The organism is Caballeronia sp. INML2 (assembly GCF_023631365.1).
Lineage (GTDB): Bacteria > Pseudomonadota > Gammaproteobacteria > Burkholderiales > Burkholderiaceae > Caballeronia > Caballeronia turbans.
The window spans coordinates 1-57,671 of record NZ_JALQDH010000022.1 but is presented as its reverse complement, the minus strand read 5'-3'; the positions used below and the strand labels follow the sequence as shown (position 1 = coordinate 57,671).

49 protein-coding genes and 1 other RNA gene (1 of these 50 running past the window's edge) are annotated in these 57,671 nt (G+C 63.7%); 39 read left to right on the top strand and 11 right to left on the bottom strand.

All coding sequences use genetic code 11. The features are described 5' to 3' along the window. From NCT32_RS07945 to trxA, 7 genes are all read right to left on the bottom strand, one after another. Positions 1-2,020, bottom strand: the 5' portion of a protein-coding gene (locus NCT32_RS07945) for an Ig-like domain-containing alpha-2-macroglobulin family protein (protein WP_061120370.1). The gene continues 4,016 nt to the left of window position 1, outside the view; only the first 2,020 of its 6,036 coding nucleotides appear in the window; the start codon lies at positions 2,018-2,020; the stop codon falls past the left edge of the window. A 122-nt stretch (positions 2,021-2,142) separates the two neighbouring features. Continuing rightward, positions 2,143-3,504 (bottom strand): MATE family efflux transporter, encoded by a 1,362-nt coding sequence (locus tag NCT32_RS07940; RefSeq protein ID WP_061120401.1) that lies wholly within the window; start codon positions 3,502-3,504, stop codon positions 2,143-2,145. A gap of 40 nt (positions 3,505-3,544) precedes the next feature. Next, positions 3,545-5,308 carry a glycosyltransferase family 39 protein gene (locus NCT32_RS07935; protein WP_061120369.1) on the bottom strand — a complete coding sequence of 588 codons (1,764 nt, stop codon included), beginning with the start codon at positions 5,306-5,308 and terminating at the stop codon, positions 3,545-3,547. Positions 5,309-5,566: 258 nt separating this feature from the next. Continuing rightward, positions 5,567-5,821, bottom strand: coding sequence for a type B 50S ribosomal protein L31 (locus NCT32_RS07930; RefSeq protein WP_050326712.1), 255 nt, complete (start codon positions 5,819-5,821; stop codon positions 5,567-5,569). Between the two features lie 140 nt (positions 5,822-5,961). Then, complete coding sequence (locus NCT32_RS07925; protein WP_061120368.1) at positions 5,962-6,789, bottom strand: zinc-dependent peptidase; 828 nt, start codon at positions 6,787-6,789, stop codon at positions 5,962-5,964. 114 nt (positions 6,790-6,903) lie between these two features. Beyond that, on the bottom strand, positions 6,904-8,169 hold the full coding sequence (gene rho, locus NCT32_RS07920; RefSeq protein ID WP_035501035.1) for a transcription termination factor Rho: 1,266 nt from the start codon (positions 8,167-8,169) through the stop codon (positions 6,904-6,906). Between the two features lie 272 nt (positions 8,170-8,441). Next, on the bottom strand, positions 8,442-8,768 hold the full coding sequence (gene trxA, locus NCT32_RS07915; protein WP_008349330.1) for a thioredoxin TrxA: 327 nt from the start codon (positions 8,766-8,768) through the stop codon (positions 8,442-8,444). A 334-nt stretch (positions 8,769-9,102) separates the two neighbouring features. Here trxA and ffs point away from each other — a divergent pair. The 10 genes from ffs to NCT32_RS07865 all read left to right on the top strand — a co-directional run bounded on the left by ffs (position 9,103) and on the right by NCT32_RS07865 (position 18,157). Beyond that, positions 9,103-9,201: signal recognition particle sRNA small type (ffs, locus tag NCT32_RS07910), an RNA gene on the top strand. Between the two features lie 162 nt (positions 9,202-9,363). Beyond that, the gene (locus tag NCT32_RS07905; protein ID WP_061120367.1) at positions 9,364-11,592 is read left to right on the top strand and encodes a DNA polymerase III subunit gamma/tau; all 2,229 of its coding nucleotides are present in this window, start codon (positions 9,364-9,366) and stop codon (positions 11,590-11,592) included. 103 nt (positions 11,593-11,695) lie between these two features. Beyond that, positions 11,696-12,022: a YbaB/EbfC family nucleoid-associated protein gene (locus NCT32_RS07900; RefSeq protein WP_008349334.1), complete on the top strand. Its 327-nt coding sequence runs from the start codon at positions 11,696-11,698 to the stop codon at positions 12,020-12,022. A 40-nt stretch (positions 12,023-12,062) separates the two neighbouring features. Then, a complete protein-coding gene (recR, locus tag NCT32_RS07895) occupies positions 12,063-12,659 on the top strand; it encodes a recombination mediator RecR (protein WP_061120366.1) in 597 nt (198 codons plus the stop codon). A 26-nt stretch (positions 12,660-12,685) separates the two neighbouring features. Beyond that, positions 12,686-12,910 carry a DUF1653 domain-containing protein gene (locus tag NCT32_RS07890; RefSeq protein ID WP_035501030.1) on the top strand — a complete coding sequence of 75 codons (225 nt, stop codon included), beginning with the start codon at positions 12,686-12,688 and terminating at the stop codon, positions 12,908-12,910. A gap of 29 nt (positions 12,911-12,939) precedes the next feature. Beyond that, positions 12,940-14,145, top strand: coding sequence for a CaiB/BaiF CoA-transferase family protein (locus tag NCT32_RS07885; RefSeq protein WP_061120365.1), 1,206 nt, complete (start codon positions 12,940-12,942; stop codon positions 14,143-14,145). 63 nt (positions 14,146-14,208) lie between these two features. Next, a complete protein-coding gene (locus NCT32_RS07880) occupies positions 14,209-15,246 on the top strand; it encodes an ABC transporter substrate-binding protein (protein WP_061120364.1) in 1,038 nt (345 codons plus the stop codon). Between the two features lie 3 nt (positions 15,247-15,249). Next, positions 15,250-16,077, top strand: a complete 828-nt coding sequence (locus tag NCT32_RS07875) for an ABC transporter ATP-binding protein (protein ID WP_061120363.1) — start codon at positions 15,250-15,252, stop codon at positions 16,075-16,077. 12 nt (positions 16,078-16,089) lie between these two features. Then, positions 16,090-16,914 (top strand): ABC transporter permease, encoded by an 825-nt coding sequence (locus tag NCT32_RS07870; protein WP_061120362.1) that lies wholly within the window; start codon positions 16,090-16,092, stop codon positions 16,912-16,914. A gap of 268 nt (positions 16,915-17,182) precedes the next feature. Then, positions 17,183-18,157 carry a glycosyltransferase family 9 protein gene (locus NCT32_RS07865; protein WP_061120361.1) on the top strand — a complete coding sequence of 325 codons (975 nt, stop codon included), beginning with the start codon at positions 17,183-17,185 and terminating at the stop codon, positions 18,155-18,157. Between the two features lie 5 nt (positions 18,158-18,162). On the opposite strand, the gene NCT32_RS07860 is transcribed toward NCT32_RS07865, so the two are convergent. Beyond that, positions 18,163-19,137, bottom strand: a complete 975-nt coding sequence (locus NCT32_RS07860) for an NADPH:quinone oxidoreductase family protein (protein ID WP_061120360.1) — start codon at positions 19,135-19,137, stop codon at positions 18,163-18,165. A gap of 121 nt (positions 19,138-19,258) precedes the next feature. Between NCT32_RS07860 and surE the strand changes: the two genes are divergently transcribed. From surE to rlmD, 6 genes are all read left to right on the top strand, one after another. Further along, positions 19,259-20,017, top strand: coding sequence for a 5'/3'-nucleotidase SurE (gene surE / locus NCT32_RS07855; RefSeq protein ID WP_061120359.1), 759 nt, complete (start codon positions 19,259-19,261; stop codon positions 20,015-20,017). Next, positions 20,014-21,093 (top strand): protein-L-isoaspartate(D-aspartate) O-methyltransferase, encoded by a 1,080-nt coding sequence (locus tag NCT32_RS07850; protein ID WP_061120400.1) that lies wholly within the window; start codon positions 20,014-20,016, stop codon positions 21,091-21,093. Before surE ends, NCT32_RS07850 begins: the two co-directional genes overlap by 4 nt. A gap of 4 nt (positions 21,094-21,097) precedes the next feature. Further along, positions 21,098-22,054, top strand: a complete 957-nt coding sequence (locus tag NCT32_RS07845) for a peptidoglycan DD-metalloendopeptidase family protein (RefSeq protein ID WP_061120358.1) — start codon at positions 21,098-21,100, stop codon at positions 22,052-22,054. A gap of 12 nt (positions 22,055-22,066) precedes the next feature. Continuing rightward, positions 22,067-23,164, top strand: a complete 1,098-nt coding sequence (gene rpoS, locus NCT32_RS07840) for an RNA polymerase sigma factor RpoS (protein WP_061120357.1) — start codon at positions 22,067-22,069, stop codon at positions 23,162-23,164. 42 nt (positions 23,165-23,206) lie between these two features. Next, positions 23,207-23,983 (top strand): 3'-5' exonuclease, encoded by a 777-nt coding sequence (locus NCT32_RS07835; protein ID WP_061120356.1) that lies wholly within the window; start codon positions 23,207-23,209, stop codon positions 23,981-23,983. Between the two features lie 68 nt (positions 23,984-24,051). Continuing rightward, positions 24,052-25,467 carry a 23S rRNA (uracil(1939)-C(5))-methyltransferase RlmD gene (gene rlmD / locus NCT32_RS07830; protein WP_061120355.1) on the top strand — a complete coding sequence of 472 codons (1,416 nt, stop codon included), beginning with the start codon at positions 24,052-24,054 and terminating at the stop codon, positions 25,465-25,467. 77 nt (positions 25,468-25,544) lie between these two features. On the opposite strand, the gene NCT32_RS07825 is transcribed toward rlmD, so the two are convergent. Next, positions 25,545-26,243, bottom strand: coding sequence for a Bax inhibitor-1/YccA family protein (locus NCT32_RS07825; RefSeq protein WP_061120354.1), 699 nt, complete (start codon positions 26,241-26,243; stop codon positions 25,545-25,547). A gap of 338 nt (positions 26,244-26,581) precedes the next feature. Between NCT32_RS07825 and ndk the strand changes: the two genes are divergently transcribed. The 17 genes from ndk to NCT32_RS07740 all read left to right on the top strand — a co-directional run bounded on the left by ndk (position 26,582) and on the right by NCT32_RS07740 (position 46,121). Beyond that, positions 26,582-27,007, top strand: coding sequence for a nucleoside-diphosphate kinase (gene ndk, locus NCT32_RS07820; RefSeq protein WP_061120353.1), 426 nt, complete (start codon positions 26,582-26,584; stop codon positions 27,005-27,007). Positions 27,008-27,157: 150 nt separating this feature from the next. Beyond that, positions 27,158-28,300: a 23S rRNA (adenine(2503)-C(2))-methyltransferase RlmN gene (gene rlmN, locus NCT32_RS07815; protein WP_061120399.1), complete on the top strand. Its 1,143-nt coding sequence runs from the start codon at positions 27,158-27,160 to the stop codon at positions 28,298-28,300. A gap of 183 nt (positions 28,301-28,483) precedes the next feature. Next, positions 28,484-29,587 (top strand): RodZ domain-containing protein, encoded by a 1,104-nt coding sequence (locus NCT32_RS07810; RefSeq protein WP_061120352.1) that lies wholly within the window; start codon positions 28,484-28,486, stop codon positions 29,585-29,587. Between the two features lie 134 nt (positions 29,588-29,721). Next, the gene (gene ispG, locus NCT32_RS07805) at positions 29,722-31,050 is read left to right on the top strand and encodes a flavodoxin-dependent (E)-4-hydroxy-3-methylbut-2-enyl-diphosphate synthase (protein ID WP_061120351.1); all 1,329 of its coding nucleotides are present in this window, start codon (positions 29,722-29,724) and stop codon (positions 31,048-31,050) included. Between the two features lie 6 nt (positions 31,051-31,056). Continuing rightward, positions 31,057-32,406, top strand: coding sequence for a histidine--tRNA ligase (hisS, locus tag NCT32_RS07800; protein WP_061120350.1), 1,350 nt, complete (start codon positions 31,057-31,059; stop codon positions 32,404-32,406). Between the two features lie 102 nt (positions 32,407-32,508). After that, complete coding sequence (locus NCT32_RS07795; protein ID WP_061120349.1) at positions 32,509-33,138, top strand: tetratricopeptide repeat protein; 630 nt, start codon at positions 32,509-32,511, stop codon at positions 33,136-33,138. 133 nt (positions 33,139-33,271) lie between these two features. Next, positions 33,272-34,417 (top strand): outer membrane protein assembly factor BamB, encoded by a 1,146-nt coding sequence (bamB, locus tag NCT32_RS07790; RefSeq protein WP_061120348.1) that lies wholly within the window; start codon positions 33,272-33,274, stop codon positions 34,415-34,417. Between the two features lie 395 nt (positions 34,418-34,812). After that, entirely contained in the window at positions 34,813-36,153 is a 1,341-nt protein-coding gene (gene der / locus NCT32_RS07785; RefSeq protein ID WP_061120347.1) for a ribosome biogenesis GTPase Der, read from the top strand. A 160-nt stretch (positions 36,154-36,313) separates the two neighbouring features. Next, positions 36,314-36,550: an RNA chaperone Hfq gene (gene hfq / locus NCT32_RS07780; protein ID WP_006999489.1), complete on the top strand. Its 237-nt coding sequence runs from the start codon at positions 36,314-36,316 to the stop codon at positions 36,548-36,550. Positions 36,551-36,637: 87 nt separating this feature from the next. Next, positions 36,638-37,906, top strand: coding sequence for a GTPase HflX (hflX, locus tag NCT32_RS07775; protein WP_061120346.1), 1,269 nt, complete (start codon positions 36,638-36,640; stop codon positions 37,904-37,906). A gap of 60 nt (positions 37,907-37,966) precedes the next feature. After that, positions 37,967-39,361: an FtsH protease activity modulator HflK gene (gene hflK / locus NCT32_RS07770; protein WP_061120398.1), complete on the top strand. Its 1,395-nt coding sequence runs from the start codon at positions 37,967-37,969 to the stop codon at positions 39,359-39,361. An 11-nt stretch (positions 39,362-39,372) separates the two neighbouring features. Continuing rightward, the gene (gene hflC, locus NCT32_RS07765; protein ID WP_250476705.1) at positions 39,373-40,275 is read left to right on the top strand and encodes a protease modulator HflC; all 903 of its coding nucleotides are present in this window, start codon (positions 39,373-39,375) and stop codon (positions 40,273-40,275) included. Between the two features lie 60 nt (positions 40,276-40,335). Next, positions 40,336-40,521 (top strand): DUF2065 domain-containing protein, encoded by a 186-nt coding sequence (locus tag NCT32_RS07760; protein ID WP_409219268.1) that lies wholly within the window; start codon positions 40,336-40,338, stop codon positions 40,519-40,521. 124 nt (positions 40,522-40,645) lie between these two features. Further along, positions 40,646-41,797, top strand: a complete 1,152-nt coding sequence (locus tag NCT32_RS07755) for an ATP phosphoribosyltransferase regulatory subunit (protein WP_061120343.1) — start codon at positions 40,646-40,648, stop codon at positions 41,795-41,797. Between the two features lie 156 nt (positions 41,798-41,953). Further along, positions 41,954-43,300, top strand: coding sequence for an adenylosuccinate synthase (locus NCT32_RS07750; protein WP_061120342.1), 1,347 nt, complete (start codon positions 41,954-41,956; stop codon positions 43,298-43,300). A gap of 101 nt (positions 43,301-43,401) precedes the next feature. After that, positions 43,402-43,965: a phosphoribosyltransferase gene (locus NCT32_RS07745; RefSeq protein WP_061120341.1), complete on the top strand. Its 564-nt coding sequence runs from the start codon at positions 43,402-43,404 to the stop codon at positions 43,963-43,965. 263 nt (positions 43,966-44,228) lie between these two features. Beyond that, positions 44,229-46,121 (top strand): potassium transporter Kup, encoded by a 1,893-nt coding sequence (locus NCT32_RS07740; RefSeq protein ID WP_061120340.1) that lies wholly within the window; start codon positions 44,229-44,231, stop codon positions 46,119-46,121. 76 nt (positions 46,122-46,197) lie between these two features. Here the strand turns inward: NCT32_RS07740 and NCT32_RS07735 are convergent, their stop codons facing one another. Further along, entirely contained in the window at positions 46,198-48,531 is a 2,334-nt protein-coding gene (locus NCT32_RS07735; RefSeq protein WP_061120339.1) for a Tex family protein, read from the bottom strand. Between the two features lie 222 nt (positions 48,532-48,753). Between NCT32_RS07735 and NCT32_RS07730 the strand changes: the two genes are divergently transcribed. The 3 genes from NCT32_RS07730 to NCT32_RS07720 all read left to right on the top strand — a co-directional run bounded on the left by NCT32_RS07730 (position 48,754) and on the right by NCT32_RS07720 (position 52,193). Beyond that, a complete protein-coding gene (locus NCT32_RS07730) occupies positions 48,754-49,593 on the top strand; it encodes a colicin transporter (protein ID WP_409241525.1) in 840 nt (279 codons plus the stop codon). 101 nt (positions 49,594-49,694) lie between these two features. Next, complete coding sequence (locus NCT32_RS07725; RefSeq protein ID WP_061120338.1) at positions 49,695-49,880, top strand: DUF465 domain-containing protein; 186 nt, start codon at positions 49,695-49,697, stop codon at positions 49,878-49,880. Positions 49,881-49,964: 84 nt separating this feature from the next. After that, positions 49,965-52,193, top strand: a complete 2,229-nt coding sequence (locus NCT32_RS07720; protein ID WP_061120337.1) for an ATP-dependent DNA helicase — start codon at positions 49,965-49,967, stop codon at positions 52,191-52,193. A 74-nt stretch (positions 52,194-52,267) separates the two neighbouring features. Here the strand turns inward: NCT32_RS07720 and NCT32_RS07715 are convergent, their stop codons facing one another. Continuing rightward, a complete protein-coding gene (locus NCT32_RS07715; protein WP_061120336.1) occupies positions 52,268-53,101 on the bottom strand; it encodes an outer membrane protein assembly factor BamD in 834 nt (277 codons plus the stop codon). An 86-nt stretch (positions 53,102-53,187) separates the two neighbouring features. Here NCT32_RS07715 and NCT32_RS07710 point away from each other — a divergent pair, with 86 nt between their 5' ends. The 3 genes from NCT32_RS07710 to phaC all read left to right on the top strand — a co-directional run bounded on the left by NCT32_RS07710 (position 53,188) and on the right by phaC (position 57,517). Next, positions 53,188-54,351 (top strand): RluA family pseudouridine synthase, encoded by a 1,164-nt coding sequence (locus tag NCT32_RS07710; RefSeq protein WP_409219267.1) that lies wholly within the window; start codon positions 53,188-53,190, stop codon positions 54,349-54,351. Further along, positions 54,348-55,184, top strand: a complete 837-nt coding sequence (gene pgeF, locus NCT32_RS07705; protein ID WP_061120335.1) for a peptidoglycan editing factor PgeF — start codon at positions 54,348-54,350, stop codon at positions 55,182-55,184. Before NCT32_RS07710 ends, pgeF begins: the two co-directional genes overlap by 4 nt. Before the next feature lie 320 nt (positions 55,185-55,504). Further along, positions 55,505-57,517, top strand: a complete 2,013-nt coding sequence (gene phaC, locus NCT32_RS07700; RefSeq protein WP_086961400.1) for a class I poly(R)-hydroxyalkanoic acid synthase — start codon at positions 55,505-55,507, stop codon at positions 57,515-57,517. Positions 57,518-57,671 lie beyond the last annotated feature (154 nt).

Sequence of the window (57,671 nt, the reverse complement as noted above, 5' to 3'; positions counted from 1 at the left end):
CGCCCGCGCGCAGGAGCGTCCGGTCGAACACGGTATGCGCGCGGGTCGTGCGCGTCGCGCTCATGTCCGTCGGCACGTTGAAGCGCCACGATTCGATGCCGCGATTCCAGTCCGACGTTACGAAGGCCATGTCCGGACCGGTGACGGGATCGTTCACGCGCGCCGACACGAAAAAGCCGCCCCATGCGAGGCTGTGCTCGTTGCATTCCCGTGTGGCGGCAAGCGGCTTGCCGATCTTCGCGAGGCCCTGTGCATCGGTCTTTGCGGTGGCGATTTCGTCACCGTTGCAGTCGGTCACGCGAATATCGGCGTTGGCGACGGGCTTGCCTTTGTCGAGCGTCGTCACCCACACGAGGCTGTTCTCGCGTCCCTGCTTGAAATGCACGCCGAGATTGGTGACGAGCACCGACGTGCGCACGTACATCGCCTGACTCTTGCCGAGCAGCGACGCGCCGAGCGCGGGCGAGCCCATTTCGACGACATAGAAACCGGGTTTCGTGAGCGGAATGCCGACGACTTCGAACGGCCGCGGCGCTTTCGGATCGGCAGCGGGCAGCGTGAGCGTTTCGACGCCGCGTTGTTTCGCCAGCATCGACAGCGAACGGATATCGATTTGCGGATCTCTGGACGACGAGCCGTCGCTATTGGGGATGATGACCGGCTCGATGCCGTTGTTCAGCATCGCCGGCATGCGCTCCTCGATCGTCGAGCGTGACATCGACATGCCGTCGAACAGGTCGACGGCGCGCATCCATCGGCGGATGTCGGTGTCGGCGTCGAGTTTGAGCTTCGTGATGTGCGACGTGCCCGAATTGAGCCCTTGCACATGCAAGTCCGCTTCGACGTGGCGCAACGTGACCGGCAGCATCGCGGGCATGCCCGGTTCGGCAAATCGCTCGATGATGCCGAACGTGCCCGACGAGAACTTCGCGAGCGGCGGCATCGCGGCGGTCGTGGTCTTGAGCGGAAAGAGATCGGCGTTCGCGAGCGTGCGGCCGCTCACGTCCTTCAGATTCGCGCGGACCTCGATGGTGAGATCGGCGCGTTCGGGCAGCGGCGCGGCGAACTCGACGGCGCTCAATTCCGCGTCCTTGTCGGTCGCATCGAACCTGGGCGAGGCGTTGCCCTTGGGCCCATGCAGCACGAACTTCTGTGCGTCGGCGCGGCTGATCGGCGCGCTGAAATTCAGCCGCAGCGGGCGAAGCGGTGTGCACGGCGCTTGTGCGTTCTCGCGCTCGCACGAGAAGCTCGCCGTGAAGGGCTCGCGCACGGTGAAGTCGAAGCGCTTTTCGACGTCGTTGGCGATACCGCCCGGACCCGTCACGCCCGCACCGTACACGAGCTGCATCTTGGTCGCCGACGGCAACGTTTGCTGGCACGCGAGCGTGAGCACGCGATCTCTTTCCTTATCCAGCCGGAAATGTTCGAGCAGGGCGGCGCGGGTGGCGTCATCGACCGGGCGCACCGGAATCCGGTTGCCGAGCGCGTTCGATTCGCACCAGACATGCTCGAGCACGGATGCCTGCGTCGCGGGTCCGTTCAGGCGCAGCACGAAAGCCTGATTTTCTTCGATGTCGCCGTAGCTCGGCATGACGCGCGTGACGAACGGTCCGCCCGTCTGGAACGCGAAGCGGCGCGGGCCGGAAAGCGCGTTGCCGGCCACCGACTTGAGGCCGTCCGCGAGATCGAGCGCGCAATGCACGCCGGGCGGAAGATCGTGCTCGAAGTCGAAGGCCCAGGTCTTGGCGTCGATCCAGCGCTGCGAGCCCGCCGTGGCCGACGCGCTTGCGCCGCTACAGGTGAGCTTGCCGGGCGCTGGCGCTGCTGTATTGCCGAACGCGACCATCGGTTCGTCGAATTTGGCGACGACCTGCCGCACTTGCGCGACCTTGCCTTGCGGCGACACGCTCGCGATGCGCGCCGCATCGGCGCGATGAAACGCGGCGCCCAGTCCCAGCGCGGCGATCAGCGTGGTCGCGGCGAGAATCCATTTTTTTTGTGACGTTGTAATGCGGCTCATCCGCTCGCTCCGGGCATTCCTCGACGCGAAATTCTACTGGAGCCTTACGTCAATCTTTCCGATGAAGCGAAGCGCTTATGTTTTTCTACACAAATCAGCGCATTGGATGCGAGCCGAGCGGCTCAGGTCGCGTCGACATTGTTCAAGTGCCGCGAGCTCACGCGCCGCCAGTAGAGAAACAGGCCGACGCCCGCGACGCCCAGACTCGCCGAATTCGCGATCCAGAAGCCGCGCGCGCCTTGCAGCCATTCGGGCACGCCGCCGCCCACGTCGAAGCCGAGCAGATAGCCGCCGCCTAGCCCGATGCCCCACAGCGCGATGGCGTAGATGACAGTCGGCACGAGCGTCACCTTGTACGCGCGCAGGACGAACGCGGTGGTGATCTGCAGTGCGTCGCACAAGTGATAGAAGAAGATGATGAGCACGAGCGGCATCGCGGCCGCGATGACGTTCGCATCCGGCGTATAGGCCGCGATCACATGCGGACGCGCCGCGATCAGGATCACGCCGTACGCGAGCGCGAGCACGCACGCCATGCCGATGCCGTGCCGCGACACCGAGCGGGCATCGTCGTAGCGTCCGGCGCCGAGCGCCTGCGAGACGAGCGTCGACGACGCAATGCCGATCGACAGCGGCGTCATGTACAGCACCGCGCCGAGATTGCCCGCGATCTGATGGCCGGCGAGCGTCGTGGTACCGAAGCGCGAAATGAAGAGCGCCATGAACGTGTACGACGTGACTTCGATCAGATACGAGAGACCCATCGGAATGCCGAGACGCAGGAGCGCGAGCTGACGCCGCCAGACCGGCCAGCAGAAGTGCGAGAAGATGCCGAACGGGCGGAAGAATTCGAACCTGAAGAGCACCGTCATGCCGACGATCGCGAGCACCCAGTTGATGAGCGTGCTCGCGAGCGCGCAGCCCGGGCCGCCGAGCGCGGGCACGCCTGCGCCGCCGAAGATGAACCACGTGTTGAGCGGAACCTTGAGCAATAGTCCGCCGACCTGCAGGAACATCACGAGCCGCGGCTTGCCGACGGCATTGGTGAGCGAGCTGTAGACCCGAAACGCGAGGCTCGCGGGCAGCCCGAACGAGAGGATGCGCAGATAGTCGACCGTGCGGTCGTGCAGCGCGGGCGGACTTTTCGCGAGCGAGAGCAGCGGTTCGGGGAAGTACAGCAGCACGAAGCCGATCACGGTGAGCGCAGCGGCGAGCCACAGCGCCTGACGCGTTTCCTCGCCGATCTCGCTTTCGCGGCCCGCGCCGAAGAGTTGCCCGGCGATCGGCTGCAAGGCGACGAGAATCCCCGTCAGGCCGATATACACCGAGATATAGACCGAGCCGCCGAGGCCGAGCGCGGCCAGATCCGTCGCGGAGAAGCGGCCGACCATCGCGGTGTCGATCACGCCGAACGCGATCACCGCGAGCTGGCCGATCAGCACCGGCCACGCGAGCGCGGCGATCTTGCGCACGTCGCTCAACATGCCGGTCGTGCCGCGGTATGTGGGGATCGCGCGCATCGCGTTACTGCGTCCGGCGCAGGCTCTTCGGACGCAGCGGTTTTTTCGCCGGCGGCGTGGGGCGCTCGATGCGCACGTACAGGCGGAAGCGCTCGTCGCGGTCGGCGACGCGCCGGCCTTCCCACACGAGCTTCCACTGGAATGCGGACATCGACGACGGCTCTCCGTAGTCCGCCGGATCCTGGCGCAGGATCACGTCGCAGTCCTCGTCGAACGCGAAGTGCATGCCGCCGAAATAGGCGAAGGTGGCGATCTGTGCGTCGCCCAGGCGCACGGGCGAGATGCAGGTGTAGTCGGGCGGAAGGTGATCGGCGATCTGCTCGGCCACGTCGCGGTACGTCCGGCTGTAGTTCACCACCGGCAGCCACAGCGTCATGAGCAGCACCCACATGAGCGTCGTGCCCGCGCTCGACAGCACCACGCTGCGCCAGAGCACCTTCGGATGACGCGCGAGCCGCCAGCGCGCGAGCAGAAACCAGCAGACCGTCACGGCCACCGCGCACGCGAACGAAATCAGCTTGAACTCGGGATGAAAGCCCGGCGCGAGACGCGCGAGATTGCGCGCCATCGACGCGGGAAAACCGAACATGCCGGCAGTCCACACGAGCCACACCAGGGAGCCGATGATGGTGAAGCTCAGCATCGCGAACCAGTCGATCGCGTTGATCGCGCCGCGCTTCAACGTGGGCAACGCGAAGGTCGCGAGCACCGAAAGCGGCGGCAGGAGCAGCATGAAGAGCCGGTTGGTCTCGTGCGCCTGCAGGACGACCAGCACGAGCAGCGGCCCGATGATCGACAAAGGGACCCCGACGTGCGGCGAGCGGCGCAGCCCGCCCCAACTGACGAACGCCCAGAGCGCGAGCGGCCACGCGGGCCACGTGAAGAGCGGCAGGTTCTTGATCGCGTACCCGAAGATCGATCCGGGCGTGCCCGAGAAGTACGAAAAGCTGTTGCGCCACCATTGACGCAGCCACCATTCGCCGTCGTCAGGGAAGTAGTGCAGCGTTGGCAGCACCCACGCGGCGATCAGCACGATGGCGACCGGCAGTCCGTAAATCAGAAGTGGCGCGGCCCGCACCTGCTTCACGATGATCGTCATCGCGAGCGTGCAGAGCAGGAGCGCGAACACGAGCACCGGCGAACTGGACAGTCCGACCACGCCGATCGCCAGGCCCCACACGAGGCCGCCGTGGATCGGCTTGTCGAGGCTGCGCACGAGCGCGTAGAGGAGCATCGCGGTGCCGGCGAACTGCGCGAGCTGCGGCGTGGTTTCGTGACCGCGCTCGGCGAGGCCGAAGCAAGCGAGCAGGATGAGCAGTGCGCCGTCGGCGAGCGTGCGGCCGTAGTCGCGGGGCTCCGGTTCGCCGCCGAACGCGTATTTGAAGGGCTGGGCTTCGTCGCGCCGGCCGAGCAGATAGGCCGAATACCATACGAACGCACAGGCCAGACAGAAGAGCAGACCCGTCACGACGCGGGAGGCGTTGCTCGCATCGACCCAGGGGCTCAACAGACGAATGGCCGATGCGCCGAGCCAGTACATTAGCGGACCGTCGGCGGTGGGCGCCTTGCCGAGGAGGTTCGGCAACAGCCAGTCGCGTGCGTCGCCGTTGGCCATCGTCCACATGACGCCGAAGCCGGCCGCATCCTCGTTCTTCCACGGGTCGCGGCCGAAGAGACCGAACGATGCGTAGGTGATGCAGATGGCGAGCAACAGCCAGCGCGGCAGGGCGCTGGTGGCGGAGGCGGTCAGACGAACGACAGATCGCATGCGAGATGGCTTGATGGAAAACGGTCCGCTGATCTCGCGCAAGGCGAGCCTGGGGCTGGAGCAACCGGCATTGTAGTCGCGTGGCGGCGTTAAGGGCGGTTCGTCGATGCTCCCGTCACCGCGCGCAACAACGCTTACCAAATGCAGCAAAGGCGGTGCCGATGGGCGCCGCATGGACGACGAAAGGATGACGCGAAACCGTCAGCGACAAAAAAGGGCAGCCAAAGCTGCCCTTTTTTGCTGAACCCGAAGCCCGACTTACTTCTTGGTGGAGAAGCGCGCGAACTTGTTGTTGAACTTCTCGACGCGGCCCGCCGTGTCCATGATCTTTTGCTGACCGGTGTAGAACGGGTGCGATTCCGACGACACTTCGATCTTCGCGAGCGGGTAGGTCTTGCCGTTGAATTCGGCGGTCTCGCGCGTCTGGATGGTCGAACGGGTCACGAACTTGAAGTCGTTCGACATGTCGACGAACAGGACTTCGCGGTAATCCGGGTGAATGCCTTGTTTCATGGTCTTTCCTGATATCTGGCGGTAGCCAACCCGTTGCACTTGCTTGCAGTGCCGCGCGAGTCACTTGCCTAGGGTCGAAAAACGGCGATTATGCCAGAAAATCAGTCGGTTGACATCTTTTTCGGGCGTTCCGGCGGAAGTCACGCGTCGAGCGCGCCGACGCTCGCCGGGTCCTGCCGATAGTAGCGCGCGAGCAGCCGATAAAGCTCGGGATACTCGGCTTCGAACGCCTGGGGCGTCACGAAAAGCGCCTCGCTGCACACCGCGAAAAACTCGGACGGATGGTCCGCAGCGTAAGGATCGATCAGCGATTCGCGCTCGAAACGGCTCCAGCGCCGCGGCGGCACCGCGTCCACGCGCGCGCAGAACTGGTCGAAGGCGTTGTCGAAGATATCCGACCAGACGGTGGTGTCGAGCGGTGCGTGCCAGCGGCGAAAGAGCGGGGGATGTCCGTCGGCTACGCCCGTCACCATGTCGATCTTGTGCGCGAACTCGTGGATCACGACGTTGTAGGCGTCCGAACCGTCCACCATCTGCGCGTCCTCCCATGAGAGCACGACAGGACCGCCTTCCCACGCCTCACCGCTCGCATCGTGCTCGATCTCGTGCACGACGCCGTCTTCGTCTTCGACCGTCTTTCTGATGATGAACTCGCCCGGATAGACGATCACGCCGACCCAGCCGCGATACAGGTCGAGGTCGAGGTTGAGCACCGGCAGGCAGGCTTGCCCGGCGATCGAGACGATCATCTGATCGGTCAGTTCGAGATCGTGCGCGGTCGAGAATTGCTTTTGCGCGATGAAAAGGCTCGCGGTTTCGCGCAAGCGTCCGAGGTCGTCCCCGTTCAAATGGCCGAAGCACGGATATGCGTCCAGTGTGCGCTGCCAGAGGTCGTCGTCGATCGCGTACTTGCGCAGCGCGCGCTCGCGGCGTTGCGCGCCGAACCAGCGGGAGAAGAGGTTGGCCATCGGTCGTTCAGATCGCTTCGATAGACCGGATTGTACGGAGCGGCGCCGTCGCAAGGCGCAAAAAAACCGCCTGACGAAACAGGCGGCTTTCTGTGCTGAAGTTGCGAAGCCGGATCAGCCTCCGCCGCGACGCATCATGTCGAAGAACTCGGCGTTGTTCTTCGTCTGACGGATCTTGTCGAGCAGGAATTCCATTGCTTCGACTTCATCCATGTCGTGGATGAACTTGCGCAGCACCCAGACCTTCTGCAGCAGGTCCGGCTTGATGAGCAGTTCCTCGCGGCGCGTGCCCGACTTGTTCAGGTTGATCGACGGATACACGCGCTTTTCCGCGAGACGGCGCTCGAGGTGCACTTCCATATTGCCCGTGCCCTTGAACTCTTCGTAGATCACGTCGTCCATGCGGCTGCCCGTTTCGATGAGCGCCGTGCCGATAATCGTGAGCGAGCCGCCTTCCTCGATGTTTCGAGCCGCGCCGAAGAAGCGCTTCGGACGCTGCAGCGCGTTGGCGTCGACACCACCCGTCAGCACCTTGCCCGATGCGGGCACGACGGTGTTATAGGCGCGCGCGAGACGCGTGATGGAGTCGAGAAGAATCACGACGTCATGTTTCATTTCGACGAGACGCTTCGCCTTTTCGATGACCATTTCGGCCACCTGCACGTGACGCGCGGCGGGTTCGTCGAAGGTCGAGGCGATGACTTCGCCGCGCACGGAACGCTGCATTTCCGTCACTTCTTCCGGGCGCTCGTCGATGAGCAGCACGAACAGAATGACGTCCGGATGATTGGCTTTCACCGCATGCGCGATGTGCTGGAGCATCACGGTTTTACCCGACTTCGGCGACGCGACGAGCAGGCCACGCTGGCCCTTGCCGATCGGCGAAATCATGTCGATGATCCGGCCCGTGACGTTTTCCTCGCCGCGCATTTCGCGCTCGAGCGGCAGCGGCTTGTTCGGATGCAGCGGCGTGAGGTTCTCGAACATGATCTTGTGTTTCGAGGCCTCGGGCGGCTGCCCGTTGACTTTGTCCACCTTCACGAGCGCGAAATAACGCTCGCCGTCTTTCGGCGTGCGTACTTCGCCTTCGATCGTGTCGCCGGTGTGCAGATTGAAGCGGCGGATTTGCGACGGGCTGATATAGATGTCGTCCGTGCTCGCGAGATACGAGGTCTCGGGCGAGCGCAGAAAGCCGAAGCCATCGGGCAGCACTTCGAGCGTGCCGTCGCCGAATATCGTGTCGCCGGCCTTGGCGCGCTTTTTAAGAATCGCGAACATGAGTTCCTGCTTGCGCAGGCGGTTCGCATTTTCGATCTCGAGGCCATTGGCCATCTCGATCAGTGCAGACACGTGCTGAGACTTGAGCTCGGATAAATGCATACGGATTTCCCGCCGGGGAGAGAGGTGCGACAGAAAGATTTGGGAGAAGAGGTGAGCGGAACCGCTCGAGACTTAATACTTCTTGAACTCTTGTGATTCTAGCATAGCATACGCCACGCAGGCCTCGGGTGGGCTTTGGGCGGGGCTTGTCGGCCGATGTTGTCGCGTGACAACATCGGCTGCATTCCGGTCGCGCTGCTCGGTTGTGTCGATGCGGCGATACGAATGCCAGAGGCAGGCGTCTGGGATGCCGACGCCCGCCGATGATGCCGTTACAGGTTGCTGTCGAGGAACGCGGTCAATTGCGACTTGGACAATGCGCCGACTTTCTGCGCGGCGACCGCGCCGTTTTTGAAAAGGATCAGCGTGGGGATGCCGCGAACGCCGAACTTCACCGGCGTCGACTGATGCTCGTCCACGTTGATCTTCGCGATTTGCAGGCGATCGCCATAATCCTTCGCGACTTCATCGAGGATCGGGGCAATCATTTTGCACGGACCGCACCATTCCGCCCAAAAGTCGAGCAGGACCGGTTTATCCGACTTGACGACATCCTGTTCGAAAGAAGCGTCGCTGATGTGCTTGATTGATTCGCTCATTGTCTGAATACCTCTATTGTTTCGAGGCCCGCGTTTGAATGCTCGCCACGATACACCAAAACTGAAAAAAATTTTCGTCGCCAACGGGCAGTATTCGGCCCGCACGCCGTGCGCCAGAACGGCTCGCGAACGGCGGCGAATGATCCGTCGAAGGGCAAAATGCACCACATCCGGGTTATTCAAATGTCATCTTAGCCTACTTTGCTATCCGTTGCCGGGAGCCGATAGGCCGCATCTGAGGGCGACGACACGAAGCGCAAGAGGGCGTCATAAAGGTCCGCGCATTTCACGCGTGGCTTCCGGGCGCGCCCGGCCCCGTGTTATGATTCGACGTGACGGGCCTCCTCGCATGGTGGCGCGGTCAACCTGGTCAGGTCGGGAACGAAGCAGCCACAGCCGCTTTCCACCAGTGCCGAGGGTCGGGCTCGTCACCTTCCGCTTTCTTCTGTCGTTCCTCTCTCGTTTTCCCTGATTCGTTCTTTGTGTCGCGCGTCGTCGCGAGTTGTATTTTCGCGGGTACGCACCTTCCTCCGCGCGCCTCGGCAGCCTTTTGGAGCGGCGTTTGCGCAAGGTCGTTGCTGATACAATTTCGCGCATGACCTATCAAGTTCTCGCACGCAAATGGCGGCCGAAATCGTTCGAGTCGCTCGTCGGCCAGGAGCACGTCGTCCGTGCGCTCACGCACGCGCTCGACGGCGGCCGCCTGCATCACGCCTATCTCTTCACGGGCACGCGCGGCGTCGGCAAGACGACGCTCTCGCGCATCTTCGCGAAGGCGCTCAACTGTGAAACCGGCGTGACTTCGAAGCCGTGCGGCGTGTGTCGCGCGTGCCGGGAAATCGATGAAGGCCGCTTCGTCGATTACGTCGAAATGGATGCGGCGAGCAATCGCGGTGTCGACGAAATGGCCGCGCTGCTCGAACGCGCGGTGTACGCACCCGTCGACGCGCGCTTCAAGGTCTATATGATCGACGAAGTGCACATGCTCACGAACCACGCCTTCAACGCGATGTTGAAGACGCTGGAGGAGCCGCCGCCGCATGTGAAGTTCATCCTCGCGACGACCGATCCGCAGAAGATTCCGGTCACCGTGCTCTCGCGCTGCCTGCAGTTCAATCTGAAGCAGATGCCGGCGGGTCATATCGTGTCGCATCTGGAGAACATTCTTCAGCAGGAGAGCATCGCGTTCGAATCGCAGGCGCTGCGTCTGCTGTCGCGCGCGGCGGACGGCAGCATGCGCGATGCGCTGTCGCTCACCGATCAGGCCATCGCCTATTCGGCCAACCAGGTCACCGAGGAAGCCGTGCGCGGCATGCTCGGCGCGCTCGATCAAAGCTATCTGATCCGGCTCATCGACGCGCTCGCCGCTGGCGATGGCGCCGGCGTGCTCGCGATCGCCGACGAAATGGCGCTGCGCAGCCTGTCTTTCTCGACCGCGCTGCAGGATCTCGCGAGTCTCTTGCATCGCATCGCATGGGCGCAGTTCGCGCCGTCGTCGGTGCTGGATGAATGGCCGGAAGCCGCGGATATTCGCCGCTTCGCCGAGATTCTTTCCGCTGAGCAGATTCAGCTTTTCTATCAGATTGCAACGGTCGGACGCGGCGAGTTGGGTCTCGCGCCCGACGAATACGCCGGCTTCACGATGACGCTGCTGCGCATGCTCGCCTTCGAGCCGGCGGGCGGATCGGGCGGCGGCGTCGCCGTGAGCGCGCCCTCGGGCGCGAAGCCCGCGCGCAGCGCGGCGCTCGCGGGCGCGATGGCCGAGCGGGCGATCGCACCCGCGCCCGTAGCGAAGGCGCCGACGCCTCCGGCCGAAACCGTCATCGTAAAGGCGAAAGAGACGCAGCCGGTCGAAAGCGCGAAACCTGCGCCGGTTATCGAGTCAACTGAGCCGGTCACGGCGAAACCTGCACCGGTGCCCAGCGCCGCACGGCAGGCCGTCGAGGAAGCCGCGCCTGCAACCGTGCCCGCATCCGAGCGCGATGTCGCGGCGTCGCGCGCGGCGGGCGGTGCGAGTGCGGCGCTCGAAGTGTTGCGCAGCGCCGGCATGCGTCTTTCCTCCGACCGGGGTGCACGCGGCGCGCCGGCTGGGCAAGCGGCGGCTCCGGCAGCGCCCAAAGCTGTCGCGAAACCCGCTGCGCAAGTTCAGATGCCCGCGCCCCGTCGCGCACCGCCAGCGCCCGCCGCGCCTGAGTCCAAACCTGCGGCCGGCAAGCCCGGCGTCGTCCCGCCGTGGGAGGACATGCCGCCCGACGACTATCCGCCGGCGGGATCGGAAGACGAATACTTCATGCCGCCGGACGACGGCTTCGTGCCCGCGTTCGACAGCGGTCCGGACGACATGCGCTTCGGCGCCGAGCCGGCCGCGAAACCTGCGCCCGTCATCGATACGACGCCGCTGCCGCCCGCAGTTCCGCTCGATGCACTCGGCGTGTCGATCGAATGGGCCGCGCTCGCCGTCAGCCTGCCGCTTAAAGGCGTCGCCTATCAACTCGCGTTCAACAGCGAACTGACCGCGTGCGACGCGAATTCCGTCACGCTTGCGGTCGCCGTGCAGATGTACACCGACGCCTCGCACGTCTCGAAGCTCAAGACCGCCCTTGCCGAAAAGCTCGGCCGCGCAATCGAAGTCAGCGTCAATGTCGCGCCCGTGCGCCGCACCGCCGCCGCGCTCGATGCCGCCGACCGGGCGCGACGCCAGCAGGAAGCCGAGCAGGAGATCAAGCAGGACCCGTTCGTGCAATCGCTGATCCGCGATTTCGGCGCGAGCATCGTGCAGGGTTCGATCAAGCCGATCTCCGCATCGGGCGCGAATCCGTCATGAATCGAAGCGCGCGGCGTTTTTTTCGACGCTGCGCGCAAGCACTGAATTTCGAGCGCGTATCGCGCGCGCTTTCGCCACACGTTTTCCAGTAAGGAGCCGAACCATGATGAAGAACCAACTCGCCGGGCTGATGAAACAGGCTCAGCAGATGCAGGAAAACATGAAGAAGATGCAGGACCAGCTCGCGCAGATCGAGGTCGAGGGCCAGTCCGGCGCCGGTCTCGTGAAAGTGACGATGACCTGCAAGAACGACGTGCGTCGCGTGCAGATCGACCCGAGCCTGCTCGCCGACGACAAGGACATGCTGGAAGACCTCGTCGCCGCCGCGTTCAACGACGCCGTGCGCAAGGCCGAGGCCACCACGCAGGAGAAAATGAGCGGCATGACGGCCGGCATGCCGATGCCGCCGGGTTTCAAGCTGCCGTTCTAACCGCGCGCGCCGAAGCGAATTCGGCGCGTCATGAGGACACATGAAACAACCTTCCGCCCTGTCGGCGCTCGTCGAGGCGCTGCGCGCGCTACCCGGCGTCGGACCGAAGTCGGCGCAGCGCATGGCGTATCACCTGATGCAGCACGACCGCGCGGGCGCCGAGAAGCTCGGCGCTTCGCTCCTGTTCGCGACCAAGCATCTCAGGCACTGTGAGAAGTGCAACACCTTCACCGAAGCTGAAATCTGCGAAGTCTGCGGCGACGAGGAACGCGACCCGGCCTTGCTGTGCGTCGTCGAAACGCCCGCTGATCAGATCATGCTCGAGCAGACGCTCACGTATCGCGGGCTCTATTTCGTGCTGATGGGGCGGCTCAGTCCGCTCGACGGCATCGGGCCGAAGGAAATCCATTTCGAGCGCCTGATCAATCGCGCGCTCGACGGCGTGGTGCAGGAAGTGGTGCTCGCCACCAACTTCACGAACGAAGGCGAGGCGACCGCGCACTATCTCGCGCAGACGCTCAAGTCGAAAGGGCTGAAGGTGACGCGGCTCGCGCGCGGCGTGCCCGTCGGCGGCGAGCTCGAATATGTCGATGCGGGGACGATCGCGCGCGCGATGCTCGATCGCCGCTCGGTCTGAACACGACCATCAGCAGGACACTACCGATGACAGAAACCGAAGCTCTCGCGCTTGCGACCCACCGTCACTACAAGGGCGGTCTTTATCGCGTGATCGGCGTCGCGCGGCACTCGGAGACCGAGGAAGCCATGATCGTCTACGAACATCTGTGGCCGCACGAACGCGGCTTGTGGGTGCGTCCGGCGCAGATGTTCAACGAGACGCTCGCCGACGGCACGCCACGTTTCAAACCGCTCGACATTCCGCTGTAAAAGAACTAGCAAAAAAAGGAGACGCAACCATGAGCGCAACGACGGGACCACTCGCGGGCGTCAAGGTGCTGGAACTGGGTACGCTCATCGCCGGTCCGTTCGCCGCGCGCTTCATGGGCGAATTCGGCGCCGACGTCATCAAGATTGAAGACCCGAACGGCGGCGACCCGCTGCGCAAGTGGCGCAAGCTCTATCCCGAAGTGGGCGGGACCTCGCTCTGGTGGGCGGTGCAGGCTCGCAACAAGAAATCGGTGACGGTCAATCTCAAGGCCGAGGAAGGCAAGGAGATCGTGCGGCGGCTCGCGAAGGAAGCCGATATCGTCGTCGAGAACTTCCGGCCCGGTTTGCTCGAAAAGCTCGGGCTCGGCTATGACGTGCTGTCCGCCGAGAATCCGGGTCTCGTGATGGTGCGACTTTCCGGATATGGCCAGACCGGGCCGTACCGCGACCGGCCGGGCTTCGGCGCGATAGCCGAATCGATGGGCGGATTGCGGCATATCACTGGCTATCCGGAGCTGCCGCCGCCGCGCATCGGCATTTCCATCGGCGATTCGATCGCAGCGCTCCATGGCGTGATCGGTGCGCTGATGGCGCTGCATCATCGGCAGGTGAACGGAGGCAAGGGGCAGGTCGTCGATGTCGCGCTGTACGAAGCCGTCTTCAACATGATGGAGAGCGTGGTCCCCGAGTACGGCGTGTACGGACTGGTGCGCGAGCGCACCGGCGCGTCGCTGCCCGGCATCGTGCCGTCGAACACCTATCCGTGCCGCGACGGCAGCATCGTGATTGGTGGCAATAGCGATCCGATCTTCAAGCGCCTCATGAACGCGATCGATCGCGCGGACCTCGCGGACGATCCCGCGCTCGCATCGAACGACGGCCGCGTGCCGCGCACGCAGGAAATCGACGACGCCATCGGCGCGTGGCTCGCGACGCGCAGCATCGACGAGGCGCTCGCCGTGCTCAACGCCGCCGACGTGCCGGCCGGGCGCATCTACAGCGTCGCCGACATGTTCACCGATCCGCAATACATCGCGCGCCAGATGCTGCAACGCTTTCCGTGGCAGGACGGCAAGGACATCACGCTGCCGAACGTGACGCCGAAGCTCTCGGAGACACCGGGTGAAACGCGCTGGCTCGGTCCTCAACTCGGTGAACACACGGATGAAGTACTTCAAACGCTCGGGTATGATGCCGACGATATTGCGCGGCTGCGGGCGGCCAAGGTGATCTGAGCTTCGATCAGAAGACAACGGCCGTAACAGCGCTGACAACGATAAAACCAGGAGACAAAAACGATGAAACGCAGAACGTTCATCGCGAGCGGCGCCGCGCTCGCGGGTGGGGCGTGGTCGGCCATGCCGCTCGCGTTTGCCCAGGCAAAGCCGGAGCAGGCCAAGGTATCGGTCGCGGTCGGCGGCAAGAATCTCTTCTACTATCTGCCGCTCACGATCGCGGAGCGCCGCAACTACTTCAAGGACGAAGGGCTCGACGTCGAAATCGCCGATTTCGCGGGCGGTGCGAAGGCGCTGCAGGCGGCGGTCGGCGGCAGCGCGGACGTGGTGTCCGGCGCGTTCGAGCACACGCTCTTGCTGCAGGCGAAGAATCAGTACTTCCGTGAGTTCGTGTTGCAGGGACGCGCGCCACAGATCGTGCTTGCGGTGTCGAAGAAGGCGATGCCGAACTACAAATCGGTCGCGGATCTGAAGGGCAAGAAGATCGGCGTGACGGCGCCGGGCTCGTCGACGTCGATCATGGCGAGCTTCGTGCTCGCGCAGGCCGGGCTGAAGGCGACCGATGTGTCGTTCATCGGCGTGGGCGCGGGGGCGGGCGCGATCGCCGCGCTGCAGTCCGGGCAGATCGATGCCATCGCCAACCTCGACCCGGTGATGACCAAGCTCGATCGTGCGGGCGATATCCGCATCGTCTCCGACACGCGCACGCTCGCCGATACCGTGAAGGTGTTCGGCGGCAACATGCCGGCCGGATGCCTGTATGCATCGCAGAGTTTCATCACAAAGAATCCGAACACGACGCAGGCGCTCACGAACGCGATGGTGCGCGCGCTGAAATGGCTGCAAACGGCATCGGGCAAGGATCTGATTTCGACCGTGCCGGAAAGCTATCTGCTCGGCGATCGCGCGCTCTATCTCGACGCGTGGCAACACGTGAAGGAGGCGCTGTCCCCGGACGGCCTGATGCCCGCGGACGGTCCCGCGACATCGCTCAAGACGCTGCAAGCCTTCGACGAAACGGTGAAGGGCAGGCCGATCGACTTGTCGAAGACCTGGACCAACGACTTCGTCAAGAAGGCGCTCGCCACCGTCAAGGTCTGACCGATGTCGTCGACTTCTAAACACGCGCTCGCGCTGGAGGATGTCACCTGCACGTTCTCGTCGCGCGAGAATCGCAAGGATCGGTATACGGCCGTCCGCAATACGAGTCTTGCGATCGCGCCGGGTGAGTTCGTGTCCGTCGTCGGGCCGACCGGCTGCGGCAAGTCCACGCTGCTCAACGTGTCGGCGGGGCTGCTCGAGCCTTCGTCGGGCACGGTGAGCGTGTTCGGCGAGACGCTTGCGGGCATCAACCGGCGCGCGGGCTATATGTTTCAGGCCGATGCCCTGATGCCCTGGCGCTCGGCGCTCGACAACGTGACAGCCGGCCTCGTGTTCCGGGGCGTGACGAAAGCCGACGCCGACGCGCGCGGCGAGGCGTGGCTCAAGCGTGTGGGTCTTGGCGGCTTCGGCGATCGCTATCCGCACCAGCTTTCGGGCGGCATGAGAAAGCGCGTCGCGATGGCGCAGACGCTCATCCTCGATCCCGACATCATCCTGATGGACGAGCCGTTCTCCGCACTGGACATTCAAACGCGTCAGTTGATGGAAAACGAACTGCTCGACCTGTGGGCCGCAAAGCGCAAGGCCGTGCTCTTCATCACGCACGATCTCGACGAGGCGATTTCGATGTCCGACCGCGTCGTCGTGCTGGCGGCAGGGCCGGGCACGCATCCGATCGGCGAATTCGCGATCGACCTGCCGCGCCCGCGCGATGTCGCCGAGATCCGCTCGCATCCTCGCTTCGTCGAACTGCATGCGCAAATCTGGGGCGTGCTGCGCGAGGAAGTGTTGAAGGGCTATCAGCAGCAGCTGAAGCCGGCCGCCGAATAAGACAATACGATCATGTGGAACAAGCTGCGCCCGAATCGAGCAAATCTCATCGTGTGGCAATGGCTGTTGCTGCTCGCGTGCTTCGTGCTGTGGTACGCGCTGACGAGCCCGACGCTCCTGCCGCCTTTATATTTCGACGACGCCAACAAGGCCGCATTCTTCTTCGGCGAGCCGCAGAAGGTGCTCGTGCGCATATGGGAATGGTTCACGGGCGGCGAAATCTACATCCACTTGTGGGTGACGCTGATCGAGACGGTGCTTGCGTTCGTGATCGGCACCGTATTCGGGCTGGGCGTGGGTCTGTGGCTCGCGCTCGCGCCCACGACGAGCGCGCTTCTCGATCCCTACATCAAGGCCGCCAACTCGATGCCGCGCGTGATTCTCGCGCCGATCTTCGCGGTGTGGTTCGGACTGGGCATCTGGTCGAAGGTCGCGCTCGGCGTGACGCTCGTGTTTTTCATCGTGTTCTTCAACGTCTATCAGGGCGTGAAGGAAGTCAGCCCGGTCGTGCTCGCCAATGCGCGCATGCTCGGCGCGAATCGCAAGCAACTGTTGCGGTATGTCTATTTGCCGAGTGCGACTAGCTGGGTGTTTTCGAGCCTGCATACGTCGGTGGGGCTCGCCTTCGTCGGCTCGGTCGTGGGTGAGTATCTCGGCTCGGCGCGCGGCGTCGGCTATCTGATCCTTCAGGCCGAAGGCACGTTCGACATCAACACGGTGTTCGCCGGAATACTCGTGCTGACCGCGTTCGCGCTCGTGCTCGACGGCCTCGTCGCGCTCGTCGAGCGACGGCTCATGAAGTGGCAGCCGAAGAGCGGCGAGACCGAGAAGCTCTGAAGCGCCGTGACGCGTTCGATCGTGAATACGCGGTAACACGCGGCGGACCGTGTTCAGGCGTTCCGTTATGGCAGGACACTGCCGATCTCGCTATGATGCTCCGCTGACCAGGCGTCGTACGGCGGGTCGCAAGAGATTCGCCATGATTCCGGGTGAATAAGCGCCAGCGCACATCAAGTCGTAACGCAAGCCGGGCGACACTCCGTAGTCGGGCGCCGTTGCGCGGTATCAGCGCGGCGCTCATCCGCGCGATCCCGCGAGAACAAGAATGAAACTGCGAACTGACAGTTCGATTGCGGTGGTATTGCCATCGCCGATCGGTGACAGCCTCATCGGGCTCGTCCTCGTCGATAATCTCATCCGCAACGGATATCGGCCCGTCGTGTTCGGCTGGGTCGCGGAGCAGCTCGCAGAATGGTTTCCGCAAGTGACCGTCGGGCGGCGCGACGCCTGGCAGGGCGTGTTCGACACGGTGATCGAGCTTCGGCCGACCGACTATGCATCGTCGCTGAGCCGTTCGGGCAAGACGATCTGTCTCGCCACGCTGCCGGAATACGGCGGCTCGAAGCACATGTTGGACCGCATCGTCGATATCGCGACGAACGTGCTGGGACTCGCCGATGTGACGCGCTCGAATGGCCTCGTCGTGCCGGCTGGCGTCATGCGAGGGCGCTTCTCCAATCGTGTCGTCATCCACCCGACCGGTAGCCATCCCGAAAAGATGTGGCGCCGCGAGAAGTTCATTGCGCTGTCGCGTGTGCTCGTGCGCCGCAAATTCCAGCCGAGCTTTCTCGTCGCACCGTCGGAGATGGATGCCCGGGGCGAAATCGCCGACGAAGGATGCGAAGTCAACGCGCTGCCGCAGTTGAGCGAGGTTGCGGCATGGATCGCCGAGTCGTCGTGGTTCATCGGTAATGATTCGGGTCTTGGCCATCTCGCGTCGTGCATCGGCGTGCCCACGCTTTCGCTTTTCATGCGCCAGGGGCTCGCGCGCTCGTGGCGTCCCGGCTGGGGGCCGGGCGCGGTCGTGCTGGCGCCTTCCTTTCTGCCCTTCGGCGGCCTTCGCGAGCGGTTGTGGCAACGCCTGCTTACCGTGCGGCGTGTGATGTCCGCGTTCCTGAGACTGCACGGCAAGCATGCGCGCGCGATGCACCACTATTCGGCGGCCGATTTCAGCGATGCCCAGAAACCCCCGGCGACCCGCGTCGGCCTGCTGCCCGGCGCGCGATCGCGCCGCGTCTAGGCGCGTTACGGCTCGATCACGATCTTGCCCGTCACGCGCCGGTTCATCATGTCGTCGAGGGCGCGTGGCGTGTCGTCGAGTGAGTAGCGCTTCGTGACGACGGGGCGTAGCTTGCCTGTCTTGATCCAATCGACCATCGTCGCGAATTCCTGATCGGCGAGCGCGTGCTCGCGCTGCATGTGACCGCCCCAGAACACGCCCACGATACTCGCGCCTTTCAGCAGCGCGAGATTGAGCGGCAACTTCGGAATCTCGCCATTCGCGAAGCCGACAACCAGATACCGCCCGCGCCAGCCGATGCTTCGAAACGCGGGCTCCGCATACACGCCGCCCACAGGATCGAAGATGACATCCGGCCCGTTGCCGCCGGAGAGCGCCTTGATGCGCTCGCGCAGATCCTCTTTCGCGTAATCGACGACGTCGTCCGCGCCATGCTCGCGGCAGAACGCGAGCTTCTCCGCGCTCGACGCCGCAGCGATCACGCGCGCGCCGATAATCTTGCCGATCTGGATCGCCGCAATGCCGACGCCGCCCGCCGCTCCCAGCACGAGCAGCGTGTCGCCGGCCTTGAGCTGGCCGCGATCGACGAGCGCGTGATACGAGGTGCCGTAAGCGAGCGTGAAAGCGGCGGCGTCGGCGAGATCGACATCAGCGGGCAAGGCGATGCAATCCGCTTCCTTCGCGCGCGCCTGTTCGGCGAAAGCGCCCTGCGCGGTGTAGGCGGCCACGCGCATGCCGGGCGACAGGCGCGTGACGCCGGCGCCCACTTCGCGCACGATGCCCGCGAACTCCGCACCGGGCGTGAACGGCAGAGGCGGCTTGAACTGATATTTGTTCTGGATGATGAGCACGTCGGGGAAGTTCACACTCGCCGCTTTCACGTCGATGACGACTTCGCCTGCTTCCGGATGCAGGTCGGGTAGCGTTTCGATCGAAAGGGTGTCGGGTAATCCGTGTTCGTTGCATCGTACGGCGCGCATATCGTCTCCTTGGCGGGGTCTCGTGCAAAGCGTTGAAACCGGCTCAGTGTAGGGCAGGGACGACGTCGGGAGCGAGCCTGTGAGTCGTCGTCGCGCCACTTTCCTCGGTTACAATCGTCGGATGCGAATCCTACTCAGCAACGACGACGGTTATCTGGCGCGCGGCATCAATGTGCTGCACGAGGTCCTGCAGCCGCTCGGCGAAGTGACGGTGATGGCGCCCGAGCAAAACTGCAGCGGCTCGTCCAACTCACTTACGCTGTCGCGGCCCCTGAGCGTGCATCAGGCGCCGAACGGTTTCAACTTCGTGAACGGCACGCCGACCGATTCCGTGCACATTGCGCTCACCGGCATGCTCGAACATCGGCCTGATCTCGTGGTGTCGGGCATCAACAACGGGCAGAACGTCGGCGAGGACACGCTGTACTCGGGCACGGTCGCGGCCGCGACCGAAGGCTTTATGTTCGGCATTCCGGCGATCGCGTTTTCGCTCGTCGGCCGCGACTGGCTTCATCTCGAAGACGCGGCGCGCGTTGCTGCCGAGATCGTCGCGCATTTTCTCGAGCATCCGATGCCGGGCCATCCGTTGCTGAACGTGAATATCCCGAGCCTGCCGTACGATCAGCTCGGCCCGTGGACCGTGACGCGTCTCGGCAAGCGTCATCCGTCGCAGCCGGTGATTCGCCAGAGCGATCCGCGCGGCAACCCGATCTACTGGATCGGCCCATCGGGCGACGCACTCGACGCGAGCGAAGGCACAGATTTCCACGCCGTCGCGAACGGCCTGGTCTCGATCACGCCGCTGCAACTCGATCTGACGCATACGAAGCTCATGACCGAAACGCGCGAATGGGCGCGAGCCGGGAGCGGTCGCACATGAGCGACGAGCGCGCCAAGCGCTTTCCGCTGGCGCTTGCGGATCTGGTTCGCGAGCCGCGCAAGCCCGCGAACCGTCCGCAGGATTCTCGCGCCAGGCAAGCCGCCGCTTCGGCACCGAAGCCGGCGCCCGCGCAACCGGCGAAGCCGGGGGCAACGCGCGCGGCGAACGCGCCGATGAAGAATCCCGCGACCGCAGCGGCGTCCGCGAAACCGGCCACCTCCGTTTTTCCGGTGCGCTCTGCCGCGAAGCCCGCAATTGGCGCAGCGAAACCGGTTCCGTCCGCAAGCAAGGGCGCGACGACGCATCATGTATCTCACGCACCGCGCGCGAACGCATTGCGTCCGGCGGCGCGTCCCGCCGAGCGTGACCTGAGCGCCGCCGCGACCGCGCCGAAAAAGGGCGCGCCCAATGTCGCGCTGGCGAGCACGCAGACGCTCACATCGGAACGGGTGCGCGAGCGCATGGTCGAACGGCTGCGATCGAACGGCGTGACCGATCCGCGCGTGCTCAACGCCATGTCGGTGGTGCCGCGCCACATGTTCGTCGATCCGGGGCTTGCGGCGCAGGCTTACGAAGATGCCGCGCTGCCGATCGGCCATCACCAGACCATCTCGAAGCCGTCCGTCGTGGCGCGCATGATCGAGCTGGTCGCGACGGGGCGCGCATTGAACAAGGTGCTGGAGATCGGCACCGGTTGCGGCTATCAGGCGGCGGTGCTGTCGCAGGTAGCCGCTGAGGTTTATTCGATCGAGCGCGTGCGCCCGTTGTCGGAGCGCGCGAAGCTCAACCTTCGGCCGCTGCGCGTGCCGAACATCAGGCTGCATTACGGCGACGGCCGCCTGGGCTTGCCCGCCGCCGCGCCCTTCGACGCCATCGTGATCGCCTGCGCGGGCCTCGACGTGCCGCAGGCTCTGCTCGATCAACTGGCCGTGGGCGGCAAGCTTGTCGCGCCGGTCGGATCGCAGGCCGCGCAATCGCAGGTGCTGACGCTCGTCACGCGCGTGTCGGCGACGCAATGGCGGGAAGCGCAGCTCGATCGCGTCTTTTTTGTACCCTTAAAATCCGGAGTGATTTGACCCGATGAGTATCCTGCGTGCTTTGCAAGAGGGAAGTGCAGGCCAACGCCTGAGCGCGGCGCAGCGCGGCGTGTGTGTGCTGGCGTTGTCCGCGTTGGCGGCGTGTTCTACGCGCATGGACATGGCGCCGGTCGTCGACAGAACGGGCGCGCCCATCAGCACGACGGCGGCCCAGACCCCGGACAACGGTCCGCCGCCGCCGGGCTATTACCGTGTGAAACCGGGCGACACCCTATATCGGATCGCACTGGAAAACGGTCAGAATTATCACGACATCGCGACGTGGAATAACCTGACCAACCCGAATCAGATTGAAGTCGGCCAGCTGATGCGCGTGGCGCCTCCGGGTGCGAATGTCGCGGCGGCGACGCCCGGTGTGGCCACCGCGCCGATCGTAGGCGGCGGCGTGCAGACGCAGCCGCTCAACGGCGCGAACGGGTACGCGACGCCGCAGCCGGGCGCGACCGCGCAGCCGCCGTACTACGGTGCGAATTCGGGCATGGGCGCCACGCCTGGCGCTCCCGGTGCGGCGACGGGCGCGGCAGCGGCGCCCGGCGTGCCCGGCGCGGATGCGAACGCGACGGCGCCCACGGGCCAGCCGGCGTTTATCTGGCCTGCGCGAGGACCGATTCTCGGCACGTTCGATGACGCGAAGAACAAGGGTTTGAATATTGGCGGTGCGGTGGGAGATACGGTCAACGCATCGGCGGACGGCCGAGTGGTTTACTCCGGAAATGGGCTGCGCGGCTATGGCAATCTCATTATCATCAAACATGACGCGACTTTTCTCACCGCGTACGCACATAATCGCGCTTTGATGGTAAAAGAAGGGGACGCGGTAACTAAAGGGCAGAAGATCGCTGAGATGGGGAACAGCGATTCGGACCGCGTGATGTTGCATTTCGAAGTTCGCCGGCAGGGAAAACCTGTTGACCCACTGAAGTATTTGCCGCCGCAATAAAGCGAAACCATCATGCCAAAAACGAAGCGCCGCCTGCCGCAAGCCGAGACTGAGACGATCAGCCGACCTTTGCAAGTGTCGGTGGAGGACGGTGCTTCGACTCATGATGACGACATCGATAACGTCGATGTCGATGTCGACTCCGAGGAAGAAGGCGGCAGTCGCGGGAAGAGCAGCGACGAGCCGGGTGAAGGCGCAAACGATTCCGCACCGGACGCCGACGATTTCCGCTCGCTTCTGCAGGCCGAACTCACGGCCGACACTATTCAGCACTACCTGAATCGAATCAGCGTGAAGCCGCTGCTCACCGTCGAGGAAGAGCAGCGTTACTCACGGCTGGCGAAGGCGGGAGAATTCGAGGCGCGGCAGGTGATGATCGAGCGTAATCTGCGGCTCGTCGTCAGCATCGCGAAGGGTTATCTCAACCGCGGCGTGCCGTTGCTCGATCTGATCGAGGAAGGCAACCTGGGCCTCATGCACGCCATCGAGAAATTCGATCCGACGCGCGGCTTCCGGTTTTCGACCTACGCCACCTGGTGGATCCGGCAGAGCATCGAGCGCGCGATCATGAATCAGGCGCGCACGGTGCGGCTGCCAGTGCACGTGATCCGCGAACTCAATCAGGTGCTGCGCGCGAAGCGCCATCTGGAAAAAAATTCCGCCAATTCGAACGACAGCGTTGCGCCCGAACGGCGCGACGCGAGCATCGACGATATCGCGTATCTCACTGGCAAGACGCCGGAGGAAGTCACCGATATTCTCGCGCTCAACGAGCACACGGCTTCGCTCGACGCGCCGCTCGACCTCGACCCGGGCAGCAGCCTGCTCGACCTTCTCTCCGACGACCAGAGCCAGTCGCCGGACGCGGAAGTGCAGCATCGCGAGCTCGAATCGCTGACGCGCCTGTGGCTGTCGCGCCTGTCCGACAAACATCGGCATGTGATCGAGCGGCGCTTCGGCTTGAACCACATCGAGCCTGCGACGCTCGAAGAGCTCGCCGACGAAATGGGCCTCACGCGCGAGCGTGTGCGCCAGATCCAGCAAGAGGCGCTCGTGCGGCTCAAGCGCTTTTTTGCATCCAACGGTGTTCGCAAGGACGCCGTGCTTTAACGCTTTGGCGACGCCCGGCAGGGCGTCGCGCTCCAGGATTCAATGACTCCGATTCTCGTTTTCGACATCGAAACGATCCCCGATGTCGACGGCATTCGCCGTCTCGAAGATTTGCCCGACGATCTTTCCGACCGCGAGGTGGCCGAACATGCGTTCGAAGCGCGGCGCGAGCGCGTCGGCAACGACTTTCTGCCGCATCATCTGCAGCGCGTCGCGGCGATTTCCTGCGTGTTTCGCGACAACAGCGGCTTTCGCGTGCGCTCGCTCGGCACCACCGCCGACGGCGAGGCCGCGCTGATCCAGTCGTTCTATCGCGTGATCGAGAAGTACACGCCGCAACTCGTGTCATGGAACGGCGGCGGCTTCGATCTGCCCGTGCTCCACTACCGCGCGCTGGTGCACGGCATTGCGGCGCCGCGCTACTGGGATCTCGGTCAGGACGACCGCGAATTCAAGTTCAACAACTACATCAGCCGCTATCACATGCGGCACATCGACCTGATGGACGTGCTCGCGATGTATCAGGCGCGCGCTAACGCGCCGCTCGATGCGCTCGCAAAGCTGTGCGGCTTTCCCGGCAAGCTCGGCATGGACGGCGGCAAGGTCTGGGACGCGTATTGCGACGGCCAGATCGACGAAATCCGCAACTATTGCGAGACCGATGTCGTCAACACGTATCTGATGTACTGTCGTTTTCAGATGATGCGCGGCGGCTTCACGCCCGACGAATACACCGATGAAATCAACTTCGTGAAGAACGCGCTCGCGCAGGAATCGTCGCCGCATTGGGGCGAATATCTCGCGGCATTCGGGAAGTAGCCACGGCGGCGTGGTGACGTTCGTCTACAATCTCGCCTTTGCCCATTCGTTAGCCAGGAAGTACGCAGGTGTCTGAAGCCGCTCGAAAATCCCAGAATCGCCGCCGCGCCGCGCCGGCGAAGTTCGTTACCCCCGATCCCGACTTCGTCGCGCCTGAACTCGAAATCGAGTCGCTCGACATGGAAGCGCGCGGCGTCGGCCGCACGGTCAACGAGAACGGCGAGCCGGGCAAGGTCATCTTCGTCGAAGGTGCGCTGCCCGGCGAACGAGTGAGCTATTCGAGCTATCGCAGGAAGCCGAGCTTCGAGCAGGCGCAGGTGGTGAGCGTGCTGCGCGAGAGCGTGATCCGCGCGAAGCCGAAGTGCCAGTTTTTCGGCACCTGCGGCGGCTGCTCGATGCAGCATCTCGACGTGCGCGCGCAGATCGCCGTGAAGCAGCGTGTGCTCGAAGACAACCTTCAACATCTGTCGAAACTGCGTGCGGAAACCATGTTCCGCCCAATTCACGGGCCGTCGTGGGGCTATCGTTATCGCGCGCGCCTGACCGTGCGGCACGTCGAGAAGAAGGGCGGCGTGCTGGTCGGCTTTCACGAGCGCAAGAGCAGCTATGTCGCCGATATGACGAGTTGCGAAGTGCTGCCGCCGCACGTTTCCGCGATGCTCGTGCCGCTGCGTCATCTGGTGGCGGGCTTGTCGATCCGTGACCGCATGCCGCAGATCGAACTCGCGGTCGGCTCGGACGTGACGGCGCTCGTGCTGCGCATCCTGGAGCCGCTGACCGAAGCCGACGAAGCGCTGTTGCGCGTCTTCGCCGACGAACACGACGTTCAATGGTGGCTCCAGCCGAAGGGGCCGGACACCGTCTATCCGTTCTATCCGCTCGATCGCGAACTGGCTTACACGCTGCCGGAATTCAATATCCGCATGCCGTTCAAGCCGACCGATTTCACGCAGGTGAATCACCAGATCAATCGCGTGCTGGTGAGCCGGGCGCTCAGTCTGCTCGCGGCGAGAAAGTCGGATCGCGTGCTGGATCTGTTCTGTGGCATCGGCAACTTCACGCTGCCGCTCGCACGCGTGTCGCGCGAAGTCGTCGGAATCGAAGGCAGCGAGGCGCTGACAGCGCGCGCGCTGGAAAACGCGAAGGCGAACGGCGTCGACGGGCACACGTCGTTCGCGTGCCGCAATCTGTTCGAAGTCACCGCGGACGATCTGCGCGCGCTCGGCCGCTTCGACAAATTCCTCATCGATCCGCCGCGCGAAGGCGCGCTCGCCGTTTCGAAGGCGCTCGCGGACATCGCTCAGTCCGGCGACGGCCCGTTGCCGGAACGCATCGTCTATGTGTCGTGCAACCCGGCCACACTCGCTCGCGACGCCGGCCTGCTCGTTCACGAAGCGGGTTACCGGATGAAGGGCGCCGGCGTGGTGAACATGTTTCCGCACACGTCGCACGTCGAGTCAATCGCGTTATTCGAGCGCGACTGAGCGGGCCGCTGAGGCTTCAGACACAAAAAAACCGGCCCGCAGGCCGGTTTTTCGTTGCTAGGGTTCGAAACCGCCGATCAGTTGCGGTTGCCGCCGAAGATGCCGAGCAGCGCCAACAGGTTCGTGAACACGTTGTACAGGTCGAGGTAGATAGCGAGCGTCGCGCTGATGTAGTTCGTCTCGCCGCCGTTCACCACGCGCTGAACGTCGAACAGCATGTATGCCGAGAAGATCACGATGGCCAGTACGGAGATCGTCATCATCAGGGCCGGCAACTGCAGGAAGATGTTCGCGAACGCGGCGAGCAGAATGACGATCACGCCCATAAACAGGAACTTGCCGAGGCCCGAGAAATCACGCTTGCTGACGGTGGCGATGGTCGCCATTGCGGCGAAGATCACGCCGGTGCCGCCGAAAGCCATCATGATGAGCTGTGGCCCGTTCGAAAAGCCGAGAATGAAGCTCAGAAGGCGCGAGAGCATCAAGCCCATGAAGAACGTAAAGCCGAGCAGGACGACCACGCCCATGCCGCTGTCCTTCGTTTTCTCGATCGCGAACATGAAGCCGAATGCGATCGCGAGGAATGCGATGAAGCTCATCGCCGGGCTGGTGGCCGCGAACAGCGAGAAGCCCGTCGCGACGCCGACCCATGCGCCGAGCACCGTCGGCACCATCGAGAGCGCGAGCAGCCAGTAGGTGTTGCGCAGCACGCGGTTGCGCACCTCGACCGAGGTGACGCTGCCATTACGGCCAAAACTATAGGGTGATTCGTTCATGGTTTCTCCTTGCTCCAATTGTCTGTCGTTCGGTCTTCCCGCGACATTCGTCACACACGAATGATAAGGTGCGCGGACTTAAGCCAGTATGAGGATCACTTTGGTGCGTACGCCGGAAGGCGGGGTTCCCGTCGCAACGCAACGTTCGGCTCCAATATGGCCCCGGCACGCGCCGAATTCAATAGTTCCAAAGGCTGATTCGGCCGTTCGAACGGTTAAGTCCTCGCCGGATTTGATCCTTACGGCGTCGTAAGGTTTCAATCGCAATCATACCTTGCTTCGTGCTACAATTGTCGATTCGTTTTAATCCGTAAACCGTTCATTATTTGGAGTTTTTCATGGCGATCGAGCGCACCCTGTCGATTATTAAGCCGGACGCGGTAGCAAAGAACGTTATCGGCCAGATCTACAGCCGTTTCGAGAACGCAGGTTTGAAGATCATTGCGTCGCGCATGGTTCATCTGTCGCGCGCCGACGCGGAAAAGTTTTATGCCGTGCACGCTGCGCGTCCGTTCTTCAAGGACCTCGTGGAGTTCATGATTTCCGGCCCGGTCGTGATTCAGGTGCTCGAAGGCGAAAACGCGATTGCCAAGCATCGCGACCTGATGGGCGCGACCGACCCGAAGAAGGCGGACAAGGGCACGATCCGCGCCGACTTCGCCGACAGCATCGACGCTAACGCCGTGCACGGTTCGGACGCTCCGGAAACGGCGCGCCAGGAAGTCTCGTTCTTCTTCCCGGAAGTGAACGTCTACTCGCGTTAATTTTCGCGTTGTACCGCGCGCCGGTCTGTTGGCCGTCGCGCGCATCGCGCCTCGACGCAAAAAATAGCAGTAAGAAAGCAGCAGAAATTGGCGCGAACGGTCCCGGGCGACACAGGCCGGGCTTCGCAATCTGAAATGGCAGAACTCGACATGACGAGCAGCACCACCGTCAATCTTCTCGATCTGGACGCCGCCGGGCTCACCGCGTACTGCGCGAGCCTGGGCGAAAAGCCGTTTCGCGCCAAGCAATTGCAGCGCTGGATCCATCAATACGGTGCCGACGATTTCGACGGCATGACGGATCTCGCGAAATCGCTGCGCGAGAAACTCAAGGGCCGCGCCAACATGGCGATGCCCGACATCATCAGCGACCATGTTTCCACCGACGGTACACGCAAGTGGCTGATCGACGTCGGCAATGGCAACGCGGTCGAAACCGTGTTCATCCCCGAAGAAACGCGCGGGACGCTGTGCGTTTCGTCGCAGGCGGGTTGCGCGGTGAACTGCCGTTTCTGTTCCACCGGCAAGCAGGGCTTCTCCCGCAATCTGACGACGGGCGAAATCATCGGCCAGTTGCGCATGGCGGAGTTCGCGTTGCGCAAGTCGCTCGGGCGCGAGGTCGGCGGTCCGGGCAAGGGCGAGCGCGTCGTCACGAACGTGGTGATGATGGGCATGGGCGAGCCGATGCTCAACTACGACGCCGTCGTGCCGGCCATGCGCCTGATGCTCGACGACAACGCCTACGGCCTGTCGCGCCGCCGCGTGACGCTGTCCACCTCCGGCGTCGTGCCGATGATGGACCGTCTCGCCGCCGATTTGCCCGTGGCGCTCGCGGTGTCGCTGCATGCGCCGAATGATCCGCTGCGCGACATGCTCGTGCCGCTGAACAAGAAGTACCCGTTGCGCGAATTGATGGCCGCGTGTCAGCGTTATCTGAAGGTCGCGCCGCGCGACTTCATCACGTTCGAATATTGCATGCTCGACGGCGTCAACGACACCGAAGCGCACGCGCGGGAACTGCTCGCCGTGACGCGCGACGTGCCGTGCAAGTTCAACCTCATTCCGTTCAATCCGTTCCCGGAATCGGGCCTGACGCGCTCCAAGAACGAGCAGATCAAGCGATTCTCGCAGGTTCTGATCGATGCGGGTGTCGTCACCACCGTGCGCAAGACGCGCGGGGACGATATCGACGCCGCCTGCGGGCAGCTCGCGGGTGCGGTGCAGGACCGCACGCGTCTTGCCGAACGCATGAGCCGCGCGGGCAGCAAAACGATCGAGGTGCGGGCGATCTGACGGTGCGTCAAAACTGAACAAGCCGCAGCGAAAAGGCGAAATGAGCGCCTGGATGCGGTACTAAAAGCCGAACATTTTGTTATAAAGCGGTCTGCAATGGCGCTGGAGTTGTATCGTTCACGTGGTTTTTGAACCGAAGAACGCAACAGCGCTATATGAAAGAAACGATGCGAGGAATTTGGCATGAGTGAGCCGCAGCACCCGACGCCTTTCGGCAGTCATTCCGGCAACCGGTCCGGCGGTCAGTACGACGGTCAGGCTGGCGCGGAAGGGGCGGCGTCGAATGCGAGCCAGGCTGGGCCTCTGGACTCGATACCGGCGGTTGGCGCGCGTCTCGCGCAGCTTCGCCAGGCGAAAGCATGGTCGATCGACGACGTCTCCGCGCGCCTCAAGGTGTCGCCGCCGAAATTGCTCGCGCTCGAAGCGGGCGATATCAGTCAGTTGCCTGACCGCACGTTTGCCGCGGGCATCGTGCGCAGTTACGCGAAAATTCTGGGTGCCGATCCGGCGCTCTTCACGCAGGCGTTCCGGCGCGATAGCGGTGACATCGAGCACAATCTGAAAGTGCCGGCGTCGGCAGGCACGGGTCTGCCGCGCGGGCGCGTGTCGGTGCCGCTCGGTAATTCGTCGGGTCGCAAGCGCTCGTGGATGTGGGGCGTACTGGCCATCATCGCCGTCCTGGTGGCGCTCGTCATGTGGCATACCGGCGGTGAATCGAGCAACTGGCTTGCACGCCTGAAAGCGACGACGGGCATGGGCTTGTCGTCGACGTCGCCGGCGACATCGAACGACTCTGCGGGCGCACCGTCTGCGCCGACCCCGGACGAGGCAGCCGCAGCGAACACGGGCGAAGCGTCGCTGCCCGAAGTGGCGGCGGCGCCCGGCGAGCAGCCGATGCCGCGTCCGCTCGGCACGAACGCGCTGCCGGCTTCGTCGTCGACGCTGTCCGCGGTGCAGGGCGCGAGCGTGCCGGCCGCATCGGCAGCGAAAACCGCGCCGGCAATAGCGGTGGCGTCCGCGCCGGCCGTCTCGGGCGGCGGCTCGAGCGCAATCGAATTGAAAGTGAAGGAAGATAGCTGGTTCAGCGTGCGCGGCAAGGACGGCAAGGAACTCTTTTCCGGTCTCGTTCACGCGGGCAGCACACAGCGCGTGCAGGGCGAGGCGCCGTTCAAGGTGACCGTGGGCAACGTGAAGGGCGTCGAATCGTTGTCGGTCGACGACGAACCCGTCGATGCCAAGCGCTATTCATCCGCACGCGGAAACGTCGCGCGCCTCTCGCTGCCTTGAGTCGGCGAGGTCGATCGGTTCAGTGCGCGCCGGACAAGTCAGGGGCGTCACGGTGCAAGCCGTGACGCCCGTTTGAGGTTTCATCCACGCCACCCGGCGCCGCATCGGCGCCAAGGTTGCCAAAGGGTCTTTCGATGCAATCCGAAGCTCAATCCCTGATCAGCAGCAAGATTTGTTCGACCGAGCCGGTCTTCGGCGGTCCATTGACGCGCCGCGCATCGCACGCGGTCGATGTGCGCTGGGGCGGACAGCTCGTGACGATCGGCGGCGACGCGCCTGTGCGCGTCCAGTCGATGACCAACACCGACACCGCCGACGCGATCGGCACCGCCATCCAGATCAAGGAACTGGCGCAAGCCGGCTCCGAGCTCGTGCGCATCACGGTGAACACGCCCGAAGCGGCCGCCGCTGTGCCGCATATCCGTGAGCAGCTCGATCGCATGGGCGTGACCGTGCCGCTCGTCGGCGACTTTCATTACAACGGCCATCTGTTGCTGCGCGACTATCCCGCGTGCGCCGAAGCGCTGTCGAAGTACCGCATCAATCCGGGCAACGTCGGCCAGGGCGCGAAGCGCGACACGCAGTTCGCGCAAATGATCGAAGCCGCGATCAAATATGACAAGCCGGTGCGCATCGGCGTGAACTGGGGCAGTCTCGATCAGGATTTGCTCGCGCGCATGATGGACGAGAACGCCGCGCGTTCGACGCCGTGGGAACTGCAGAGCGTCATGTACGAGGCGCTGATTCAATCGGCGATCGGCTCCGCGGAACGCGCCGTCGAACTCGGTCTCGGCCGCGACAAGATCATCCTGTCGTGCAAGGTCAGCGGCGTGCAGGATCTGATCGCCGTGTACCGCGAACTCGCAAAGCGCTGCAGCTTCGCGTTGCACCTCGGCCTGACCGAAGCGGGCATGGGCTCGAAGGGTATCGTCGCGTCGACGGCGGCGCTTTCGGTGCTGCTGCAGGAGGGCATCGGCGACACCATCCGCATCTCGCTCACGCCCGAACCGGGCGGCGCGCGCACCGGCGAAGTCGTCGTCGGCCAGGAAATCCTGCAGACGATGGGCCTGCGTTCCTTCACGCCGATGGTCATCGCGTGCCCCGGCTGCGGCCGCACGACGAGCACGCTGTTCCAGGAGCTCGCCTCGCAGATTCAGACTTACCTGCGCAGTTCGATGCCGACCTGGCGCGACCAGTACCCGGGCGTGGAAAAGATGCACGTCGCGGTGATGGGCTGCATCGTCAACGGGCCGGGCGAATCGAAGCACGCGAACATCGGCATCAGCTTGCCGGGTTCGGGCGAGAATCCGGCGGCGCCCGTGTTCATCGACGGCGTGAAGGTGAAGACGCTGCGCGGCGAGCGCATCGCCGAGGAGTTCCAGCAAATCGTCAGCGACTATGTCGAGCGCACCTACAGGCAGGAAGCAGGCAAGCGCGAAGAGACGTCCACCGCAACCCTTTGAAGACAGATGACTGAACAGAAGAAACGGCTCGAGAAACTGAGCGGTGTGAAGGGCATGAACGACATCCTCCCGCAGGATGCCGCGTTGTGGGATTTCTTCGAAACCACCGTCAAGTCGATGCTGCGCGCATACGGCTATCAGAACATCCGCACGCCGATCGTCGAGCATACGCAGTTGTTCACGCGCGGTATCGGCGAAGTGACCGATATCGTCGAGAAAGAGATGTACAGCTTCACGGATGCGCTCAACGGCGAGCATCTGACGATGCGGCCGGAGAACACGGCGGCGGTCGTGCGCGCGGTCATCGAGCACAACCTGCTTTACGACGGCCCGAAGCGCCTCTGGTACGTCGGCCCGATGTTCCGTCACGAACGTCCGCAGCGCGGGCGTTATCGCCAGTTCCATCAGGTCGGCGTGGAAGCGCTCGGCTTCGCGGGCCCGGATACGGACGCCGAGATCATCATGATGTGCCAGCGTCTCTGGGACGACCTCGGCCTCACCGGCATCCGCCTCGAACTCAATTCGCTCGGTCAGGCGGAGGAGCGGGCGGCGCATCGCAAGGAACTGATCGCGTATCTGGAGAAGCATGTCGATTCGCTCGATGAAGAAGCGAAACGCCGTCTCTATACGAACCCGCTTCGCGTGCTCGACACGAAGAATCCCGCGCTGCAGGAGATCGCGCAGAATGCGCCGAAGCTCGTCGATTTTCTCGGCGACGCGTCGCGCAAGCACTTCGAAGGCGTGCAGCGTCTGCTCAAAGCGAACAACATTCCGTTCACGATCAATCCTCGCCTCGTGCGCGGTCTCGACTATTACAACCTCACCGTGTTCGAGTGGGTCACCGACAAGCTCGGCGCGCAGGGCACGGTCGCGGGCGGCGGTCGCTACGATCCCCTCATCGAGCAGCTCGGCGGCAAGCCGACGGCCGCGTGCGGCTGGGCGATGGGTGTCGAGCGCATCCTCGAGTTGCTGAAGGAGGAACAACTCGTGCCCGAAGCCGAAGGCACGGATGTGTATGTCGTGCATCAGGGCGAAAAAGCGGCGGAGCACGCGTTCATCGTCGCCGAGCGTCTGCGCGATACGGGTCTAGACGTCATCCTGCATTGCAGCCCGGACGGCGCGTCCGCGAGCTTCAAGTCGCAGATGAAAAAGGCCGACGCGAGCGGCGCGGCCTTCGCGGTCGTGCTGGGCGAGGACGAGCTCGCACAAGGCATGATCGGCGTCAAACCGCTGCGTCGTTCGGGCGACGAAACATCCGACGGCCAAAAGAACGAGCAAGTGAACGTTCCGGCGGAAGACTTGACCGAATACCTAATCAATGCGATGGTTGCAACCGCCGATGACGAGGGTGCCTGAGTACAGGCACATTGCCGTGCATCGCGTGCCGGATCGAACTGATCCGGGATCGCGCGCGGCGCTCGTTGAGGGAACTGAAACGCAGGAAGGAATAGCTGGACGATGAGCTATCACGACGAACAAGAATCACTTGAAAGCGTAAAGGCCTGGTGGGCCAAATGGGGTAACACCACGACGTGGATTGTGCTCGTGGCGCTCATCATTGGGGCCGGGTACAACGGATGGAATTTTTGGCAGCGCCGTCAGGCGGCCGAAGCGTCGGTGCTCTACGACCATCTTCAGCAGGCGGTGAACGCCAACGATCAGGCGCTGGTCACGCGCGTGGCGACGGACATGGAAGACAAGTTCGGCGGCACGGGCTACGCGCAGATGACCGCGCTCGCGGCCGCAAAGTCGCTTTACATGGCGGGCAACACGGCAGGTGCGAAGGCGCAACTGCAATGGGCCATCGATCACGCGAAGGATGACGAGTACAAGCAGATCGCGAAGCTGCGTCTCGCGCTCGTCCTGCTCGACGAGAAGAACTACGACGCGGGCCTGAAGCTGCTCGCGGATCAACCGCTCGATGCGTTCAAGGGCGTGATCGCGGATCGTCGCGGGGACCTGCTCGCGGCACAAGGCAAACGCGACGATGCGCGCGCAGCCTACAAGGTTGCCCTCGAGACGCTGCCCGAGAACGACACGTCCGCGCGTCAACTGGTTCAGTTCAAGCTCGATGCGCTCGGCGGCTGATCCGCATCGTTCCAATCGGTTTCGATCGATTTAGCACATCAGTCCATCAAGCCGCCCGCCACAGCGTCGCCATGCAGCGGCGCGTCGGTCGGCGCCGATCAACCCAATTCACCAATTCATGTTGCGTCCACCGATGACTTTTTTGAAACGCTACGCCGTGCCGCTCGCCTGCGCGACGACCGTCTTGTTGGCCGCTTGCTCGTCGACCAAGGATGAACGCCGCGTGCCGACACCGCTCGCGGACTTCAAGCCGGTGTTGAACGTCAATCAGACGTGGAAGGCGAGCGTCGGCAAGGCGGGCCGCTATCTGTTCTCGCCGGTCGCGGTCGGCGATTACGTCTTCGCCGCGGGCACGAACGGCACCGTCGCCAAGATCGACGCGAAGACCGGTCAGGACGTCTGGCGCACCAAGCTCAAGGACGATTTGTCCGCGGGCGTCGGCAGCGATGGCAATCTCACGGCAGTGGGCGGTCTGAAGGGCCAGGTCGACGTGCTCGGTGCCGACGGCAAGCTGTTGTGGACGGCCACGGCGCCCGGCGAGATCGTCTCGCCGCCGCTCGTCGGCAACGATCTCGTGATCGTGCGCACCATCGACGGCAAGGTCATCGCGTTCAGCGCGCAGACGGGCGAGCAGAAGTGGATCTTCCAGTTGCGCGCGGTGCCGCTGAACCTGCGGGTCGCGGCCGGCATGACGTTCGCCGGCAATCAGGCGGTGCTCGCGGGCTTCCCCGGCGGGACGTTCGCGGCGATCAACCTGCAGACGGGCGACGCCTACTGGCAGGCGCCGGTGTCGTATCCGAAGGGTGTGACCGAAGTCGAGCGCATTAACGACGTGACCGGCGCGCCGGGGCTCGTCGGTGCGCAGACCTGCGCGGTGACGTTCCAGGGCCGCATCGGTTGCTTCGATGCCAACTCGGGCCAGCCGGTGTGGGAAAAGAGCTTCTCGAGCGACAGCGGCCTCGCACAAGACGAGCAGATCGTCGCGGCGGGCGACGACTGGTCGGTCGTCAACGCGTTCCGCGCGGCGGACGGCTCGCAGGTCTGGAAGACGGATGCGTTGAAGAACCGGAGTGTCAGCGTGCCGTACATTCTGGGCCGTGCGGTCGTCGTGGGCGATTATCAGGGCTTCGTGCATTTCCTGAACACCGAAAACGGCCAGCTCGTCGGCCGCGCACCGACCGACGGCAGCGCGATCACCGCGGCGCCTGTGCTGGCGGGCAGCACGCTCGTCGTTCAGACGCATGACGGCGACCTTTATGGTTTCCGACCGGGCAACTGAGTGAATGCAGGCCGCGGAGCGCGTGACATGCTCTTGCGGCCGTCAGCAGCAAGCGCTCCGTCGAGGTCCGGCGGTGCGGCAGGTTCGCCACCCACGACGAACCGCACGAGAAAGAAGCGTTGCGCCACGCGCGCATCGCGATAAAACCTGCCTGCAAAAGCAGGGTAGAAGAATGAGCGCGGCGCGCGAAGGTGCCGCGCAAGATGAGCCTCCAACGAGGCAAGACCGGCGAACGACCGCCGACGATCCGGCCGATCGACACGCCTCGCGTGCGGCAAGCCGAATCCATGCTAATTTTCGACAAGCGCAGCCATTGCGCGGCGTAGCGGAACGCAACGAGACGTTTCCACCGCCCGTTCCGCGTTTGCCTTGCGTTCAACCTTGAACAAAATCAGATGAAACCCGTGATCGCGCTCGTCGGGCGCCCCAATGTTGGGAAATCGACGCTTTTCAACCGGCTGACGCGCTCGCGCGACGCGCTCGTCGCCGACTTGCCGGGCCTCACTCGTGACCGTCACTACGGCGAAGGTCGCGTGGGCGGTGAACGCCCGTATCTCGTCGTGGACACGGGCGGGTTCGAGCCCGTGGCGAAGGACGGCATCCTGCACGAAATGGCGCGGCAGACGCGTCAGGCGGTCGAAGAGGCCGATATCGTCGTATTCATCGTCGATGGCCGCAACGGACTTGCGCCGCAGGACAAGTCGATCGCCGACTATCTGCGCAAGACCGGCCGGCCGCTCTTCCTGGTCGTGAACAAGGCCGAGGGCATGAAGTACTCGGCGGTCGCATCGGACTTTTACGAGCTCGGTCTCGGCGATCCGCGCGCGATCTCAGCCGCGCATGGCGACGGCGTCGTCGAGATGATCAACGACGCACTCGACATCGCGTACAAGGATCAGCCGGAGGAAACGGAAGAGGAGAAGGCGCAGCACGGCATCAAGATCGCGATCGTCGGGCGTCCGAACGTCGGCAAGTCGACGCTTGTGAACACGCTGATTGGCGAGGAGCGCGTGATCGCGTTTGACATGCCCGGAACCACGCGCGACTCGATTTATGTTGATTTCGAGCGACAAGGCCGCAAGTACACTCTGATCGACACGGCCGGCCTGCGCCGCCGCGGCAAGGTGTTCGAAGCGATCGAGAAGTTTTCGGTCGTGAAGACGCTGCAGTCGATCGCGGATGCCAACGTCGTGATCCTTCTGCTCGATGCACAGCAGGATATCTCTGAGCAGGACGCGCACATCGCGGGCTTCGTGGTCGAGCAGGGCCGCGCGCTCGTCGTCGGCGTGAACAAGTGGGACGGTCTGGACTCGCATGTGCGTGAGCGCACGAAGGCGGACCTGACGCGCAAGCTCAAGTTTCTGGACTTTGCTAAATTCCACTACGTTTCCGCGCTCGAGAAAACGGGCATCGGCGCGTTGATGAAATCGGTCGACGATGCCTACGCCGCCGCGATGGCCAAGCTGCCGACGCCGAAGCTCACGCGCGCGCTGATCGATGCCGTGGAATTTCAGCAGCCGCGTCGCCGCGGTCCGGTGCGGCCGAAACTGCGTTACGCGCATCAGGGCGGGCAAAATCCGCCGATCATCGTGGTGCACGGCAACGCGCTCGACGCGGTGACGGAGACATACAAGCGTTATCTGGAAGGGCGTTTTCGCGAAACTTTTGGACTCGCCGGCACTCCACTTCGCATAGAGTTTCGGTCGAGCCGAAACCCTTACGCGGACAAGGAGTGAGAGCCGCGTGAAGCCTTACGTTTCGGCGCCGTCAGCCATTTGGCCGAGGGGTGCGGAAAACGTAAAACAGCGAAAATCGGCTATAGTGTAGCGATTGTCGGCGGATCTCTTTTTCTTCGTCCACAATATATCCAACCTGCAAAAAAACACGGAGTTTGCTATGAGCAACAAAGGGCAATTGTTACAAGACCCGTTTTTGAACGCACTGCGTAAAGAGCACGTGCCCGTCTCGATCTATTTGGTCAACGGCATCAAGCTTCAAGGAAACATCGAATCTTTCGACCAGTACGTCGTGTTGCTCCGAAATACGGTCACCCAGATGGTCTATAAGCACGCCATTTCCACGGTCGTGCCTGCCCGCCCGGTGAATTTCCACCCGGACGCTGAATCGTCCTAAACCTCGTCGCGGCCGGCGCGAAACTGCCCATTCTAAAGCGAACATTAAGCAACTCGCCGGTCGCTTCAAAAACGTGAACACATCAATTTGATTAACGCAGCGCTCGTCGGCATCGACTTCGGCAAGATCGATTTCGAAGCCAGTCTGGAAGAACTTAGTCTGCTCGCACAAAGTGCGGGCGCTCATCCCGCCGTCACGCTCACCGGCCGCCGCTCGAGCCCCGATGCCAAAATGTTCATCGGCAGCGGCAAGGTCGAAGAACTGCGCCTGCAGTGCGAAGCGAATGACGTCGAACTCGTCATTTTCAATCACGCGCTCGCGCCCGCGCAGCAGCGCAATCTCGAGGTCGCGCTGAATCGCCGAGTGGTCGATCGCACGAGCCTCATTCTCGATATCTTCGCGCAGCGCGCCCGCAGCCACGAAGGCAAGCTGCAGGTCGAACTCGCGCAACTGCAATATCTGTCGACGCGCCTGATTCGCGCGTGGACTCACCTCGAACGCCAGAAGGGCGGCATCGGCTTGCGCGGCCCGGGCGAAACGCAGCTTGAAACCGACCGCCGATTGATCGGCGAGCGCATCAAGGCCCTCAAGTCGCGGCTCGAACGACTGCGCCGTCAGCACGGCACGCAACGGCGTCAGCGCGTGCGCAATCGCACGATGTCGGTGTCGCTCGTCGGCTATACGAACGCGGGCAAGTCCACGCTGTTCAACGCGCTCACCAAGGCGCAGGCGTACGCGGCCGACCAACTCTTTGCCACGCTCGATACCACTTCGCGCCGGGTGTTCCTCGGCGAGGAAGCGGGGCATGTTGTCGTGTCGGACACGGTCGGGTTCATCCGCGAATTGCCGCACCAGCTCGTCGCCGCATTTCGCGCCACGCTCGAAGAAACCATTCACGCGGACGTGCTGCTGCATGTCGTCGATGCGTCGAGTGCGGTGCGCCTCGATCAGATCGATCAGGTGAACGAGGTGTTGCGCGGCATCGGCGCGGACAACATTCGCCAGATTCTCGTCTTCAACAAGATCGATGCGGTGCCCGAGCTCGCGGCCCGCGACGAGGCGGTTGAAAGGGACGAGTATGGTAATATTTCGCGCGTTTTCTTGAGTGCACGCACGGGTCAGGGGCTCGATGCGCTGCGCGCTGCCATCGCCGAAATCGCCACGGCGGAAACCGGTGAAATCGATGCGGGCCTACCCAGCGTGCTCGCCGAATTTCCGGAGCCGCACGAGGCGTCCGAAGCAACGCAATCCACGCAGTCCGAGTCAAACGCCATACACGACACGAACGCGCAGCCGGACGACCACCGGCAGGCCGTCGAACGTGACGATCACAAGGTCCCCGAGCACGGACATTAAGTTGCTTCGGAATTGCATCGACCCGGCATCGACCCCGGCTGTCTAATGGTGAATCACCGAGTGAACGACTACAAAGAGCGGACTATCCGGCAAGTTGAGCATGCCGTCTTTTCGATCAACGATCCGCGCTGGGGGCGGGGCGACGGCAATGGCGTGAAAAACGACTCCAAGCGCCCGCAAGACGGCAAGCGCCCCAACGGCAAGGACGAAGGCCCGCCCGATCTCGACGAGATGTGGCGTGAGTTCAATCGCCGCCTCGCCGGGGTGTTCGGCCGCAAACCTGGCAACGGCGCGCCGCGCGAGAACGGCCGTGGCACGAAGATCGGCCTCGGCATCGTCATCGGCGTGTTGATCGCCATCTATCTGGGCAGCGGCGTGTTCGTCGTGCAGGACGGGCATGTCGGCGTCGTCTCCCAGTTCGGCAAGTATCGTCAGACGGTCTCGCAAGGCATTCACTGGCGTTTGCCGTATCCGTTCCAGTCGAGCGAGATCGTCGATACGTCGCAGATTCGTTCCGTCGAAGTCGGGCGCGGCACCGCGCTGTCGCAAGGCAACGTGCGCGACGCGTCGCTTCTGACGAACGACGCGGATATCGTCGACGTGCGCTTTGCCGTGCAGTATCAGATCAAGTCGCCGACCGATTTCCTGTTTCGCAGCGTCAATGCGGACGACAGCGTGACGCAGGCCGCGCAGTCGGCGATCCGCGAAATTGCTGGCGGCCTCACGACGGACGACATGCTCTACAAGGATCGCGAAGCGCTGCGCGCGCGCCTGATCGAGACGATTCAGCGTTCGCTCGACACTTATCGCACCGGTCTTCAGGTGACGGGCGTGGCGGTGCAAAGCGTGCAGGTGCCGCAACAGGTGCAGTCGGCGTTCGAGGAAGCGGCGCGCGTGCGTCAGGACAACGAGCGCGCCCGCGATTCCGCGCAAGCCTATGCGGATCAGTTGCTGCCGCGCGCGAAAGCCGACGCGGCGAAGTTGATCGACGAGGCCCGCGCCTATAGCAACCGCGAGGTCACGCGCTCGCAGGGAGATGCGGAGCGCTTCAAGGAGGTCTACGCGGAATACTCGAAGGCGCCCGCGGTCATTCGTCAACGCATGTACCTGGACACGATGCAGCAGATCTACTCGCGCACCACGAAGGTTTTCGTCGATAGCAAGGGCGGCAATAACGTCGTCTATCTGCCGCTCGACAAGCTCGTCGAAGCCAACAGGCAGCAGGCGAAGGACGCGGCCGAAGGCGCGAGCGGCGCAGCTGCGTCGGGCGCGGCCGCCGCGACTGACGGGCCTCAGGCGCGCGCGCAGGGCACGGCGAGCGCATCGGCGCCGGCTGCGGTCGCACCCGCCAGCGCGGCAAGCTCCGCCAGCGGCGCAAGCGCGAATGCCGGCGGCGATCCGCTGCGCTCGCGCGATGCGTTCCGCTCCCGCAGCCGGTCGGAAGACCTGCAATAAGGAGCGCGAACATGAATCGAATCTTTGCGCTCGTCGTCGCCGTCGTCATCGTGTTGTTCATCGGTTCGTCGATGATCTTCACAGTCGACGAAAGACATGCCGCCGTCGTCGCCGCGCATGGCGAAGGCAATCCGCGTCTCGAAGGCCCCGGTCTGCACTTCAAGCTGCCGCCGCCGTTCCAGACACTCACGCTCATCGACACACGCACGCTCACCATCGACGAATCGGGCGCCGACCGTTTCTCGACCGCGGACAAGAACGAAGTGCTGGTCAACGCGGTGATCAAGTATCGTGTCGCCGATCCCCTGAAACTCTTCGAAAGCAACGAGAAGAACACGCAGACGGCCGAGGAGCGCATCACCGCGCTCGCGCGCGCGGCGCTTGCGAGCAGTTTTGCGAAGCGCCCGCTCACTGACGCGCTAGGCAATCAGCAGGCAATCGAAGCCGACGCGCAAAAGAGCGTGGAAGGCGCGGCCGCGGCATTTGGCGTGCAGCTCGTCGACTTGCAGATGACGCGCATCGACTTTCCGTCGGCGGTCGCCGATTCGGTCTACAAGCGCATGATCGCGGCGCGACAGCAAGCCGCGGCGAACGAGCGCGCGAAGGGCACGGCGGACGCGGACAAGATCAAGGCCGATGCGGAGCGCACGCAGCAGGCCATCGTCGCGGACGCCTATAGCCAGGCGCAGTCGATCAAGGGCGAAGGAGACAGCAAGGCGGCGGCCATAGCGGCCGATGCGTACGGACGCGATCCGCAGTTCTACCAGTTCTATCAGAGCCTCGAAGCGTACAAGAAGACGTTCAAGCCAGGCGACGTGATCGTCGTCGACCCGAGCAGCGATTTCTTCCGCTTCATGAAGAGCCCGACCGGCGGCGCGGCGGACACGTCGGCCCCGGCGACGGCGAAGCGCTGATTCCCGTCCGCGCCGCGCACCGCGTCTTGCCGGTCGCGCGGCATCAAAAAAACCTTGGACATGGCCGAGACGTTCCTGCTGGCTCTTGCGTTGATGCTGATTATCGAAGGCATGTTTCCCTTCGTTTTTCCGACCGCGTGGCGCGATACCTTTCGCCGCATCGCGGAGCGGCCCTTGCACCATATCCGCATCGGCGGACTGATCGCCATGGTGCTCGGCCTGATTCTGCTGCTGATCGCGACGTGAACCTCGTCCGGCAGGCCGCCGCCATTTCGCCTATCTTGTCCTTATTCATTCGTCCCTGACCGTTCAAGTCCGTGAGCGCCGCGCGACCAGCGCCGAGCCTTCTCGTCCCGTAGGAAACGTATCGATGTCCACCTGGTTACTTCCCGAGAATATCGCCGACGTGTTGCCGTCGGAAGCCCGCAAGATCGAAGAGCTGCGCCGCCGCCTGCTCGACCGTTTCCGTTCGTACGGCTACGAACTCGTGATGCCGCCCATGCTCGAGTATCTCGAATCGCTTCTGACGAGCGGCGGAAGCGACCTGAACTTGCGCACGTTCAAGCTCGTCGATCAATTGTCCGGACGCACGCTCGGCCTGCGCGCGGACATCACGCCGCAGGTTTCACGTATCGACGCGCATCTGCTGAACCGGCAGGGCGTGACGCGGCTGTGCTACGCGGGCGTCGTGCTGCACACGCGCCCGCGCGGGTTGCATGCGACGCGCGAGCAGATTCAGATCGGCGCGGAAATTTATGGGCACGCGGGGCTCGAAGCGGATCTTGAGATCCAGCAACTGATGCTCGACTCGCTGCATCTCGCAGGTCTGACGAAAGTGCGTCTCGATCTGTGTCACGCGGGCGTGCTTGCCGCGCTGCTGGAACTCGAGCCGGCGGCGGCATCGCTCGGCGAAGCGCTTTACGACGCGCTCGCGAGCAAAGACGTGCCGCGCCTGCATGAATTGACCGCGCACCTCGGGCAGGTGCCGCGCGAGGCGCTTCGGGCATTGCCGTCGCTCTATGGCGACGCTTCGGTGCTGCAGATCGCCCGTGGCCGTTTGCCGAATCTGCCCGTGATCGCGCGCGCGCTCGACGATCTCGCGTTCCTCGCGGGCCAGGTCGAAGGCGCGGAACTGATGATCGACCTCGCGGACTTGCGCGGCTATGCGTATCACAGCGGCGTGATGTTCTCAGCCTATGTCGATGGCGTGCCGAACGCGGTCGCGCGCGGCGGCCGCTATGACGATGTCGGTCTTGCCTACGGCCGTGCGCGACCCGCGACGGGCTTTTCTCTCGATCTGCGCGAAGTGGCGCGCATCTCGCCCGTCGACGCACGCGGCAGCGCGATCCTCGCGCCGTGGAAACACGATGAGCCGCTGCGCGCGGCGATTCTCGCACTGCGCGACGCGGGCGAAGTGGTCATCCAGGCGCTGCCCGGCCACGACCACGATCTGGACGAATTCGCGTTCGACCGTGTGCTCGTCGAGCGTGACGGCAAATGGACGGTCGAAACGCGCGCCTGAAGCGGGACGATGAATACAGTCGCTTGATCGATAAGGGAATTTGCTTAGCCCATTCCAATCACGCGACCGTGACGAAATCGCGAAACACGTCCCGAAAAACTCGGAACCTTTCGCGAACATAGGTAAAATACGTTTTTAACCAGCTAACGAATCAACATGTCTGCCAGTGCAGTGAATGTGAACCCGGGGCGCAACGTCGTCGTGGTGGGCACCCAGTGGGGTGATGAGGGCAAAGGCAAGATCGTCGACTGGCTGACGGACCACGCCCAGGGCGTCGTGCGCTTCCAGGGCGGTCATAACGCCGGCCATACGCTCATCATCGGCGGCAAGAAGACCATTCTGCGCCTCATTCCCTCGGGCATCATGCGCGCGGGCACAGCCTGCTACATCGGCAATGGCGTCGTGTTGTCGCCGGAAGCGCTGTTCAAGGAAATCGACGAACTGGAAGCGGCTGGCGTCGATGTCCGCAAGCGCCTGTTCATTTCTGAAGCCGCCACGCTCGTTCTGCCGTATCACGTCGCAATCGACCAGGCGCGCGAAGCCAAGCGCGGCGCCGGCAAGATCGGCACGACCGGCCGCGGCATCGGCCCGGCGTACGAGGACAAGGTGGCCCGTCGCGGCCTGCGCGTGCAGGATCTGTTCGATCGTGCAGTGTTCGAGGAACGTCTGCGCGAGGCGCTCGACTTCCATAACTTCGTCCTGACTCAGTACCTCGGCGCGAAGGCTGTCGACTTCCAGGAAACGCTCGACACGATGCTCGGCTACGCCGACCGTCTCGCGCCGATGGTCACGGACGTCTCCCGCCGTCTCTACGACGAAAATCACGCCGGCCGCAATCTGCTGTTCGAAGGTGCGCAAGGCACGCTGCTCGACATCGACCACGGCACGTATCCGTATGTCACGTCGAGCAACTGCGTCGCGGGCGCGGCGACCTCCGGCGCCGGCATCGGGCCTCAGCGTCTGAACTATATTCTCGGCATCACCAAGGCGTATTGCACGCGCGTCGGTTCGGGCCCGTTCCCGAGCGAGCTGTATGACGCGGATAACGCCCAGCGTCAGGATCAGGTGGGCCTGAACCTCGCGACTGTCGGCAAGGAATTCGGCTCGGTCACCGGCCGGCCGCGCCGCACTGGATGGCTCGACGCCGCCGCGCTGCGCCGTTCGATCCAGATCAACGGTATCTCGGGCCTGTGCATGACCAAGCTCGACGTGCTCGACGGTCTCGACGAAGTGAAGCTCTGCACGGGCTACACGCTCGACGGCAAGCTCGTTGACATCCTGCCGCGTGGCGCATCGGAAGTGGCGCGCTGCGAGCCTGTGTATGAAACCTTCGGCGGCTGGAAGGAAAGCACCATCGGCATTACGCAATGGGACGGGCTGCCGGAAAACGCGCGCAAGTATTTGACGCGCGTGCAGGAAGTGGCGGGCGTGCCGATCGACATGGTGTCGACCGGTCCGGACCGTGACGAAACCATCCTGCTTCGCCATCCGTTCAAGGTCTGAGCGCTTAAAGAGCCTCGACCAGAACCGGACGCTGTAAAGAATGTGGCCGCCTCCTGCGGCCACATTTCGTATATAACCTAAGCATTTGAAAGAGCCTCACCATGATCGCGATGACGGACCCGCGCAACGACGACAAGAATCTCTGGGTCGGCTGGGATGAATATCACCGGCTGATCGAACTCCTCGCACTGAAGGTGCACGAGTCGGGCTGGAAGTTCGACAAGATCCTGTGCCTCGCGCGCGGCGGCCTGCGCGTGGGCGATCAGCTATCGCGCATTTATGACCTGCCGCTCGCCATTCTCGCGACGAGCTCATACCGCGAAGCAGCGGGCACGGAGCAGGGCGATCTCGACATCGCGCAGTACATCACGATGACGCGCGGCGATCTGTCCGGCAACGTGCTGCTCGTCGATGATCTGGTCGATTCGGGCGTCACGCTCGCGCGCGTGCAGGAGCATCTGAAGGAGCGTTATCCGGGGATCACATCGGTGCGCTCGGCGGTGCTCTGGTACAAGGCGTGCTCCAAGGTCAAGCCCGACTATCACGTTCAGCATCTTGAAACGAATCCGTGGATTCATCAGCCTTTCGAGGAGTGGGACACGGTGCGACCGCACAACCTGGGCGCGTGGATCAAGCGCGGCACGCAAAACGGACGGGGCGCTTGATCGACGCCTGATCGTTTCGCGCGACATACGCCGTTCGCCTGGCACGAAGCCGGGCGCAACGGCGTTTTTTGTTTTTGCGAGAAGGCGGACTGACCTGCATGAAATCGCGACGAGCGCGCCCGCCGACGCACGCGGGGCGCGATGCTACACTCTCACACGCGTCTCTCGTGGCGCTCGAGCAACACGCGAGAAGGCGTCTTCGCGTGCAACGTTAGATAGAATGGCGTTCGTTTTTTTCCGCTCTGGACGGATATATCGCTTTTATGACTAACACGACTCACGCGCACGAGCATAAACAGCCATTGCACTCGCTTGCGCTCGCCGCCATTGGCGTCGTTTTCGGCGACATCGGCACGAGTCCACTTTACTCGTTGAAGGAAGCCTTTAGCCCGTCGCATGGCATCGGCTTGTCAGAGGCGTCGATTCTCGGCGTCATCTCCTTGCTCTTCTGGGCGATCGTCATGGTGGTCGCCGTCAAATACGTGCTCTTCGTCATGCGCGCCGACAACAACGGCGAGGGCGGCGTGTTCGCCATGACGACGCTCGCGCTGCGCAGCGTGAAGGAGTCCGGCAAGGTTTCGGGCGTGCTGATGATGCTCGGCATCTTCGGCGCGTGCATGTTCTACGGCGATGCGGTCATCACGCCGGCGATGTCGGTGCTCTCGGCGGTCGAAGGTCTCGAGATCGCCGCGCCCAAGCTAACTCCGTACGTGCTGCCGATCACGATCGTCATTCTGATCGCGCTGTTCTGGATTCAGCGCCACGGCACGGCGGTGGTCGGCAAGCTCTTCGGCCCGATCATGGTCGTGTGGTTCGCCACGCTCGCGGTGCTCGGCGCCGCGCATATCGTCATGGAGCCGCGCATCATCGTCGCGCTCAATCCCTATTACGCCTTTTCTTTCATGGCGCAGCACGTCCTGCAGGCGTATATCGTGCTGGGCTCGGTCGTGCTCGTGCTGACCGGGGCGGAAGCGCTGTACGCGGACATGGGTCACTTCGGCGTGAAGCCGATTCGCTACGGCTGGTACGGCTTCGTGATGCCCTCGCTGTTGCTGAACTATTTTGGTCAGGGCGCGTTGCTGATGCACTCGCCGCAGGCCATCGAGAACCCATTCTTCCTGCTTGCGCCCGACTGGGCCTTGCTGCCGCTCGTGATTCTGTCGACGGTCGCGACCGTGATCGCGTCGCAGGCGGTCATTTCGGGCGCGTATTCGCTGACGAGCCAGGCGATCCAGCTCGGCTACGTGCCGCGCATGAAGATCATGCATACGTCCGAGCTGGCTATCGGCCAGATTTATATTCCGCTCGTCAACTGGATGCTGCTTTTCATCATTTTGTGCATCGTCATCGGCTTCAAGAGTTCCGAAAATCTCGCCGCCGCTTACGGTCTCGCCGTCACCGCGACCATGCTCACGACCACTATCCTCGTGTCGGTCGTGATGGTGAATCTGTGGGGCTGGAACCGCTTTCTCGTCGGCGGCATGATCGCCGTGTTCCTGATGATCGACATCGGTTTCTTCGGCGCGAGCCTGCTCAAGATCGAACAGGGCGGCTGGCTGCCGCTGTGCATCGGCGGGGCGCTCTTCTTCCTTTTGATGACCTGGTACAAAGGCCGCATGATCGTGAAGGATCGCACGGCCGCGGACGGTATCCCGTTGATGCCGTTCCTCCAGGGCTTGCTTGCGCATCCGCCGCATCGCGTGTCGGGTACGGCGATCTATCTCACCGGCAGCGATTCGCTCGTGCCCGTGAGCCTTCTGCACAACCTGAAGCACAACAAGGTGCTGCACGAGCGCACCATCTTCATGAACTTCAAGACGCGCGACATTCCTTATGTCGACGATGCGCATCGTCTCGAAGTGAAGGACATCGGCGGCGGTCTGTTCCTCGTGAAGGCGGCATACGGCTTCAACGAGACACCGGACGTGAAGGCCGTGCTCGAACAGATCACGCGCACGCACGCGATGACCTTCGAGCTGATGGACACGTCGTTCTTCATGGCGCGCGAGACGGTCGTGCCGACGGAGTTGCCGGGCATGTCCGTGTGGCGCGAGCGCGTGTTCGCGTGGATGCATCAGAACGCGGCGAAACCGACCGATTTCTTCAGCATTCCCGCAAATCGCGTCGTCGAGCTGGGAACTAAGATCGAAATCTGACGCTTCGTTTTTCGGAAGCGCAAAAAGAAAACCCCATGTCGCAGAACGTGGGGTTTTTTGTTGGCAGCGTGAAGCGTCAGCGTTTCAGTTTTGCGAACGCCGCGGCCATCGCGCCGGCCGGTTCCGGTTCGCGGCGCTGCTGCGGACGCTGGGCCGAACGACGATCCTGCGAACCACGCGATTGCGCCCCGGCCGCGCTGCCACTCGCGGAAGAGGCGGCGGAGTCGTCGTCCAGACGCATCGTGAGCGAAATGCGCTGGCGCTTCACATCGGTCTCGATCACCTTCACCTTGACGACCTGACCGGCCTTCACGACTTCGTGCGGATCCTTGATGAACTTCGTGGACATGGCCGAAACGTGCACGAGACCGTCCTGATGCACGCCGATATCGACGAACGCGCCGAACGCCGCGACGTTCGTCACGACGCCTTCGAGGATCATGCCCGGCACGAGATCCGAGATTTTCTCGATGCCTTCCCGGAACGTCGCCGTCTTGAACTCGGGGCGTGGATCGCGGCCCGGTTTTTCGAGCTCGGCGAGAATGTCGCGCACGGTCGGAAGGCCGAAACGATCGTCGACGAATTCAGTGGGCGAGAGGCCCGTCAACGCTTCGCGCTTGCCGAGCACATCGCCGATATGCTTCTTGATCTTCGCGAGAATGCGTTCGACGACCGGATACGCCTCCGGGTGCACCGACGAGCGATCGAGCGGATTCTCGCCGTTGTTGATGCGCAGGAAGCCGGCCGCCTGCTCGAAAGTCTTGTCGCCGAGGCGCGGCACCTTCTTCAGATGCGCGCGCGACGGGAACGGCCCGTTGGCATCGCGATAGTCGACGATGTTGCGCGCGAGCGTCGCGTTCAGCCCCGACACGCGCGCGAGCAGCGCGACCGACGCCGTATTGGCATCGACACCGACGGCGTTCACGCAATCCTCGACGACCGCATCGAGCGAGCGCGCGAGTTCGCGCTGATTGACGTCGTGCTGATACTGGCCGACGCCGATCGCCTTCGGCTCGATCTTCACGAGCTCGGCGAGCGGGTCTTGCAGCCGCCGCGCGATCGACACCGCGCCGCGCAGCGACACGTCGAGCTCCGGAAACTCCTTCGCGGCGAGCTCCGATGCCGAGTACACCGACGCGCCCGCCTCGGACACGACGATCTTCTGGAGCTTCAGATCCGGATGCTTCGCAATGAGCTCGCTCGCGAGCTTGTCGGTTTCGCGCGATGCGGTGCCGTTGCCGATAGACACGAGTTCGGCCTGCGTCGCGTGCGCGATGCGGGCGAGCTTCGCAATGGAGCCGTCCCAGTCGCGGCGCGGTTCGTGCGGATAGATGGTGTCGGTTGCAAGGAGCTTGCCGGTGCGATCCACGACCGCGACCTTCACGCCGGTCCGCAAGCCCGGATCGAGACCGATCACGGCCTTCGGGCCAGCGGGCGCCGCGAGCAGCAGGTCCTTCAGATTGCGCGCGAACACGCGAATGGCTTCATGCTCGGCTTCTTCTCGCAATTGCGTGAGCAGTTCGGTTTCGATATGCGGCTGCACCTTCACGCGCCAGCACCAGCGGCACACGTCGGAGAGCCATTTGTCGCCGGCACGGCCACGATTGGCGATGCCGAAGTGCTGCGCGATCATTGCTTCGCACGGATGCGGAATCTGCGCGTCGAGTTCTTCGCCCAGACCGAGCTTGACGCTCAGAACGCCCGCATTGCGTCCACGGAACAGCGCGAGCGCGCGGTGCGACGGTACGGTGCGGATCGTCTCGCTGTAGTCGTAGTAGTCGCGGAATTTTTCGCCTTCCTCGCCTTGCTTGCCGTCCACCACGCTCGACGTGACGAGCCCCTGGTTGAACAGATGGTCACGCAGCTTGCCGAGGATTTCGGCGGTTTCACCGAACTGCTCGGAGAGAATGTCGCGCGCGCCGTCGAGGGCGGCTTTGGTGTCGGCGACGCCTTTGTCCGCATCGACGAACTTTGCTGCTTCGGCTTGAGGATCGAGCGTGGGATCGGCGAAGAGCGCCTGCGCGAGCGGCTCGAGACCGGCTTCGCGGGCGATCTGCGCACGCGTGCGGCGCTTGGGCTTGTAGGGCAGGTAAAGGTCTTCGAGCACCTGCTTGCTGTCCGCGCTCTCGATCCCCCCGCGCAACTCGGCGGTGAGCTTGCCTTGCTCGTCGATGCTTTGCAGGATCGTCGCGCGGCGGTCTTCGAGTTCGCGCAGATACAGCAGGCGCTCTTCGAGCGTGCGCAACTGTGTGTCGTCGAGATTGCCGGTGACTTCCTTGCGATACCGGGCGATGAACGGGACAGTCGAGCCTTCGTCGAGAAGCTCCACGGCGGCGGCGACCTGGCGCGGCTGCACGGTGAGTTCGGAGGCAATGCGCTGTACGATCTTGAGTGCTACGGTTTCCGTCATGTTTCTGCGCTGTCTGCGGCTCGCCGGCGAACTCCGCGCCGCGTCGCCAGGCTCGCGTGAGCGAGGCGCCGCGGGCGGGTGACCGTGCAACGAGCCAGGTTCGGACCGGGTTGCTGGAGCGGGGCATTTTGCCATAAATGGCGGAGCGCTCCGGCCCGCGGTGATAGAATTTGGGCATCGCACAAGCCGTTTCGCACCTGATTCTTTATCACGTTGCCGTTCATCCATTTGCCCAACTTCCGCCTTTCCAACGTGCCGGCCGCCGCGGCGGTATCGCTGCTTTGCGCGGCAGGCGCATTCGCGTCGCAGCATGCGCTTGCCCAGGCCGCGAAGCCGATCGATTCCGGCACGTCCGTGAGCGCGCGCGTGCTCGATGCTGCGCCGTCGGGCGCGCCGGCTGCGCAAACCGCCGACGACGCGCTGAGAGCCGAGTTCGCACAGCGCCAGAAGGTGCTCGACCATCGCACCGAAGAAAACAACTACCGCTACGGCGTCAAGCAGCACGACTGCTACAGCAAGTTCTTCGTGAATCACTGCATCGACAACGCGCGCAACGAAATGCGCGAAACGCGTCAGCAGATCCGCCAGGAACAACTCGCGCTCGACGACGAGCAGCGCGCCGAGCGGGCGAAGCAACGCGACCAGCAGACGGCCATCAAGCAGGCGCAATACGAAGCGGAAGCGCCGCAGCGCGCGGCGAACGAGAAGGCGAGCCAGCAGGCCTACGAGGACAAGCAGCGTCAAAACGCGCTGGCCGCCGCGCAGCGCAACGCCGAGGCGCCGCAGCGCGCGGCCAACCAGGCGGCGTACGATCGCAAGGAGGCGGATTACCAGAAGCAGCTCGAGGACGCGCGCGCTCGCGGCGTGCAGGACGCGCAGGAGCGCGAGCAGAAGGCGCAGCGCTACGAGCAGAAGCAGCAGGAAGCCGCGCAGCATCGCGCGGAAGTCGAAGCGCGTCAGAAGGAAGCCGCCAGGAAGGCGCAGGAAAAGGCGCAGCAGCAGGAGCAGGAGCGCCAGGAACAACTGAAACTGCAGCAGCAACAACAGCAGCAAGGTAAATAGGGCAGTCGGGCTCGCCGTGCGGGCCCGCGCAAAGAGGATGAAAGGAGGTGAGCATGCAGCAGCGTTTGAGTGAATCCACGCGCGCACCCCGACAACCCGCCATGGATGCCGCTGTGCTGCGCGATCGCATCGCGCAATTGCAGGAAGAGCATCACAGCCTGGACACGCTGATCGACAAGATGTCCGGCACCGACGACCTGGAGTTGAGGCGCCTGAAAAAGCGCAAGCTCAAGGTGAAGGACACCATTCTCCTGCTGCAATTGCAGCTGGACTCGGACGCGCACTGAACTCAACGCGCCGGCCGCGGGCTCGTGCTGGCGTCGGCGCCTCGCGTGCGCGGCCGCGCCGAAACCCGCAGGATTTAGCACGCCTTGAACTCACCCGCACAATCCAGTGACGACGCCGGCGCGCCGCTCGCGTTGACCGACAAGCGCGGCGTCGAGCTCGACGCCATCTTTTCCGCGCAGGGCCTGCTCGCGCGCGCGATCGACGGTTATCGGCCGCGCGCGTCGCAGATCGAAATGGCGCGCTCGGTCGCGGCTGCGATGGAAGCATCTGGCCGCGCCATGCCCGAACCCGCGATGTTCGAGGCGCAGCGCCGCCCTGCGCGCAAGCTCGGACCCTCCGACAAACCTTACGCGCCCAACGAGCATCCGGCCGACGACATCGGCATTGCGACGGCGAAAACGGCGATCGACGGCGGCGAGAACACGCTCATCGTCGAGGCGGGCACGGGCACCGGCAAGACGTATGCGTACCTCGTTCCGGCCATGCTGTGGGGCGGCAAGGTCATCGTGTCGACGGGTACGAAGCATCTGCAGGATCAGCTCTTCCAGCGCGACATCCCGACCGTGCGCGACGCGCTCGCGGTACCGGTGTCCGTCGCGATGTTGAAGGGCCGCGCGAACTACCTGTGCCATTACTACCTCGAGCGCACCGCCGACAACGGCCGCCTGCCGTCGCGCCAGGACACCTCGCATCTGCAGGAAATCATTCGTTTCGCGAAGATCACGCGCACCGGCGACAAGGCCGAGCTTGCGAGCGTGCCGGAGAATTCGCCCGTCTGGCCGATGGTCACCTCCACGCGCGACAACTGCCTCGGCCAGGAGTGCCCGCATTACAAGGAATGCTTCGTGATGCAGGCGCGCAAGGAAGCGCAGCAGGCGGACATCGTCGTGGTGAATCACCATCTGTTCTTCGCCGATGTGATGCTGCGCGACACCGGCATGGCCGAGCTGCTGCCGACGGCGAACACCATCATCTTCGACGAGGCGCATCAGTTGCCCGAGACGGCGACCCTCTTTTTCGGCGAAACGCTCTCGACGACGCAGTTGCTGGAACTCGCACGCGATAGCGTCGCCGAAGGTCTCTCGCACGCGCGCGATGCTGCCGACTGGACCAAGCTCGGCGCGGCGCTCGAGCGTGCGGCGCGCGATGTGCGGCTTGCGTTCAAGGAAGATTCGGTGCGCCTGTCGCTCGGCCAGCTGCCTGACGGCCATCCGATCTTCGAAGCGCTCGACACGCTGGAGACGCATCTTTCGGCGCTCGCCGCGATGTTGTCGTCGCATGCCGAGCGGGCAGAATCGCTGCAGGCGCTGGTGCGCCGCGCGCGCGAGTTGCAGGATCTGCTCGCGGGCTGGACGACGCCGCCGACATCGCTCGAACGCGCAGTCGTCGCGGACGAGGACACGGCTAAAACGGCGGCCAGGGAAGAGCCGAACGAGATGGTGCGCTGGATCGAAGTGTTCTCGCACACGGTGCAATTGCACGAGACGCCGCTGTCGGTCGCGCCGATCTTCGCGAAGCAGCGTGCGGGCGTGCCGCGCGCGTGGATTTTCACGTCCGCGACGCTGTCGGTGCGCGGCGACTTCACGCATTACGCGGCGCAGATGGGCCTGAACGCGCGCCGCTCGATGACCTTGCCGAGCCCGTTCGATTACCCGTCGCAAGGTTTGTTGTACGTGCCGCGCAATTTGCCGCAGCCTTCGTCGCCGCAATTCACCGATGCCGTCTTCGAGGCGGCGCTGCCGGTGATCGAGGCGGCGGGCGGCGGCGTCTTCGTACTGTGCACGACGCTACGCGCGGTGGATCGCATTGCGACGCGCCTGCGCGACACCATCGAACGGCGTGGCTGGGAGAATCCGCTGCTTGTTCAGGGCGACGCGAGCCGCACGGAACTGCTCGACCGGTTCCGCGCCTACGGCAACGCGATTCTCGTGGGCAGTCAGAGTTTCTGGGAGGGCGTCGATGTGCGTGGCGATGCGCTGTCGCTCGTCGTCATCGACAAGCTGCCGTTCGCGCCGCCCGACGATCCGGTGCTCGCCGCGCGTCTCGACGCGCTGACGAAGAAAGGCCTGAGCCCGTTCGCCGTGCATCAGTTGCCGCAGGCAGTCATCACGTTGAAGCAGGGCGCGGGGCGCCTGATTCGCGCGGAGACGGATCGCGGCGTGCTGATGATCTGCGATACGCGCCTCGTCGACAAGCCTTATGGCCGACGCATCTGGCAAAGCCTGCCGCCGTTCAAGCGCACGCGCGAACTCGACGTGGTGCGGGAATTCTTCAGCGATGCGGCGAAGTGGAAAACGGAGCTGGCGGAGTAACTGTCGGAATCCTCATTTTCCATCGACGTAAAAACACGGCCGGTTATCAACCGGCCGTGTTTTTGTTGCCTGCCTTACCAGATCTGGTACCAGGGCTTGTCGGTGCCCGCGCGGCGTTTGCCTGTCACATACGGGCTGTCCGGGAACGTCGCGGCGAGCACGCGCTTGGTGTCGTCGGCGAGTTGCGGCTGATCGAGCTTCTGGTACGACAGCATCATGATGTGCAGCGCGTCTTCCGTGGCCGGCGCATTCCTGTATTCGCGAATCGCGAGTTGCGCACGGTTGATCGCGGCCACATACGCGCCACGGCGATAGTAATAATCGGCGGCGTGCACTTCGTGCGATGCGAGCGCGTTCACGATATAGCGCATGCGCTGCGCGGCGTCGGGCGCGTACTTGCTTTGCGGATACTTGTCGACGACGACCTTGAATGCGTCATAGGACTCGCGCAGCGACTTCGGATCGCGCTCGCTCATGTCCTGACCGGAGAAGCGGCCGAAGAGACCGAGGTCGTCGTTGAAGTGGATCATGCCCTTGAGATAGTACGCGTAGGCGATTTCGGGATGATCCGGGTGCAGCTTGATGAAACGGTCGATGGCCTGATCGGCGTTGGCGGTCTCGCTATCCTTCCAGTTGCAGTACGCGACATTGATCTGCGCCTGCTGCGCGAAATGGCCGAACGGATCACGGCCTTCGAGCGCTTCGAAATACTTGGCGCACTTGCCCCAGTCGCTGCCGGATAGCGCGTCCTGAGCCTCCGTATATAATTTGTTGTTGTTCCACGTTGCCGTTTCGTCGGTCTTCTCGGGCAGGCCGTGACAGGCCGTTACGATGGCGACGCTCGCGGCCAGGGCCAGATACTTGATCGATTGAAGCATCGAGTGATGAATGGTGTTGAAGGCTCGCATCAGTGCTTGCTGTTCCTGGCTGATTCTCGCTGTACTAGCTGTGTTTCCGGCGCGGCTTCCGATTCACGCCGCCGAATCTCGTTCAAATGACCCGCTCAAGTACTCGTCGTACCAAAGACCAACTCAAAGATTATAGCCCATGCGCCACTGGCGACGACTCGGCCTCGGCCGATTCGATGGGCGGCGCGGCCCGCGAAGCGCCGCGTGAGGCGCGTGTGCCCGATGAACTTGCGGGCGAACGGCTCGACAAGGTGCTCGCGAAAATTTTTCCCGAGTTCTCGCGCAGCCGGATGCAGGGCTGGATCGAGGACGGGCGCGTGCGCATCGACGGCGCGGGCGCGAAGGTGCGTCAGCCGGTGCCGCTCGGCGCGACGATCACGCTTGTGCCCGACCTCTTGCCGGAGCAGCTCGCATTCGCGCCGGAGCCGGTGCCGCTGCATATCGTGTACGAGGACGAAACACTCGTCGTCATCAACAAGCCCGCGGGCATGGTGGTTCATCCGGCCGCGGGCAACTGGAGCGGCACGCTGCTCAATGGCCTGCTGCATCGTTACGGCGATGCCGCCGCCGGCCTGCCGCGCGCGGGCATCGTGCATCGGCTGGACAAGGAAACGTCCGGGTTGATGGTCGTCGCCCGCACGCTCGAGGCGCAGACCGACCTGGTGCGCCAGTTGCAGGCGCGCACGGTCAAGCGCCGCTATGTTGCGTTCGTGTGGGGCAACATGCCCGACGAAGGCACGATCGACGCGCCGATCGGCCGCGATCCGCGCGAGCGCACGCGCATGGCGGTCGTGAAGACTGCCTCTGGCAAGCCCGCACGTACACATTTCCGCACCATCGACCGGACGACGTGGCACGGTCAGCCCGTCAGCGCGATCCACTGCGATCTGGAAACGGGTCGCACGCACCAGATTCGGGTGCATTGCGCGCATGTCCAGCATCCGCTGCTCGGCGACCCGGTGTACGGACACGCGCGCGGCAAGCGTTCCGTGAGACCGCTGCCTCACGATTTCGCGCGTCAGGCATTGCACGCGTGGCGGCTCGGCCTGATTCATCCGGCGACGGGCAAAGAGGTGCATTGGCGCGCGGACGTACCCGAGGATATCGCCGCGCTCGCGGCAGAGCTCGGCTTCGGACAGGACGAGGAAATCGAGTTCGATGAGGACGAGGAGTTCGTCGAAGTCTACGAGATGGGCGAGGGCGACGAAGACGACTGGGACGACGAAGAGAGCGAGGACGACGAAGCATGACCAATGACGCCGCCGAACTGCAAACGAAAGACTGCGTGTTGCCGCAATGGCGCGTATCGCCGCGCGTGCGCGCCTTCGTCACGACGCGCGCAGGCGGCGTGAGCGAGGCGCCCTACGATGGCGGCACGCCCGGCGCGGGCGGTCTCAATCTCGGCTTCTCATCGGGGGACGCGCCCGAGGCGGTGAAGGAAAACCGCCGTCGCGCGCTCGCATCGACGGGCTTGCGCAACGCCGCCTGGCTCGAACAGATCCACGGCACGCAGGTCGAGGAAGCGCACGCGGTCATCGAACGCCTGGCGTGTGGCGAGCGCACGCGCGCCGATGCGAGCGTGACGGATCGCGCGGGCGTCGTGTGCGTCGTGATGACGGCCGATTGCCTCCCGGTCCTCTTTTGCGACGACGACGGTCGCGCCGTCGGCGCAGCGCACGCGGGCTGGCGCGGTCTCGCCGGCGGCATCGTCGAGAAAACGGGTGAGCGCGTCGCGACGCTGGCGGGTGTCTGCGCATCGAAGCTCAATGCGTTTCTCGGGCCGGCCATCGGGCCCGAAGCGTTCGAAGTGGGCGAGGACGTGCTCGATGCCTTCGTCGCGGCGGCGCAGGCACATCGCCGTGACGCGACGAAAGCTGCATTCAGGCCCGCAGGCGGCACGCCTGCCAAATACTTCGCGGATATTTATGCGCTCGCGCGCCTGCGTCTCGCCGACCTCGGCATGGATGCCGCGCGAATCCACGGCGGCACGCATTGCACCGTCACGGAAAAAGAGCGCTTTTATTCGTACCGTCGGGATCGCGTGACCGGCCGAATGGCCGCGATGATCTGGCTATCCGACTGACGGTTGGCGCTCGTATTTGAACGCACCCGAGACCCGTTTCAGCCATGACGATATTTCAGCCGAAATGCAATATTTCGGATGGGGGAAAACGATAATTAAAAAAATATCGCACTGCGGCAAAATCGGGACGAAGCATTGACATGCCTGACATCCTGGAGCAAGAATGTTCCTGGAATTCATTCAATCCGGGCACGGCGTAGCAAGGCTCAAACTTGCCACGCGCATAAGGCGCACCAAAACTTGCGCGCTGGTCGAGGAAAGCCCGGCGATGCCTGCGTTAGCAATCCAAGTCTTGCGAGACTCACAGGTCAATAGCGGGTATGGCTTCCAAAACTACTTCCTCATCTTCCCGCTCCCGTACCGCCGACAGCACCTCGGCCGAGGCATCATCTGGCGATACGACTGGCGTACAGCAGGCGTTCGATCAATGGCTGAACGCGTGGCGCAGCATTGCCGACCCCGCGCAATGGTCGAAATTCACTCAGCAGACGAATACCGCTACTGACGCGGCCGCATCGCCGTTCGCTGCATTCGCCGCGTTCGCCAACGGGTTGCCGAACGGATTTCCGTCCGGGGCATTTCCAGCGGCGTTTCCGTCGCCGGGCGCCATGCCGCAGATGCCCGACTTCACGAAAATGAACGGCATGGCGGAGTTCGCGAAGCTCGCGAGCAGCATGCCGGGCTTCGGCTCCGCGATGCAAGGGTTGCCCACGCTGCCGAAGATTCCGACCGCCGCGATTTCGCCCGAGCGCCTCCATCAGTTACAGAGCAGCTATTCGCGCGATGCCGCCGAACTGCTCAAGCAGGCGGGCGCGCAGAGCATCGATCCGACCGCGCTGAAGGACCGGCGCTTCACGGATACCTCATGGCAAACCACGCCCGCCTACGCGTTCACCGCGGCGTGGTATCTGCTGAATGCACGCTATCTGCAGGAACTCGCAGATGCGGTGCAAAGCGATCCGAAGACGCGCGAGCGCATCCGCTTTACCGTGCAGCAATGGGCAGCCGCGGCCGCGCCGAGCAACTTCCTCGCGTTCAATCCCGATGCGCAGAAGACGCTCATCGAGAGCAAGGGCGAAAGCCTGCGCCAGGGCATGCTGAATCTGCTGAACGACATGCAGCGCGGCAAGATTTCGCAGTCGGACGAATCACGTTTTCTCGTCGGCAAGAACATCGCGTCTACGGAAGGCTCGGTCGTCTACGAGAACGAACTCGTGCAACTGATCCAGTACAAGCCGCTCGCGCCGACCGTGTATGCGCGGCCGCTCCTGATCGTGCCGCCGTGCATCAACAAGTTCTACATCCTCGACTTGTCGCCGGAGAGCTCGCTCGTGCGCTACGCGCTCGAAGAAGGGCATCAGGTGTTCATCCTGTCGTGGCGCAATGCGGATCAGTCGATCGCACACAAGACGTGGGACGACTACGTCGAACAGGGCGCGCTCGAGACGATCCGCGTCGTGCAGGAGATCACCGGCGAGGACAAGATCAATACGCTCGGTTTCTGCATCGGCGGGACGATTCTCGCGACCGCGCTCGCGGTGGCGGCAGCCCGCGGCGAGGAGCCGGCCGCATCGATGACGCTGCTCACATCGATGCTCGATTTCTCCGATACGGGCGTGCTCGACGTCTTCGTCGACGAGGCGCACGTGCAGATGCGCGAGCAGTCGATCGGCGGCAAGGGCGGCGCGCCTGCCGGTCTCATGCGCGGTATCGAGTTCGCCAACACGTTCTCGTATCTGCGCCCGAACGACCTGGTCTGGAATTACGTCGTCGATAACTACCTCAAGGGCCGCACGCCACAAGCGTTCGATCTGCTCTTCTGGAACAGCGATTCGACGAACCTGCCGGGCCCGATGTGCGTCTGGTATCTGCGCAACACGTATCTCGAGAACAAGCTGAGGACGCCGAACGCGCTGACGGTGTGCGGCGAGCCGATCGACCTGTCGCGCCTCACGCTGCCGACCTTCATCTACGGTTCGCGGGAAGACCATATCGTGCCGTGGAAATCGGCTTATGCGTCCGCGCCGATTCTTCGCGGCCCGCAGACGTTCGTGCTCGGCGCGTCCGGTCATATCGCGGGGGTGATCAATCCGCCGTCGAAGAACAAGCGCAGCTTCTGGATGATCGACAGCGACGACGAGCATCTGCCGGAGGACCCCGATGCGTGGTTCGAGGCCGCGGCCGAGCATCCCGGAAGCTGGTGGCCGACCTGGTCGAAGTGGCTCGCCGAAAACGCGGGCGAGCGGGTCAAGGCGGGCGCCGCGCAGGGATCGAAGGCTCACCCGGTCATCGAGGCCGCACCCGGCCGTTACGTATTGGAACGCGACTTCTGAGCGGCGCCTGTGAGCGTGCGCGAGAGCGCATGGCGCCGGTTTGAACCGCATTAACATTCGATGCCAAAAGGAAACTGAAATGACTGACGTAGTGATCGTATCGGCCGCGCGTACGGCGGTAGGCAAGTTCGGCGGCTCGCTCGCGAAGATCGCG

Excerpts from the sequence above, each read along its gene's own strand:
- NCT32_RS07940 (WP_061120401.1), bottom strand. The coding sequence starts at position 3,504 with ATGTTGAGCGACGTGCGCAAGATCGCCGCGCTCGCGTGGCCGGTGCTG.
- NCT32_RS07935 (WP_061120369.1), bottom strand. The coding sequence starts at position 5,308 with ATGCGATCTGTCGTTCGTCTGACCGCCTCCGCCACCAGCGCCCTGCCG.
- NCT32_RS07930 (WP_050326712.1), bottom strand. The coding sequence starts at position 5,821 with ATGAAACAAGGCATTCACCCGGATTACCGCGAAGTCCTGTTCGTCGAC.
- NCT32_RS07925 (WP_061120368.1), bottom strand. The coding sequence starts at position 6,789 with ATGGCCAACCTCTTCTCCCGCTGGTTCGGCGCGCAACGCCGCGAGCGC.
- rho (WP_035501035.1), bottom strand. The coding sequence starts at position 8,169 with ATGCATTTATCCGAGCTCAAGTCTCAGCACGTGTCTGCACTGATCGAG.
- trxA (WP_008349330.1), bottom strand. The coding sequence starts at position 8,768 with ATGAGCGAATCAATCAAGCACATCAGCGACGCTTCTTTCGAACAGGAT.
- NCT32_RS07905 (WP_061120367.1), top strand. The coding sequence starts at position 9,364 with ATGACCTATCAAGTTCTCGCACGCAAATGGCGGCCGAAATCGTTCGAG.
- NCT32_RS07900 (WP_008349334.1), top strand. The coding sequence starts at position 11,696 with ATGATGAAGAACCAACTCGCCGGGCTGATGAAACAGGCTCAGCAGATG.
- recR (WP_061120366.1), top strand. The coding sequence starts at position 12,063 with ATGAAACAACCTTCCGCCCTGTCGGCGCTCGTCGAGGCGCTGCGCGCG.
- NCT32_RS07890 (WP_035501030.1), top strand. The coding sequence starts at position 12,686 with ATGACAGAAACCGAAGCTCTCGCGCTTGCGACCCACCGTCACTACAAG.
- NCT32_RS07885 (WP_061120365.1), top strand. The coding sequence starts at position 12,940 with ATGAGCGCAACGACGGGACCACTCGCGGGCGTCAAGGTGCTGGAACTG.
- NCT32_RS07880 (WP_061120364.1), top strand. The coding sequence starts at position 14,209 with ATGAAACGCAGAACGTTCATCGCGAGCGGCGCCGCGCTCGCGGGTGGG.
- NCT32_RS07875 (WP_061120363.1), top strand. The coding sequence starts at position 15,250 with ATGTCGTCGACTTCTAAACACGCGCTCGCGCTGGAGGATGTCACCTGC.
- NCT32_RS07870 (WP_061120362.1), top strand. The coding sequence starts at position 16,090 with ATGTGGAACAAGCTGCGCCCGAATCGAGCAAATCTCATCGTGTGGCAA.
- NCT32_RS07865 (WP_061120361.1), top strand. The coding sequence starts at position 17,183 with ATGAAACTGCGAACTGACAGTTCGATTGCGGTGGTATTGCCATCGCCG.
- NCT32_RS07860 (WP_061120360.1), bottom strand. The coding sequence starts at position 19,137 with ATGCGCGCCGTACGATGCAACGAACACGGATTACCCGACACCCTTTCG.
- surE (WP_061120359.1), top strand. The coding sequence starts at position 19,259 with ATGCGAATCCTACTCAGCAACGACGACGGTTATCTGGCGCGCGGCATC.
- NCT32_RS07850 (WP_061120400.1), top strand. The coding sequence starts at position 20,014 with ATGAGCGACGAGCGCGCCAAGCGCTTTCCGCTGGCGCTTGCGGATCTG.
- NCT32_RS07845 (WP_061120358.1), top strand. The coding sequence starts at position 21,098 with ATGAGTATCCTGCGTGCTTTGCAAGAGGGAAGTGCAGGCCAACGCCTG.
- rpoS (WP_061120357.1), top strand. The coding sequence starts at position 22,067 with ATGCCAAAAACGAAGCGCCGCCTGCCGCAAGCCGAGACTGAGACGATC.
- NCT32_RS07835 (WP_061120356.1), top strand. The coding sequence starts at position 23,207 with ATGACTCCGATTCTCGTTTTCGACATCGAAACGATCCCCGATGTCGAC.
- NCT32_RS07825 (WP_061120354.1), bottom strand. The coding sequence starts at position 26,243 with ATGAACGAATCACCCTATAGTTTTGGCCGTAATGGCAGCGTCACCTCG.
- ndk (WP_061120353.1), top strand. The coding sequence starts at position 26,582 with ATGGCGATCGAGCGCACCCTGTCGATTATTAAGCCGGACGCGGTAGCA.
- rlmN (WP_061120399.1), top strand. The coding sequence starts at position 27,158 with ATGACGAGCAGCACCACCGTCAATCTTCTCGATCTGGACGCCGCCGGG.
- NCT32_RS07810 (WP_061120352.1), top strand. The coding sequence starts at position 28,484 with ATGAGTGAGCCGCAGCACCCGACGCCTTTCGGCAGTCATTCCGGCAAC.
- ispG (WP_061120351.1), top strand. The coding sequence starts at position 29,722 with ATGCAATCCGAAGCTCAATCCCTGATCAGCAGCAAGATTTGTTCGACC.
- hisS (WP_061120350.1), top strand. The coding sequence starts at position 31,057 with ATGACTGAACAGAAGAAACGGCTCGAGAAACTGAGCGGTGTGAAGGGC.
- NCT32_RS07795 (WP_061120349.1), top strand. The coding sequence starts at position 32,509 with ATGAGCTATCACGACGAACAAGAATCACTTGAAAGCGTAAAGGCCTGG.
- bamB (WP_061120348.1), top strand. The coding sequence starts at position 33,272 with ATGACTTTTTTGAAACGCTACGCCGTGCCGCTCGCCTGCGCGACGACC.
- der (WP_061120347.1), top strand. The coding sequence starts at position 34,813 with ATGAAACCCGTGATCGCGCTCGTCGGGCGCCCCAATGTTGGGAAATCG.
- hfq (WP_006999489.1), top strand. The coding sequence starts at position 36,314 with ATGAGCAACAAAGGGCAATTGTTACAAGACCCGTTTTTGAACGCACTG.
- hflC (WP_250476705.1), top strand. The coding sequence starts at position 39,373 with ATGAATCGAATCTTTGCGCTCGTCGTCGCCGTCGTCATCGTGTTGTTC.
- NCT32_RS07760 (WP_409219268.1), top strand. The coding sequence starts at position 40,336 with ATGGCCGAGACGTTCCTGCTGGCTCTTGCGTTGATGCTGATTATCGAA.
- NCT32_RS07755 (WP_061120343.1), top strand. The coding sequence starts at position 40,646 with ATGTCCACCTGGTTACTTCCCGAGAATATCGCCGACGTGTTGCCGTCG.
- NCT32_RS07750 (WP_061120342.1), top strand. The coding sequence starts at position 41,954 with ATGTCTGCCAGTGCAGTGAATGTGAACCCGGGGCGCAACGTCGTCGTG.
- NCT32_RS07745 (WP_061120341.1), top strand. The coding sequence starts at position 43,402 with ATGATCGCGATGACGGACCCGCGCAACGACGACAAGAATCTCTGGGTC.
- NCT32_RS07740 (WP_061120340.1), top strand. The coding sequence starts at position 44,229 with ATGACTAACACGACTCACGCGCACGAGCATAAACAGCCATTGCACTCG.
- NCT32_RS07735 (WP_061120339.1), bottom strand. The coding sequence starts at position 48,531 with ATGACGGAAACCGTAGCACTCAAGATCGTACAGCGCATTGCCTCCGAA.
- NCT32_RS07725 (WP_061120338.1), top strand. The coding sequence starts at position 49,695 with ATGGATGCCGCTGTGCTGCGCGATCGCATCGCGCAATTGCAGGAAGAG.
- NCT32_RS07715 (WP_061120336.1), bottom strand. The coding sequence starts at position 53,101 with ATGCGAGCCTTCAACACCATTCATCACTCGATGCTTCAATCGATCAAG.
- NCT32_RS07710 (WP_409219267.1), top strand. The coding sequence starts at position 53,188 with ATGACCCGCTCAAGTACTCGTCGTACCAAAGACCAACTCAAAGATTAT.
- pgeF (WP_061120335.1), top strand. The coding sequence starts at position 54,348 with ATGACCAATGACGCCGCCGAACTGCAAACGAAAGACTGCGTGTTGCCG.
- phaC (WP_086961400.1), top strand. The coding sequence starts at position 55,505 with ATGGCTTCCAAAACTACTTCCTCATCTTCCCGCTCCCGTACCGCCGAC.